This window comes from Labrys sp. WJW, assembly GCF_001676615.1.
In the GTDB taxonomy this organism is placed as follows: Bacteria; Pseudomonadota; Alphaproteobacteria; order Rhizobiales; family Labraceae; genus Labrys; species Labrys sedimenti.
This window is the reverse complement of sequence record NZ_LYXZ01000071.1, coordinates 1-57,671: the sequence shown is the minus strand read 5'-3', so window position 1 is coordinate 57,671 and position 57,671 is coordinate 1. Positions and strand designations below refer to the sequence as shown.

Below are 57,671 nucleotides of genomic sequence, written 5' to 3'. Positions count from 1 at the left end.
CCCACGCAAGGTCTTTGGCACAATATGAACCGCCCGCTGGCCGCCATTCTTCTCGGCGTGCTGCCGTTCTGGCTCTTCCTGGGCGCTTCCGACAAGCGAACCGTCAACGGCGAGGTGGTGTTCGAATCTCAATTGAACCTGCTGGGCATCGTGATGGCGATCATCGCCCTGGGGCTCGCCTTCACCATGCTGCGCCGAGATGGCTCTCCCGGCCATCCCCCACGCCGGTGGCTGCGTAGCGCGGTGGTCATTGCAGCCATTCCGCTGGCCCTGTTCCAGCTCGGCTATTCCATCGGCTTCTACAGCTTCAAGGACATCAAGATCGCTCTCTTCGGAGGCCCCGCGCCGCCGCCTGCCACCTATAGCGGACTGAATCCTGACCTGAAAAAGTTCTTGGTCGAGCGCTCCCGGACCCTGGATCAGGGGCGCCTCAACGACGTGATCGTCAACTCCCTGTTACGCCTGACTGAAGCGCGCATCAGGCACAACGCTTATGCGGACGCCTGCCATCGCGGCAAATGGCAATTGGAGGCGGTGGCCCTGCCCGCCCCCCTCAGCGAAGCAGGACGCGATGCGATCGCCGAAAGCGAGCGCAAGCTAGCGGCCGAGCGGCCGGCGCCCTGCACGGAAAAGAATGCCAAGGCCAACATCACAGAGCTCTCCGACTATTATGCCCGCGACAAGGACATCCTGGCGATTCAACTCGCCGGCTACGACAGCCGTTTCGGCTCGGAGCCTCCACCCGCCGCCTCCACGACCGTACCCGCTATTGAAGGTGTTCCTGTCGGATTGGGAGCCAGCGTGGCAGAGGCTCAACGCATTTTTGGCTCCACCCGCCAGCCAGAGCCCTATACCAGCGCGATGGGCGAACGCCTCGCACTCTATCCCGCCGACGGCTTTGCACTTTACCTGTCGACCGACAAGCAGGTCGCGAGCATCAAACTCACCAAACCGTTCAACGGCAGCGTGGGCAGCGTCAGGATCGGTGATCCCCTGATCACCCTGAAACGCCTGATGGGCAAGCCGACCAAAGAGCTCTTCCCCCTCGATGAAAACCGCGCCTATTTCTATCCCTTGCCAGACGACGTCACAGTCCGTTTTGACGCCAGCGAGGAGGAAGGCGTGCAATCGATCATGCTGCTCAAGACGAAGTAGCGGCGGCAGGAGGCGCGGCCGGCATGTGCCACCCTTGACAGACTCAGCCCCCTCCCCGACCTGTCGGGGATGATCGTGGCGCATATCCCATCGAGCCAGGCCTCCCGGAGCGCGGGGGCCCATGGCTAATCCGGGCGAAGTCGTCGAGGTGCTGCTGCCGGTGGCACTGGAGCGCACCTATAGCTACCGCGTGCCCTTCGGCAACACGCTGATGCCGGGCGATGTCGTGCGCGTCACCCTCGGCCCGCGCGAGGTGGTCGGCGTGGTCTGGGACGGCGATGGCGTGCTGCCCGCCTCCTCCAATCGGCTGAAATATGTCGAGGAACGCCTCGAAATCCCCCCGCTCGGGGCTGAGATGCGCCGCTTCATCGAATGGGTGGCCAACTGGACGCTGACGCCGCGCGGCATGATCATGCGCATGGCGCTGCGCGCGCCGGAATTGCCGCCGGAGAAACAAAGGCTCGGCTATCGCTTGGGCAAGCACGAGCCCGAGCGCCTCACGGCGGCGCGCCGGCGCGTGCTCGACCACCTGTCCGACGGATTCGTGCATGAAAAGCGCGCGCTGATCGAGGCCACGGGCGTGTCGCCGAGCGTAGTCGACGGGCTGGTCGATGCCGGAGCCGTCGAGCCCCTGGCCCTGCCGCCGGAGCCGGTGGCCGGTACCCCGGATCTCGCCTTCGGCAGCGCCAGCCTGAACGAAGCCCAGGCGCTGGCGGCCGCCAGCCTCGGACAGGCCGTGGCAGCCCGGCGCTTTTCGGCGACCCTGCTCGAAGGCGTCACCGGATCGGGCAAGACCGAGGTCTATTTCGAGGCGGTGGCCGAAGCCGTCAGGCAGGGGGGCCAGGCGCTGATCATGCTGCCGGAGATCGCGCTGACCAACCAGTTCCTCGACCGCTTCGCCGAACGTTTCGGCGTGCGCCCAGCCGAATGGCATTCAGGCGTATCGGCCAACAAGCGGGCCAGGCTCTGGCACGGTATCGCCAAGGGGGAGGTTGCGGTGGTGGCCGGCGCCCGCTCGGCCCTGTTCCTTCCCTTCGTCGACCTCAGGCTCATCATCGTCGACGAGGAACATGACAGCGCCTACAAACAGGAGGATGGGCCGCGCTACAATGCCCGCGATATGGCGGTGGTCAGGGCCCGGCTGATCGACGCGCCGGTGGTGCTGGCCTCGGCCACGCCCTCGATCGAGTCCCGCGTCAATGCCGATCGCGGCCGCTACGGCCATATCACCTTGCCCCAGCGATTCGGCGGGCGGGCGCTGCCCGCGATCGCCACGGTCGACATGCGCGAGGGCGGGCCCGAGCGCGGCAAGTTCATCGCTCCCGGCCTGGTCACGGCGGTCAAGGAAACGCTGGCGGCCGGGGAGCAGGCCCTGCTCTTCCTCAACCGGCGCGGTTACGCCCCGCTCACGCTCTGCCGCAAATGCGGGCATCGCTTCCAGTGCCCGAACTGCACGGCCTGGCTGGTCGAGCATCGTTTCCGCAAAAGCCTGGTCTGCCACCATTGCGGCCATACCGCCCCCGTACCGCGCCATTGTCCGAGTTGCGAGGGCGAGGACACACTCACTCCCTGCGGCCCCGGCGTGGAGCGCATCGCCGAGGAGGTCTCGGGGTTGTTTCCCGACGCCCACACCGTGATCCTCTCCTCTGACATCCATGGCAGCGCCGAGCGGTTGCGCCAGGAACTCGACACGGTTGCCAAGGGCGAGGCCAATCTCGTCATCGGCACGCAGCTCGTCGCCAAGGGACACAATTTTCCGCATTTGACGCTGGTCGGCGTGGTCGATGCAGATCTCGGCCTGGGCACCGGCGACCCGCGCGCAGCCGAACGCACCTTCCAGCTCCTCGGCCAGGTCACCGGCCGGGCCGGGCGGGGTGAACGCCCGGGGCGGGCGCTGCTGCAGAGCTACGATCCCTCGCATCCGGTGATGCAGGCGCTGGTCTCCGGCGACAAGGAGAGCTTCTATGCGCGCGAGATCGCCGTGCGCGCCAAGGCTGGCCTGCCGCCCTATGGCCGCATGGCGGCGCTGACCATCTCCGACGAGGATCGCGGCAAGGCGGAGGGCTTTGCCCGCCAACTCGCCAAGCAAGCGCCCTTCGATTCCGCCCTGCGCGTGCTCGGCCCAGCCGAGGCGCCGATCGCGGTGATCCGTGGCCGCCACCGCATGCGCCTGATCCTGCAAGCCCCGCGCGACTTCGCCTTGCAGGACTATATCCGCGCCTGGCTCGCCGCCGGACCGAAGGTGACAGGCCAGCTCGCGGTCGACATCGACATCGATCCCATGAATTTCGCGTAGAGATCTCCACCTTCGCTTCACCGCCGATGATCGGCTGGCGTCATATGCCTGTCGCCTGCGCTCCCTACCTCTCCGCGTTCCCTTACCGGAGGTTGAAATGACATCGCTGAAGTCCCTGCTCGCCGCTGCCCTGTTCGTCCTTCCTGCCTTGCCGGCCCTGGCCGAGGCGGAAAACGTGCTGGCCTTCAAGCAACCCAAGAATGCGCCCGAGGAACTCAACATCGTCGTCGAGATTCCCGCCGGCAGCATGGTGAAATACGAGACCGACACGGATACCGGCCATATCGTCGTCGACCGCTTCATCGCCATGCCGATGGCCTACCCGGCCAATTACGGCTCGATCACCCGCACCAAGGCCGCCGACGGCGATCCGCTCGACGTGCTCGTCTATACCCGCGCGCCCATCGCTCCCGGCGCGCTGATCCGTGTGCGGCCGATCGGCCTCATCAAGATGATCGATGGCGGCGACGTCGACGACAAGGTCATCGCCGTGCCGGTTGCCAAGGTCGATCCCACCTATGAGGACGTCAAGGCGATCGGCGACCTGCCCAAGATCGAGCAGGAGCGCCTTGCCGCCTTCTTCCGCGTCTACAAGCAGATTCCAGCCGGCAGCAAGGTCGTCGAAGTCGGCGGCTTCGACAGCGCCGAAGCTGCCAAGGAACGCGTCAAGGCTTCGATCGAAGCCTACGGGAAATAATCTCGGGCGCGATGCACCCTCCTACCGCCCTTAACCTCTCTCCCCAATGGGAGGGAGGCTTTTGCCTCAGGCCCCGTAGTTCATCGCCTGGAGATCGGCGATCAGGCTGGGGCCGCCAGGCTGCCATCCCAGCTTCCTTTGGGTCTGCTCGCCCGAGGCCGGCATGTCGTGGCCGGCAAACAGGCCGAGCCAGCCGAAATGAGCCCCCGCCTCGCCGAGGAGGATGGATCTGACCGGCACGTTCAGGCCCCGGCCGATCACCTCCGCGATCTCCCTCTGGGACACGCCTTCCTCCGCCACCGCATGGTATTTCGCCCCCGGCTCGGCCTTCTCCAGCACGAGGCGGTAGAGACGGGCGACGTCGAGGATATGGGCTGCCGGCCAGCGGTTCCGACCTTCCTCGACATAGGCCGACACGCCCTTCTCGCGCGCCACCGCAATGGCATAGGTAACGAGACCCTGCCTGACGGTATCGTGAACCTGGGGCAGGCGGACCACCGAGACATTGCCGCCTTCGGCAGCCACGGCCCCAGCAGCCTCCTCCGAGGCAGCACGGGGGATCACCTTCGAGCTGACCACCGCGCCGTCCTCACGGGCCGGTTCGCCGGGCACGGTGCTGGCCATGGCGGTGCCCGAGGTCACGATCAGGGGCCGGCCGGAGCCGGCAAGCGCAGAGCCGAGCGCAGCGACTACGCGGCGGTCATCCTCGCAATTGGCGGCGAAGGTCGAGAAATCATGGTTGAAGGCAAGATGGATGACGCCGTCCGAGCGGGCAGTGCCGGCTTTGAGGCTGTCGAGATCCTCCAGCGAGCCGCGATGGGCTTCGGCGCCCGCCGCGGCCAGGGCCACCGCCTTCTCCTCCGAGCGGACCAGGCCGAGCACCTGATGGCCCGCCCCGATCAATTCCTTCACCACGGCGGAGCCGATGAATCCGGTCGCACCGGTTACGAATACGCGCATGAGCAAGTCTCCTAACAAGATAGGAGACAAGCATTGGCCGCCAGTTTATCCTGGTAAAGTAGTGACCTTATCGTATTATAATGACTAACAGGATGACCGGACAGATCACGCAGGAAACCAGGCTCGGAACCTATCTGAGGGATCGCCGCGCCAAGCTCGACCCGGCCGCCTTCGGCTTCGGCCCGACGCGCCGCCGTACACCTGGCCTGCGCCGGGAGGAAGTCGCGCAGCGGGCCAATATCAGCCCGACCTGGTACACCTGGCTCGAACAGGGGCGCGGCGGGGCAGCTTCGGCCGACGTGCTCGACCGTATCGCCCGCGCGCTCCTGCTGACCGAGGTCGAGCGCGAGCACCTCTTTTTGCTCGGCTTGGGACGTCCGCCCGAAGTGCGCTACCGCAAGGGCGAAGACGTCACCCCGCGGCTGCAGCGCGTGCTCGATGCGCTTCATCCGAGCCTGGCCCTGGTCAAGACGGCGACTTGGGACATCGTGGCCTGGAACCAGGCGGCAGCCGCGATCCTGACCGATTACGGCGCACTGCCGCCCCATCAGCGCAATGTCCTGCGTTTCATGTTTCTCGACCCCAACGTCCGCGCCGCACAATATGACTGGGAGAGCGTGGCCCGCTTCGTGGTGGCGACCTTCAGGGCCGACACGGCGCGCGCGGGAGCTGCGGCGGAGGTAGAGCCTCTCATCGAGGAACTCTGCCGGCTCAGCCCCGAATTCGAGGCGATGTGGCGCGACAACGACGTCCGTGCCCATGGTGACGGCGTCAAGCGCCTGCGCCACCCAGTGCTCGGCCCGATCACGCTGGAATATTCGGCGTTCGCCGTCGACGGCCGACCCGATCTGAGCATGCTGGTCTACAATCCTACGCCGGACGACCGCGACAGGATCAAGGCCTTTCTCGACGGGCTGGCAAGCCCTTCTCCCGAGCCTGGAGAGGGGTTGGTGTGAGGGTAGAGTCGTTTTCTCTCACCCCTGCCCCTCTCCCTGCCGGGGAGAGGGGTGCGTGTCCGGAGGTTCTCTATCTTTGCCAAACGAGATAGGACGTCTTTTCAATTGCTTCTCCCCTACGAGCCATCATGATCGATCCCGTCCCCTCTCCCCGCCAATTGCTGGAAAATGTCGGCTTGGGCACCCATGCTGAACATATCCTGCCCCAAGAATTGCCCGCCATTGCGATCCTGCTGGGGACCGGTGCTGGAGATACCGGCCAGAGCCGGATCGGAGGCCTGCCGGACCTGCCGGCCTCCCTCGCCTGGCCGCGCACGGCCAAGGGCGAGGCCATGGAGTTCGCGCTCCAGATCGACCTGGCCGAGCTTCCGCCCGCCGCCAGCGCGCTGCCGCGGGCCGGCATGCTCTATGTCTTCATAGGCCTCGATGAACCGGCAACCGATGTCGAGCACCGCATTCTGCTTTACACTGGCACCGATCCCCTGCATCCGGCCGCGCTGCCCACCGACATTGCCTTCGCCAACGACATGTTCGCCGATGTCGAGCCCCATCGCCTCGAATTTGCGGAAATCCGTGACTTCCCGCGCTGGGCCACCCGGGATTTCTCGGCGGTCACACGCGACATGAGCGAGGACGAGCACGACACCTACAACGAGGAATTCATGTGGTCGCTCGAGCCGAACACGGCGAGCCCCATCCTCAGCAAACTGTTCGGCCACGCCGCCGGCATCGGCTCCGACCCGCGCGAGGACGCCTATGTGGTGCGGGAGGTCAATCCGAAATGGCTCTACGACGCCCGCGAGCGCGCCAAGCTCGATCTCGCACCGGCGCGCAACTGGCGCCATCTGCTCACCATCGATTCCTGCATGACCCTCGGCCTCGGCATCTGGGATGCCGGCTACCTGCAGTTTCTCCAGCACCAGAACGACCTCGAAAAACTGGATTTTTCCGGGGTCTATGCCGCCGTGGAAAGCAGCTGAGAATCCGCGCGACGTCGCGGGGGTTCCCCATGACCGCCAAAAAAGGTATGAGCGTCGCCATATCGCGTTGAATTGAGCGAGTCATCATGACCAGTCCTGCCGCCGAAACCCGCCAGCTTCTCGAGGCTCTTGGGGTTCCGGCCAACCGCTACACCGGCGGCTCCCGCACCGTTCGCAGCCCCCTCACCGGCGAGACCATCGGCGCCGTTCAGGACAACAGCCCGGCCGAAGCCAAGACCGCCATCGGCCAGGCGCAGGCCGCTTTCGAAGCCTGGCGCAAGGTGCCAGGCCCGCAGCGCGGCGAACTGGTGCGCCTGCTCGGCGAGGAACTGCGGACCGCCAAGGCCGAGCTCGGCCGCCTGGTCAGCCTTGAAGTCGGCAAGATCGCCTCCGAGGGTCTGGGTGAAGTGCAGGAGATGATCGACATCTGCGACTTCGCCACCGGCCTGTCGCGCCAGCTCTATGGCCTCACCATCGCCACCGAGCGCGGCGACCACCGCATGATGGAGCAGTGGCACCCGGCCGGCGTGGTCGGCGTGATCTCGGCCTTCAACTTCCCCGTCGCGGTGTGGAGCTGGAACGCGGCGCTGGCCTTCGTCTGTGGCGACAGCGTGGTATGGAAGCCTTCCGAGAAGACACCGCTCACGGCACTGGCCGTGGAAGCCATCTTCAACCGCGCCGCCAAGCGCTTCGGCGGCGTGCCGGACGGCCTGCTCACTCTCATCCTCGGCGCCCGCGACGTCGGAGAAGCGCTGGTGGAGGATCCGCGCGTACCGGTCGTCTCGGCCACCGGCTCCACCGCGATGGGTCGCATCGTCGGCGAGCGCGTCGCCCGCCGCTTCGGCCGTTCGATCCTCGAGCTCGGCGGCAACAACGCCTCGATCGTCACGCCCTCGGCCGATCTGGATCTGGCCTTGCGCGCCATTGCCTTCGCCGCCATGGGCACGGCCGGCCAGCGCTGCACCTCGCTGCGCCGCCTGATCGTGCATGACAGCGTCTATGATGACCTCATCGGCAAGCTCAAGAAGGTCTATGCCTCCATCAGCGTCGGCAATCCTCTCACCACCGAATCGCTGGTCGGCCCGCTCATCGACAAGGCCGCTTTCGAGGGTATGCAGAAGGCGCTCGACGAAGCCCGCAAGGCCGGCGGCACCGTGCATGGCGGCGCCCGTGTCGCGGAAGCAGGCCCGGACGAGGCCTATTACGCCCGTCCGGCCCTGGTCGAGATGCCCACCCAGGCCGGCCCCGTCGTTAACGAAACCTTCGCCCCGATTCTCTATGTGCTGAAATATAGCGAGTTCGACGAGGCCCTGGCGCTTCAGAACGGTGTGCCCCAGGGCCTGTCCTCCTCGATCTTCGCCACCGACATGCGTGAGGTCGAGCGCTTCGTCTCCGCCCAGGGTTCCGATTGCGGCATCGCCAATGTCAATATGGGTCCTTCAGGCGCCGAGATCGGTGGTGCTTTCGGTGGCGAGAAAGAGACGGGCGGTGGTCGCGAGAGCGGCTCGGACGCTTGGAAGGCCTATATGCGGCGCCAGACCAGCGCCATCAATTACGGCCGGACCCTGCCACTGGCGCAGGGCGTGAAATTCGATGTCGACGACGGAGGGACGAGCCCTTGAGGATGGCGGAGAAGAGACGCTTGAGAAACCTTGGATTTGCGCTGGCCAGCTGTGTGACAGCCGGTATCCTTACCCTTCCCGGTCTGGCACAGGCGCAGACACAGGCACAACAGGCTCCCTCTCAGGCCGTGGCGGTCGAAGCGCCCGGCCCGGTCCTCAAGGCCAAGGCCAAGCTCGAAAAGCGCGCCAAGCGTTCCGGCGCGGCGGTCGCTTCCGTTGCCGCGGCACCCGAAACGATGAAAGCCGGCGAAGCCGCGCTCGCCGCCATCCCCCTGCCGCCTGCCCGCCCGCGTGATATCGCGGAGGCGAGCCCAGCGGCTCCGGCCCCGCACGAGGCCGAAATCCAGACCGCCAGCATCCCCACGGCGGCGCCGGTAGCCGTGCAGAAGGCAGCGGCCGAGCCCTTGGATCTCAAGCCCATCGGCAATGTCGATTCCCTCATCACCAAGCACGCCGCTCGCTACAATGTGCCCGAGAGCCTGCTGCGTCGAGTGGTCAAGCGTGAAAGCGGCTTCAACCCCGGCGCGCGCAACGGCCCCTATCTCGGCCTGATGCAGATGCGCCTCGATACCGCCCGTGGCATGGGCTATCAGGGCGGCGCCGCCGGTCTGTTCGATGCCGATACCAACCTCACCTATGGCGCCGCCTATCTCGCCAATGCCTGGCGCGTCTCCGGCGGCAGTCCGGACCGCGCGGTGCGGCTCTATTCCAGCGGCTACTATTACGAGGCCAAGCGCAAGGGCATGCTGCCGCATATGATCAAGGGCAAGCCCGGCCGCTGAGGAGAGAACAAGCCTTCGCGCGTCGGGGGTTTTCGATCTTCCGCGCCGCATCGCAAATCCGACATGTCCCAGCCTGAACTCAGCATCATCATCCCCACCAAGGACCGCCCCGATCTCCTGCGGCGGGCGCTGGCCTCTACGCAAGCTCAATCCTTCCGGGATTTCGAGCTCGTCGTGGTGGATGATGGCGACGGAAGCGGGGCGAGGTTGGCCGAGGAGCTCGGTCTCGATCGCCTCCAGGCCTTGCTGACCGGTGGCAGCGGCCAGGTCCCGGCCCGCAATCTCGGTGTTGCCGCGGCGCGCGGCCGGCGCATCGCCTTCCTGGACGATGACGACTGGTGGGCTGAGCCGGATCATCTCGATCACATGCTCGCCAAGGCCGACAGCCGTGGCCTTCTCTATGCCTCGGGCCGCATTGTCACCGAGGGCAATCGCGCCGATGCCGGCAGCGAGCTCACCTTCGATGCCCATGCCGATGCCGAGGCCATTCGCCGCGACAATCGCCTGCTGGTATCAGGCGTGATCTACCCGCGCAGCCTGCACCAGAATCTCGGCCCCTTTGACGACAAGCTGCCCTATTACTGGGATTGGGACTGGTATCTGCGCCTGTTTGCCGCCGGCGTGCCGTTCTCCGGCCCGCAGGGTGATGCGGTGCGCATCTCCGCCCGGGACGACAGCGTCTCGGCCGCCGCCAATCTCGCCGCCCGCCAGGCCAACCTCGGTCGCCTGTCCGCCAAGCACGGGTTGGGCGAGCTGATACTACGCAATCACGAATCGATCGCCCGGGAGGGCGGCCGGCCTTCGTGAGGCAAATCTATCGGGCCTCAGCCCTCCCCGCATGAAAAATTCTCCGATTGCCGTAGCGTTTCGGCAAGCCGCCGGAGCATGCTTGCAGATCGGCGATTGCTCCCTATGATCTCCTGCAACCATAACGAATATCATCCAGGGAGATCCACATGTCCGCCATGCTCCTCAATCGTCGCGGCCTGCTTTCCGCTGGCGCCGGACTTGCCTTGACAGCCTTCTCGGCGCCCGCATTGGCGCAAAAGCGTATCCGCATGGTGGTAGCCACCGGCGGCACCGGCGGGGTTTTTTATCCCTATGGCGGGGGCCTGGCCAAAATCTTCTCTGAAAAGGTCCCCAATCTGCAGGCAACGGCCCAGGTCACCGGCGGGTCGGTCGACAACGCCAAGCTGCTGCATGCCGGCGAGGCCGAGCTCGGCTTTTCCACGCTCGATTCCACCTATGATGCGGTCCAGGGCCTGGCCGCCTACGAGCAGGACGGCAAGCAGGATGTCGCGGTGCTCGCCGTGCTCTATGATTCCTTCCTGCATGTGGTGGCCAGCAAGGATGCCGGCATCACCCGCATCGCCGATCTCAAGGGCAAGCGCGTTTCCATCGGCTCGGCCGGCTCCTCCACCGAGTCGATCGCCGACCGCGTCCTCGCCGCCGCCGGGCTCGATCCCAAAACCGACGTGACGCGCGACAATCTCGGCGTGGCCGAATCCGTCGGCGCGCTCAAGGACGGCAAGGTCGCCGCCTTCTTCTGGATCGGTGGCGTGCCGACTTCGGCGGTACGCGACCTCGCCACCACCGGTCAGCCTCCGATCAGCTTCATCCCGGCCGATGCCGAACTGGCCGTGGTCGAGCAGAAATATCCCGGTCTCTACCGCCCTTTCCTCCTCAAGAAGGACGCCTATGCCGGCCTCAGTGGCGATGTTGCAGGCCTGGGCATCGCCAATGTGCTGATCGTCTCGGCCAAAGCCGAGGACAGTCTGGTCACAACCATGCTGGATGGCCTGTTCAACAATCTCGATGAGATCCACAAGGTCCATCCCGAAGCCCGCAAGCTCTCGCTTGCCACGGCCGCGACCAAGACAGCCGTGGCCTTCCATCCCGCTGCGGAGGCCTATTACAAGGCCAAGGGCGTGCTGAAGTGAGGGGTTGGCGCTAACCCAATACGCAACCTTTGTCGTTGCCGGGCTTGACCCGGCAATCCGGTGTTTCTTTCAACGTGATGCCTGCGGAGAGCTGGATGCCCGGGTCAAGCCGTGCATGACGAAGGTTGGAGCCTTTAATCACCCTCGCCCCTTCAGCGAGGAGCAGGGTTCGCCGGCATCGCGCCCAATCACAAAGCAGCCAGCATGCGTGAAACCGAAACCAGGGTCGAGCTGACCGAAGAGGAATTCGAGCGGCTCGCCTCCGACAATGAGGGCGGCCCGGCGGCGCATCTGTCCGGCTGGCTCGGACGGGTGACCGGCCTGTCGCTGTACGGCCTCTCGGCCTATGTGCTTTATTGGACGCAGTTCGCCGTCAACACCACGATCTACCGCGTCAGCTTCCTGGCCATCGTGCTGGCTCTGGTCTTCGCTCTCTTTCCGCTGGTGCGCGACCGCACGCCGCGCGCCGCCTCGATCGAGGAATGGCTTGCCGGATTTATCGGCGCCCTCGCCTGCCTTGCCTTGGCGCTGCAGGGCGGCATCTTCGCCCGCAGCCTGCTGGCGGCGCTGCAACTGGTGGTTGTAGGCCTCACCTTCGCCCTGATGCCGTTGGCGACGCGCAGCCGGTTCCTGATCACCACCCGCGTGCTTGACTGGATCCTTGTCGCGCTCTGCATCGGCACGGCCCTGGTGCTCTGCCTGACCATCGAGGATTACAAGGCCCGGCCCACCCGCCCGACGCCGGAGGAACTGGTGCTCGGCGGCGCCTTGATCCTTCTGGTGCTGGAGGCGACCCGCCGCACCGTCGGGTGGATCCTGCCGGCGATCGCCATCCTCTTCCTGTTCTATTGCTATTTCGGGCCCTATATCCCCGAGCCCTTCGACCACCGCGGCTTCTCCCTGCAGCGTATCATCGGCCAGAATGCCCTGACGCTGGAGGGCCTGTTCTCGACGCCGCTCGACGTCGCTGCCACCTTCATCATCCTGTTCACCATCTATGGCGCGGTGCTGGAACGCGGCGGGGCCGGCAAATTCTTCATCGACTGGGCTTTCGCGCTGTTCGGCAAGACGCCCTCGCCCTCCGCGCCCGGCCGCGCCGTGGTGACCTCGGGCTTCCTGCTCGGCACCGTGTCAGGCTCCGGCGTCGCCACAACGGTGACCATCGCCTCGCTCGCCTGGCCGATGCTGCGGCGCTCGGGCTACACGCCCAACGTCGCCGGCGGCATGCTCTCGGCCGCCGGCATCGGCGCCACCCTGTCGCCGCCGACGCTGGGGGCGGCCGCCTTCATCATCGCCGAATATCTCAATGTCGATTATCTCGACATCCTGATCTATGCCACCATCCCGACCTTGCTCTATTACCTCTCCTGCTGGCTGATGACGGAGGCCGATGCCCGCCGCCTCAAGGTCACGCCGGTGAAGACCTCCGACGCTTCGCTGTGGCAATTGACGGTGAGCGAGGGCTATCATTTCCTCTCGCTCGGCGCGATCGCCGTCTTCCTGATCCTGGGCTTCACCTCCTTCCTGGCGGTGTTCTGGTCGATCGCCATCGCCTTCGGCCTATCGATGATCCGCAGCCATTCCCGCCTGGTGACGCCGCGCGCCTTCGCCATCGGCGTGGTGGCCGGCCTCGCCGCCTATGGCTTCGGCAAATCCGGCCTGTCGGCGAATCTCGGCCTGATCAATCTCTTCGACGGACGCATTTCGGTCTGCGTGTTTTGGGGCATGGCAGCCGCCACGCTCGCCTCCGGCCTCGAAGCGTGGCTGGCGTTGCGCGCCGGGCGCACGCCCGATCCTGCCGCCACGCGTATGATCGAAGCCCTGATCGACGGTTCGCGCTCGGTGCTCGGCATCGCCTCGATCTGCGCCTGCGCCGGCATCATCGTCTCCGTGGTGAATCTCACCGGCCTTGGCCTCACCATTTCCTCGATCATCGTCACGCTTGGCGGCGGCGAGCGGGTGGTGGTGATCATCCTCGCCGCCATTGCCATGTGGATCCTCGGCACCGCCGTGCCGGTGACGGCGAGCTATATCATCGCGGCGGTGATGCTGGTGCCGGCGCTCACCGGCGTCGGCGTGCCGGAGCCGGCCGCCCACATGTTCATGTTCTACTACGCCGTGCTGGCGGACGTCTCCCCGCCCACGGCACTGGCCCCCTTCGCCGCCGCGGCAATCACCGGCGGCACCCCCTTCCGCACCATGATCCAGGCCTGGAAATATACGCTGCCGGCCTTTCTGGTGCCCTTCATGTTCTGCCTGACGCCGGACGGCCTGCGCCTGCTCATGCTCGCCCCTGGCGGCGGCTGGCCCGCCGACCTCGGCGAATGGCTGCAGGTGCTGCTGACCACGGCCACCTCCTGCCTCGCCCTCGTCGGCCTTGCCATGGGCGCCACCGGCTATGCCCTGCGCCATGCCAGTGCGCTCGAACGGATCCTGGCCACCATTGGCGGAGCCTTGCTGCTGGCGGCCGACGCCTGGGCCGATCTCGGCGGAACCGCCTTCCTCGGGGTGGCCCTCCTGCTGCACTGGCTGCGCGTGCGCCCCACACTGGGAGAGAAAGAAGCCTAGAAGATCGGTAAAGGGGAACGAGACAGGCCTTTTCGTCTTCCTCGCAAGGGCGCCGCGGGGCAGCGCCGGTTACCAGACTGGCGTCGAACAAACTCTGATCGAAGGCCTGGCCTGATCCTCCAACCAAACACCCTGCAAAAGCTGCGTTTTTTGGTCTGAGTGGTGGCCGCCCACGACAAGAAAGTGACTATTCCCTCTCGGTACCCAGATACTGTTACCGATCTGCCACATCATACGGCGAAAATATGGCCGCCGGCCTCAATTCCCGGCAATGTCTTTGACTTGGAATCACGGCTCTCTCATAGATTCAATCAGATAGATGGTTCGGTGCCAGCCGTTGGCGGCATCGGGTGGAGTGAGGGGCGTCCATGTTCAAGGCAGTATTCCTATCGACCGTGATGGCAGTGGCCCTGTTTGCAGGCGCCGCCAGCGCTGCCGACCTCGCACCGCAGGCGGTCGAGCCAGTCGCTCCGGCCTATACGCCCTATGATTGGTCCGGCCCCTATGTCGGCGTGCATGCCGGCTATGGCTGGGGCCGCGAGGACGACAACCAGAGCCGCCTGTTCCCAAACATTCAGGCTCGGGTCGCCGCCGATAAGTTCGACATGAACGGCTTCGTCGGCGGCGCCCATGCCGGCTACAACTACCAGATCGACCAGTTCGTCATCGGCGGGGAAGCCGACATCGACTATACCGATCTCAAGGGCAGCCATCGCTACAGCTACTATGGTGGCCAGGCGACAGGCGTGCTGCGTATGAAGAGTGAGTGGCAGGGTTCGCTGCGCCTGCGCGCCGGCTACGCCTTCGACAATCTTCTGGTCTACGCCACCGGTGGTGTTGCCTTCGCCAACGGCAAATTGTCCGATGTTGGCCAGTTCCGTTCCGCCTATGCCTCGAGCGACACCAACACCCATATCGGCTGGACCGTGGGACTGGGCGCCGAATATGCATTCACACAGAACTGGATCGGCCGCGTCGAGGTGCGCTACTCCGACTTCCAGAAGAAGGGCTACGAAACAGCCAATGGCCGCGTCAAGGCCGGCTGGAACCAGACCACTGCCACGGCCGGCGTCAGCTACAAGTTCTGATCCTTCCGTCAGATTTCGACGAAAGCCCGGCCTCGCGCCGGGTTTTTGTTTTTGCAGGCCTGCTATAGAGGAAACGACGGCAACCGAACCGGAGTGGGATCTCGATGATGTCGCTGCAAGGCAAGCGCGTCTGGGTCGCCGGCCATCGTGGCATGGTCGGCGCCGCCCTGATGCGGCGGCTGCAAAGCGAGGACTGCACCTTGCTGACGGTGGACCGGACCGAACTCGACCTCCGGCGGCAGGCCGATACCGAAGCCTGGATCGAGCGGATGCGCCCTGAAGTGATCTTCCTCGCCGCCGCTAAGGTGGGGGGTATCCTGGCCAATGCCAGCCTCCCGGCCGATTTCCTCTATGACAATCTCGCCATCGAGACCAATGTCGTGCATGCGGCCGCCCGCGCCGGCGTAGGCAAACTGGTGTTGCTCGGCTCGAGCTGTATCTATCCGCGCAATGCAGCCCAGCCGATCGGCGAGGACCAGTTGCTGTCAGGCCCGCTCGAATCGACCAATGAGTGGTATGCGATCGCCAAGATCGCCGGCCTCAAGCTGGTCCAAGCCTATCGGCGCCAGCATGGCTGCGACTTCATCGCCGCCATGCCCTGCAATCTCTACGGCCCGCACGACAATTTCGACCTGGCGTCGGGCCATGTCCTCGCCGCCTTCATCCGGCGGGTGCACGAAGCCAAATTGCGCGACGCCCCTGCCATCGAGATCTGGGGCAGCGGCACGCCCCGGCGCGAATTCCTACATGTCGACGACTGTGCCGACGCTTTGGTGCGCCTCGCCAGGGACTACTCCAATGAAAGGCCGATCAATATCGGGGCTGGCGAGGACATCACCATCCTGGACTTACTGGAAGCGGTGAAGCACGTCGTCGGCTACGCCGGTGCCACCATGCATGATCGCAGCAAGCCCGACGGCACGCCGCGCAAGCTGATGGATTCCTCGCGCATCGCCGCGCTTGGCTGGCGCCCGCGCATCGGACTCGAGGAAGGCCTCGCCCAGACCTATGCCTGGTATCTTGCCCAGGAAGACAAGCCTGCATAGCACGTCGGCTTCGTCTTCATCCTGCCGCAATACCGCCTCGTATCGCCTGGAGGTCGGCAGTCATCATTTCCGCCACAAGCGCCTCGAAGGAGGTATAATGCTGCCAACCCAGCGCGGCGTGCGCCTTGGCGGCATTGCCGATGAGACAATCAACCTCGGTCGGCCGGAAGTAACGCGGGTCGATGATGACGAGTTCGCGTCCGCTGGCCCGTTCGAGCCCCCTCTCCTCCACCCCCTCGCCGACCCAGTCGAGCGAGCGGCCGACATGGGCGAAGGCCCGTTCGACGAAATCGCGCACCGAATGGGCCCTGCCCGTCGCCAGTACATAGTCACCAGGTTGGTCCTGCTGCAGCATGCGCCACATACCCTCCACATAGTCGCGGGCATGGCCCCAGTCGCGCCGGGCCTGGAGATTGCCGAGATAGAGCCTGTCCTGCCGGCCAGCCTCGATCGCCGCCACCGCCCGGGTGATCTTGCGGCTGACGAAGGTCTCGCCGCGCACCGGGCTTTCATGGTTGAACAGGATGCCGTTCGAGGCGTGCATGCCATAGGCCTCGCGATGGTTCACCGTGGTCCAGTGGGCATAGAGTTTGGCGATGGCATAGGGGCTGCGCGGATTGAACGGCGAACTCTCGTCCTGCGGCTGATCACTCTGGCCGCCATAGAGCTCGGAGGTGGAAGCCTGGTAGAAGCGGCAGCGACCTTCCAGCTTGAGGGTGCGGATCGCCTGTAGCAGGCGCAGCGGCCCGACGGCGTCGATGTCAGCGGTATATTCCGGCATGTCGAAGCTGACGCGCACATGACTCTGCGCCGCCAGATTGTAGATCTCGTCGGGCTGAACGGCATCGACGACCCGTACCAGGCTCTGCCCATCCTGCATGTCGGCATAATGGATATGCAGGCGCCGTCCCTCGACATGCGGGTCCTGATAGATCGCATCGAGCCGCGCCGTGTTGAAGGAGGAGGACGGCCGTTTGATGCCGTGCACCTCATAGCCTTTCTCCAGCAGCAATCTGGCGAGGTAATAGCCGTCCTGGCCCGTCATACCCGTGATGAGCGCCGTCTTGCTACTCAAGTCCCTGCCGTTCATGCCGCCTCCCCTGCCGGCATTGCTCCCATCGAAGAGGCTGCCGACTTGTGCCCTCCGGTATGGATCAGGGCGCACGCCCCGGCAAGCCGGAGAAGGAATGCCCGCCGGCCAGTTGAGTTATGGCCGGTGAGCGGGTAGCACTCGAAGCTGATCCCCCTTGCGCAAACAGGCCGCTTTTCCCATGTCCCAGGAACCGCCCTTTCTCAATGCCATGGAAGCCCGCATCTTCGGCTGCCTGATCGAAAAGCAGTTGCTGACGCCTGACACCTATCCGCTGACGCTGAACACGCTGCAGGCCGCGGCCAACCAGAAGACGTCGCGCGAGCCGGTCATGGCCCTGGAAGCGGGGGAGATCGGCCACACGCTGGCAACGCTGGAACAACAGGGGCTGGTGCGCCGCGCCTTCGGCTCGCGCGTCGAGCGCTACGAGCATCTCGCCGGCCAGCGCTTCAACCTGACCAAGCAGCAATCCGCCCTGCTGGCGGTGATGCTGCTGCGCGGGCCCCAGACCCTGAATGAATTGCAGACCCGGACCGACCGCATGGCGAACTTCGGCTCGCTCGACGACCTCAAGCAGGAACTGGACCTGCTCGCCAGCGCCCGGCCGCCGCTGGTCAAGGAAATCGGGCGGGCGCCCGGCCAGCGCGAGGACCGTTTCGCGCATCTGCTGTCGGGCGATGTCGAGGTCTCCATGATCGCCGCCCCTGCTCCGCGCCCCGCGGCAGCATCGGCCATCGCCGAGCTCGAGGAGCGCGTGCGCACCCTGGAAGAGCAGGTTGCCGACCTCAAGGCACGGCTCGACGCGGTGGGCGCCTAGTTCGGGGATACTGCCGCCGGCAGCGATACCCGGACGACAGTATCAGCAGGCCTCACCCCGGATGGTCTCTATTCGGATAAATCAGCCGGTTCTCGCCATCTTCTATCGCCTCCCAACCGAGAAATTCCGCGATCTGCGCGGCAAGGGCCGAATACCAGCCATAGCTAGGCGGGCTTTCGGTGCCAACCAGCACCACGCGATCGAACAACGGAATGAACGTTCCGTTGCTGCTCCACCCGCCGGAGCCGGTGGCCTTGACGATGGTCACGTCGACCCAGGGCTTTCCGGGCGCATTGCCGAACGACACCGGATGCTTTTGATGCAGATCCGGCAAGGTTTGCAGGAATGCGACCAGCCGTCGCGTATCCACTGGTGCGCAAGCCAGAGAAGGCGGACGAATGGTCAGATAGCAATACATCTGAGCGCGGCCCCTTCAGGATCAGGCGTAGGGGTTTGGCACTGCGCCCCTCACACGAAAAACCGAGCCTGGAGCATTTTCCAGAAAAGTCGATAGATGGTTCAATTGGAAATCGCCTCACCATATTGGCTTCTCCTTCACGCCGCCTCCCGACAATCACGGGCGCGGTCATAGGCACTCGGCTTCTGGCCCCAGTGCCCTTCCACGGCTTCGGCGATCAGGGCACCATAGACGGCATCGACGATGAGGGCATTGCAGATTTCGTCAAACCAGGGATCGCCCTCCCGCAGCGTCGCGAAGGATGCCTTGCGCTCCTGCCGGTTCCAGACATTGAGCTTCACGCTGTCGAAGCGCATTGCGGTGCGGGAAAGACCGAAGCACACGTGAGCGGCACCATCGAGGGGGCCCGCCAGCAGGCCGCCGATCTGGACGAGATGAAGCTCCTCGAAGGCCAGGGTATAGTCGGACATGGCTGACAGCTCCCATCACGGACAAACCCCGCAGCTTATGGAAATAATGTTCCCAATATGGGTACATTTTGTCAAGCCAAGCCGAGACCAAATCAGAAAAAATGCCAGCCGGCGACGACCTTGCCGACGATCTGCAACTCGTCCTCGCTGCGGGCGATCTGGACATGGCCTCCATTGTCGCTGATCACCCGGATGGCGTTGTCGCCGAGGATCTTGGAGGTTTCGATACGCTTGGCCTGGATGTCGCCCCAGCGGTCGCGGATGGCATAGATGCCGTCGGGCGAGGGGATCCGGTGGCGGGTGTCGATGATCAGCGGTGTTCCCGGCGCGATGGTCGGGCGCATGGAATCGCCCTTGGCCTCGATGATCAGCAACTCCCCCGGCTTGGCGCCGATGCCGCGCAGGAACCAGGGCGGGAACACCCAGGGATCGGGCTTCACCGCATCCCGCGTCTCGATCTTGTCTCCGTCGCGGTAATAGGCATGCGCCACCTGCCCGCCGCCGCCCATGCCGGCACGGGCATCGACCTCGACGATGCCGTTGCCGGGAATGCGCGGCGGCGCATCGGGATCGAGCGGCTCGGGCGCTTCCGGCTCGAAGAAGCCGTCGGGCTGGTGCTCGTCGGGATCGAAGGAAGTGAGCTGCAAGCGGTTCGACATCAGATCGCCGGGATCGACCTTCAGCGCCGCGGCGGCCCGCACGATCCATATGTCCGACAGGCGCCGCTCGCCCCGCTCCAGCTTCACGAGCTGGGTTCTGGTTGTACCCATTGCCTCGGCCAGCGCTTGTTGCGACAGGCCCTTGGCGTTGCGCAATATCTTCAAATTGTTCCCCATCTGGGAACAATGCTCCAAAAATCGAACCTTGGCTAGCATTAATTTCGGGAACACACCCCTTGCTTAATGAACCCATAATGGGTACATTAACACTATAGCCCTTGCAGGTCCGTTCCGGATCTACAAGGCCATAAGACAATGATCTCGGGCCGGGCATCTCCCGGCGGGCCGTGCGGAAAAACAGATCAGGCAAACGCTTTGCGCGCCCCGCGCAGCCCCCGGGCAATCCGGAAGGCAGCCCGCGGTGCCGTGACCGCCCATGGCCTGACGACAGGAAAAGGAGGCCGTCTCATGCAGCAGCCCGACGATCCGGGCATCGCCCGCCACGACATCACAGCCGACGCACGGCCAGAAGCCGATCGTGACGGCGGCTCCCGCCTCCTCGCCCTCGCTTTGTGCGCCCTCTCCGGCGGGTTCCTGGCCGCGAGCGTCAGCCTCATCACCGCCTGGCTGCGATGAGCACCCATCCTTCCGGCCCCTCTCCTTCCTACACCCTTTCATCGGAGATCGACATGGCGATGCCGAACACCAAGCCCCGGCACTATCGCGCGGCGGACCAGCTCGAAGCCGCACGTGCCCTGCGCGCCAAGGGTGCCAATCTGCGCCAGATCGCCCAGGCCCTCGGCCGCAACCATCGGGCCGTAACAGCCCTCCTGGCCCTGCTCGACCCATCCCAGGATCAGGTCGAAGGCGGCGAGAGCGAGGAAACGGCCGAGCAGGATCGCCAGGCGCAAGCGCATCGCCGGGCCACCCTGCAGCATCTCAACGATATCCGGCGCGAACACGGCTTCGACAAGCGCTGGGAAAGCTACGCCCTGCGGCCAGAGACGGCGCTGCCTCTCGATAGCTGGCGCTTCCTCGACTTCTCTCCCACCGGTTCGCCCGCCGAGATGTGTGCCGGTCAGCTCGAACACTAAAACCTGGAAACGGGTTCAAAGTACCCCGCCCAATCATAAGCCGGCTCGGTAATTTCACGGGTTGGGCATCCAACCGTGCTTCCATCCACCCCTCTTTTCCTTCCATAGCCAGGAGGCCGCCCGAGATGCGCCCCTCTCCCTTCTTGAAGATCCGCCAACGCGAACCTTCGGGCCGGCTCCAGCGCGAGAGCGTCGCCGAAATCACCGCCACGGCCACAAGGAACCGTATTCGTATGGGCGTCCGGCCCGGGGACGCGCGCAGCCAGCTCGCCGGCTCGGTGTTCGGGCGCCTCAGCCTGCAGCAGGAAATCAATGCTCGGCAATATGAGGCGGGCTGCCGCTTCGGCGTCGCCGTCATCCGCTACGCCAAGGTCATGGGCTTTGCCTCGCCCAACCCACGCTCGCTCGACATGCTGATGCTGGGCAGCGGTGGTCATGGCGAGGAGGCTGGCGATGCCGAAGCAATCGCCAAGGCGCGCCGACGCTACGAGGACATGTTCACCGCTCTCAACGACGCCCCCGACGGCAAGCGCTATCTCAGGGCTCTCAAGACCTGTATCCTGCAGGACCAGCACGTCGATCTCGGCGATTTGCGCTGCGGATTGAATATTCTTTGCCGACTATGAGGTTGACGCCATCCCGCCGATATGGCAAATTAAGACTCTGAAAAAAAGCGCCCGACCGAAAGGTTCGGGCGCTTTTTTTGTGCCCTGCGCACGCCTTCGCGGCTGCCTGTGTCATTGCCGGGCATGACAAAAATTGGTGTCTCGCTTGTCTCCGCACAACGGCAGAGCGCACACCACGCGACATCCCGCTGCGCTGAAGCCGACGCGCCCAATCCCGCAACACAACACTGTGACCCACTGACCCGCGGCCCCGCCGGAGGCTGACGGCCCCCTCCCGGCACGCCGATCACGGCGACATGCGAGCCTGTCGCGAGACCCATTCCGCTTCCGGCGCATGCAATGGTTTCGGGGGCGCAGCTGCAAGCCCCCATCCCTCATCCTTGAACATTCCCCCCGCCTCCGGCGGGGGATTTTTTTTGCCCGATGGACTCCCATGCCCCGTTTTCCAGACTATGACGCCGAGAGTGGCCAGGGCCTGCAATTCCCCGTCGCTGGCCCCAGCCAGGTCCCTCCCGAGGCCGCCGCCTACCAGGCCAGGGTCACCAGCCAGAATGCCTTCGACGACGAGGAGCGCTTCAACCAGCGCAGCCGGCAACGCCAGGTCGAGCTCGACGAGGCTGCGAGCGCCATGCCGCCCGGCGCTAGCGGCTTTGCGGCCGGCATCATGCAGAGCACGCAAAAGGGCGACAACGCGCTGCTGGCGGCGATTTCGCCGGCCAATCACCCCGCCTTTGCCGCACGATTGGCCGCCGACCGCGACGCCCTGCTCGGCCAGGCGGCCGCGATGGAACAGCAAGGCCGTGCCCGCTACGAGGCCGGGGAGCTCGACAACGCCTTTGCCGCCCACGAACGGGACGTGTCCCGCGATCCCTCGCTGCTGGCAACCGCCAGGCAGGCCTATTTCGGCCTGATCGACAGCTCCGGGCAGACGACGGTCCAGAAGGCCCAGCGCCGCCAGGATGCCGAGCGCGGCTTTGCCATCGCGGCCTGGCGCACCCGCTTCGCCGATGATCCGGAGGGTGGCGCCGCCGCCCTCGGCCAGGACGACGCCGCCGGCGGTGTGCCCGGCGACCCGGCCTTTGCCGCAATCCCCAAGGCGGAGCACGGCCGGCTGATCGGCGACGCCTTCCTGCGGCGGGACCAGGATCAGGCCTTCGCCCGTGGCACGCTCGACCCCATGCTGCGGGACGCCGAGACGGCGCTGACCAGCATCGGCCGCTATGACGGCACCTTGCCGGACGAGGCCCGCTTCACCGCCGCCTATGGCCGCGAGGACGGCCCGCGCCGCCACGCCGAGTTCCAGCGCATCGTCAAGCTGGGTGCGGATGTCGATACCGTCAAGGCGATGACGCCGGCCGAGCAGACCGCCTGGCTCGCCCGCCTCGGGCCCAAGGCGTCCGAGTTCACTGGCAACGGCGCCGATTTCGTGGAGGGACGGGAGCGCCATGCACGAGCCGCGCAGGCCATCGCCCTCAACCTGGCTGCGCGCAACAAAAACCCCAACGCCTATGTCAGGGCCGTCTATCCCGCCATCGACAAGCTCTGGACCGAGGCGGAGAGTTCGCCCGACAGGCTGAGGGCGGCCCTAGCAGCCACCAACGCCGCCATGGACGGGCTGGACCTGCCGGCCCAGGGCCGCGCCGTGCTGCCCAAGGCGATGATCGACAAGGCGCTGATGCGCTTCGGCGATACCGCCAGGCCGCTCTCCGAACGCATCGCTCCCTTCCGCGCCCTGATCACCGCATCCGCCGATCCCGCCCAGCAGGCCGGCCTGTTCGCCCAGGCCATGCGACTCGGCCTGCCCCGCCTCGCCGCGCCGGCGCTCGCCGCCTATGGCAGGGGCGACGACGACAACGCCGCCCGCCTGCTCCTCGCGGCCTTCGGCGATCCAGCCACCGCTTTCGATGGCCAGGCCCCTCAGCCGGCCTCCGACGCAAAGCCCGGCCGGCCGACCGACCTGGCCGCATCGGCGGCGCCGACGAGCCCGCTCGCCTTGCGTGGGCACGCGGATACCAGAGGCACCAATCCCGCCTGGCACCCTGCTCGCGCCGATACCGCCATAGACCTCGCCCCCGCGATGACGGGCGAGGTCACCCGGCTGCAGGCGGCCGGCCCCGGCGACATCAATCCCCTCACCGCCATGCTCTACGACCGGCTGGTCCGGCGCAATCTGGCGCTCAACGGCGGCGACCTCGCCAATGCCCACGCCCTGGCAGGGCAGGACATCCGCCTGCCTGGCCCCACGCTCTATGCGCAGATCCTGCCAAAGACCCTCACCGATGCTTCTCCGGGCGGTGGCTCGGCCAACGACAATGGCGGAGGGTATACGCCAAAGCCCGCTACCACCACCCCCGCCAAACCGCCCTTCGAGACCCCCCAGGGGCCGGGCAAGCCGGTCAACATCAATACCGGCAAAGCAATACCTGCCCCCCCTGGCGCAACGGTCGACAATGCCGGCAAGGCGATTGTTGGCGCTCCCGAGGCACCCACCAGGCCGGGCATTTTCAGCACACCGGAAACGCTAGAACCCAAGCCTACATCGCATCCAGTCATCGAGCGCTCACCACGGGGGGCAGCAGCCTCCGCATTCCGCATGCAGGCCGGCGCTTTTGCAAAGATGGCTGCCGGCGGCAGCGCAGCCATCGCCGGAGCGCTCCTCCTGGCGATGAACGAGGCCAGGGATGTTTCCGAGCCCTATCCTGACACGATTATTCCCAAAACCTACGTGCTACCGGCCTTTGGCGGTTTGAGAGTCCCGCCCGAGGCAACGCAGATCCTGCTTGCCGGAGCGGATAAGTGGGCCGACAGGACAGTCGACCAACGCAATGAAATCCAGGCGAACCGGCTCCAACTGTTCAACATCGCGGCAAGCGATGCGCTGCGCCGGACCGCTAGCCATCCCCTGGACTATGAGCTGGTCTCCACCGGCGGCTTCGACTTCATCCTCTCGCCGGGCGCCAAACCAGGTGAGCCAGCGCGGATCGTCATGGCGCGCCGGACGCCGACATCCGGCGAACCGGATGTGTGGCCATCCCTCGATGGCGGGCAGCCAGGCCCGATACCTCGCCCTCCCCAGACCGCCGCAGCCCGCTATGACCAGCAAGTCTACGACAGCCTGTACACATCCAGCGGCAATCCGGCCTATGCCTACGCGATTGCCCGCACCATGCGGGTGGTCCAACAAGCGGGCGAGGCCAGGCCGGCTCCGGAAGGACAGGAAGGACGTCAGACCGGCTGGGAAACGCGTTGGTTCCTCCCCGAGGGAGATCCGGCTCTCGCCGGGATTGGAATGCTCCCGCCGGAGCAACCGCGAGCCTCCCCTCTCGGCGCCTTCGGGATATTCCCCACCCCCGCGCAGCCTCCGAACCTGAACTCACCCACTGCCGGCGAAGAAGGCGAAAACGGCCCTGAACCTCTCGTCGAACCCCTTCCACCGTCGAGTCCCGATCAGCCTTTCGATCCCGGCGAGTACTATGCCGCCCGTAAGGCGGGAATGACCAGGCAACAGGCGCTGAATGCGGCGATAATCAGCTATCGCAGCAGGGGAAGCGGAGCCAACACCACCAAGGGCGATTCTTCGCTTCCGCCTGCACCGCCTCCGCCATCTCGTCCTCCTCAAGATCCGGACGATCCCTATGATGAAGCCAAATACGACAGCATGTACATGCTTACGGGAAGTCCCAGGGCAGCGCTGAAGGTTGCCAAGGATACCTATCGTTCAACGGCGCGTGATAGGAATCCTGACGGATCGCCCACTCCGACCATGGCTAACAAGGAGCGAAAAGGCCAAAGCTACCCTCCGCCCCCTCTTAATCCCGACGACCACATCGATATGGCGGACTATACTGCCCATCGAAATGCTGGACTTAACGCCTCCGCCGCGCTTGAGGCTGCCAGGACTGACTTGAAGGAGTTGATCGCGAGAGAAACCCAGGGTGGAACAGTGCCGACCGCCACCGATCGGCCAGAAAAAGGGCGGGTCCCCAAGCCAGTCACGGACAAAACACCCTGGTATCGTCTTCTCCGAGGCGCAATTATCCAAGGCTATGCCGATTGGACTGTCGAAACACGCCGGCAGCAGATCGCAACTGGAAAACAACCAACGCACCCAGAGGTTACTACAGCCGGCATTGTCGGAAATACTGTTAAATTCAGTATGAATCAGAAATCTCGATTCGATTATAATGACCCCAATCAGGACACCCTCGCGGCCAATGCAATCCGAACTGATACCCAGCGGATACAAGACGCCGGCAACGAAACGTCACCTAATGAGAAGATGGCGGACGCCCACGGTGAAGTCGCCCTCATTCAGAAGTTCGCTGATGTTGGTCAAACCAAAGGGCGGTTCCTTCATATGGTCGTCAATGGCCGCGATGTTTGTGGCTGGTGTATGGTCGATATCGCTCGTGCAGCTACGGCGGCAGAACTGGAAGGGTTGGTTATCTATGAAACCGCGACAGGCAACACTAAATATTGGCATTATGGGATGGGTAGTATCAAACGCATCGGAGATGTTAACCCATGAAAAAAAATAACTTTCACATAAGTTGGTTCATTCGCGACATTCCACGCCCTGAAGGTGGCGGTGGCAAGTCCAATTGCGATTGGGATTTCATAATAAGAAAATTACAGGAGCTTCAACATGAAGATGGATCTGTAGCACTTGAATTTGACAACGGCAACGAAGACGATGACAAATCCTTAAGCGTACACGCTCAGAACGATCATTATTTTATCGTTTTTAATGACAAAAGAGACGGAAAACATTTTCGACGTGCCTCATTTGATCCAGCCTCTCCGTATAGTAAATACGAGATGCAAGGTTCTGATTGGGATTCTCGCATAATTTTTACTGATTATGATTTAGTATACGATGTATTTAAACAATTCTTTGAAACTGAAAAGATAAGCTCACCGCGTATCGCACCCTATTGAAACGCGGCGTGTTTACGATGCTGATGTTTGGTCATTGCCGTTGCTATTGCGAGCACAGCTGGCGGCACGCTCAAGCCCTAAAGAGACGGCGTGAACATAGCATAATGTAAATTTCCGCGTAGTCCGATGAAAGCGCGCAACTGGCCGCCGCGGCAATTCGAGAATTACGGTGATGGTCTGGAAGACCTTCATGCTCAGGGGCAAGCAGAAGGTCGAAGCTTAAGAACGGCCGTATTCGGAGACGTAATGTGTATATTATGTCGCAGGCACCTGCCGCATGCTGCAGAAAAAGCGAAATTGAAAGAATGGATGATCTACGAACAAGCTACCGGCAAGACATTTTACTGGAAGAGTGGGGACACCGCATTCACTGAACTGAATGGAGAGTAAACATGGTGGATAGGTATCTAAAATATATGAGTCTTACCTGGAGCTTGGAGGATGATCAATATGGGCATCGTTCAATTCGAAACCCTTCCTGGAACCAGGTGCTGGAAAAACTGAAAATGCTTGAGGAGCAAGCGACTGGTACCGTTACACTACGCGCAAGCGACAATGACGGCAGAACGCCGGAAAAGACCTTGAACGTCAACGGTTACAGAGGAAATTTTCAGATCGAGTTCGATGACGTCGTTGACGGAAAGAATGTATCCCGCTTCATCTACGACGAGACCAAGCCGATCGGCGTGATCGACCTCCCTGAGGAGGACGACTGGTATGAGCGCTGTATCATCCAAGATTTTCAACCGATCTATGTGATGTTCAAGGAATTCTTGGAGACACAAAGCGTGACCTCGCAGTTGCTGACATGGCCACTCAAATCGAAATGACAGCTGTGGCAGGAAACGCGCTTTCTTAATCGCCGGATATAGGTCGCCCTCTGCGCCATGGATTGGACAGGCCGAGATAAGATCCGGCAAAGCACTCAAGCCCCCGCAGACAGGGGACGAAAGCGACATTGAGTAAGATCTGTTCGTAATCCCAGCCTTAGCAGGGACGCCAAGCGCAGCAGACTCACAGAGCGAACGTCCCATCCCACTCGCCCGCCCGGCTCCGCCGCGGCGGGCTTTTCCATTGGAGGCATACCGATGCCCGAGAACCATGAACTCGCACTCGCCAAGGCCTGGCTGGAACGCGAGCGGGCCAAGGATCCCGCCCTCGCCGATCTCCTCGCCGGGGTGCCCGCCGCCCTGTTCGGGGCGGAACCCCAGCGTGTGAGCTATGAGCATTGGCAGCTCATCGCGAAGACGGCCGAACCGGCCCGGGATCGCGGCGATGACGGGCGCTGATGGCGGGCCGCCCGGAAGGCCGCGCGGCGCCCGGCGAAAGCCGGGCACGGCGCCGAAACCGGCCAGACCAGGCCTGGGCGAAGCCTTTCTCGCCGCCCTCCATGCCGATTTCCTCGCCCACGGCGCCGGGGCGATCGAGCGCGTGCGCCTCGACAACCCCACCGCCTACATCAAGCTATGCGACGCCCTGCTGCCCAAGGACGTCGCCTCCCCCCTCGACGAGCGCGGATTGAGCGATGAAGAACTCGACAGGCGCATTGGCGAAATCCTCCGCCAATGCCAGGGCGAAGGCCTTGAAATCGGAACTGCTCAGGCTGCTCGCTGAGAAGAAGCGCCGCTTCGACGCGGACTGGCTGCCGCGCTACCGGCCCTATCCGCGCCAGGCCGACTTTCACCAGGCCGGCGCCAGCCATCGCGAACGCCTGTTCATGGCGGGCAACCAGCTCGGCAAGACCTATTCGGGCGGCGCCGAGGCGGCGATGCATGCCACCGGAAAATATCCGCCCTGGTGGCAGGGGCGGCGCTTCGACAAGCCGACCATTGCCTGGGCCGCCGGCGTCACCGGCCTCGCCACGCGCGATACCGTGCAGCGCATGCTGGTGGGGCGCGCCGAGGCCGTGGGCACGGGCACCATCCCCGGCGCCGACATCGTGGGCCTCGTCTCGGCCCGCTCGACGCCCGGGCTGATCGATTCCATCCGTGTCCGCCATGTCAGCGGCGGCACCTCCACCATCGGGCTCAAATCCTACGAGCAGGGCCGCGAGAAATGGCAGGGCGAGACGCTCGACTGGCTGTGGTTCGACGAGGAGCCGCCCGAGGACATCTATACCGAGGGCCTCACCCGCACCAACGCCACCGACGGCATCGCCTGGATGACCTTCACGCCGCTGCTCGGCATGTCCGACGTGGTGCGACGCTTCCTCTCCGAGGCGAGCCGGGACCGCAGCGTCACCACCATGACGATCGACGATGCCGGCCATTATTCCCCCGAAATGCGGGCTCGCATCGTCGCCGCCTATCCCGCCCATGAGCGCGAGGCCCGGGCCAAGGGCATTCCGATCCTGGGCTCGGGCCGCATCTTCCCGGTGGAGGAGGCGATGATCGCCGTCGACCAGATCCGGCCCGAGCCGTTCTGGCCGGCGCTCGGCGCCATGGATTTCGGTTGGGACCACCCCTTCGCCGCGGTGATGGGCTATCACGACCGCGACGCCGACGTGGTCTATCTCACCCGGGCCTTCCGGGCGCGCGAGCAGACGCCGCTCCTGCATGCCGGCGCGCTCAGGGCCTGGGGCGACTGGCTGCCCTGGGCCTGGCCGCATGACGGGTTGCAGCACGACAAGGGCTCGGGCGAGCAGCTCGCCGAGCAATATCGCCGCCAGGGCCTCGCCATGCTGCCCGAGCACGCCCGCTTCGAGGACGGCTCCAACGGCGTCGAGGCCGGGCTGATGCTGCTGCTCGACCGCATGCGCACCGGCCGCCTGAAGGTCTCGCGCCACCTCCACGACTGGTGGGAGGAGTTCCGCCTCTATCACCGCAAGGACGGCAAGGTGGTGAAGGAGCGCGACGACCTGATGAGCGCCACCCGCTATCTCATCATGATGCTGCGCCACGCCACGCTGAACCCGGCCGCCCTGGACCTGATGCGCCCGGAACCGCAGCCCTACGACCCGCTGAGTTATTGAGCGGGAGTTCTTCCTGGGATCGCAGGCTTCCAGCCTGCCCTTGGAAGCGCCGCGCCCGCGGATAAGCAAGAGCAGGCTGGAAGCCTGCGATCCCAGAATAGTCCCCAGCCCCGCCCTTCCAGGCGGGGCTTTTCTTTTGCCCCGATGGATCCCGCCATGCCCCGTTTTCCCGACTATCGCGCCGAGATCGGCCTCAACCCAGGCTCCACGCCGCAGGTGCGCACAGGCGCCGAGGCGATCGGCCAGGGCCTGCAGGCGCTCGGCAGCGGCCTCACCGCCGCCGGCGAGGGTCTTGCAGCCTACCAGGCCAAGGCCGCGCGCGAGAACGCCTTCGACGACGAAGCCCGCTTCAACCAGCGCAACCGGGAACGCCAGGCCGAATTCGAGGCGGCGACCCGGAACATGCCTCCGGGCGGCAGCGGCTTTGCCGCTCGCTATCTGCAAGCCACCCAGAAAGGCGACAGCGCGCTGATCGCGAAGACTTCGCCGGGCAATCGCGCCGCCTTCGCCGCCCGGCTCTCCGGCCAGCGTGAGCTCGACGCCGAGAAGGCGGCCGTCTACGAGCAGCAATACCGCGCCGGCTACGAAGCCCAGGAAATCGAGAGCTCGCGTGCCGAGGCCGAGCAGGCCATCACCCGCAATCCTGCCGCGCGCGCCGATGAACAGCGCCGCTATTTCGAGCAGATCGACCGGTCCGGCCTGCCCCTCGCGCAAAAGAACGCGCTCAAGCAAACAGGCCGGCAGGGCTTCGCCGCCACGGACTGGAATGTCCGCTTCGGGGAGGACCCCGAGGCCGGCGCCGCCGCCTTCGGCCGCGGCCCGGTGCCGACGGGACGATTCCAGACCCGGCTGGTCAGCGGCGCCGGGACGGATATCGACGGACTCAGCCCCGCCACGAAAGCCCTGCTCGACGGCATGGTGGCGGCCGGCGTCGTCCCCGAGCTCAAGGTCAAGTCGGGCCGGCGCGACCAGGCCGCCAATGCCGCCGCGGGCGGTGCCAGGGGGTCGCAGCATCTTGCCGGCAATGCGCTCGACATCGACATTGCCGGCAAGTCGGACGCTGAGAAGGCTGCCATCCTGGCGGCCGCCGTCGCCAGCGGCGCCCGCGGCATCGGGCTTTATGCCGGCGGCAGGTCCCTGCATGTCGACACCCGCCAGGCGCCCACCGTATGGGGGCTCGATGCAGCCGATGCCTATCGCGGCCTGAAGAAGCCGGACGGCACGCCCGACATCGAGACCACGCTCGCCAAGGCCCCGGCCTGGGCCAGGCCGACACTACGGAGGCTCTATGGCGAACCGGCGGGCACCCTGCCGCTTCCCGCCTTCGGCGAGACCCCGGTCGCCGCTTCGCCCGGCGCCCTCGATTATTTCGGCCTGGTGCGCCAGCACGAAAGCGGCGGCAACGACCAGGCGGCGAGCCGGGGCCCGAACGGGCAGACCATCGCCGTGGGCCGCTATCAGTTCACCGCCGGAACCTGGGCAGCGCTGGCCCAAAACATCCCGGCCTCGAGCTCTCCGCCGATGGCCGCAGCGATCCCCGCCAGCAGGACAGGGCGATGCGGGCGCTGACGGCCGACAACCAGGCCGCCCTCGCCAAGGCCGGGCTGCCGATCACCGGCGCCAACACCTATATGGCGCATTTCCTCGGCGCTCCCGGCGCGGTGAAGTTCCTGCAGGCCTTGCAGGAAAACCCGGAGCAATCGGCCGCCGAGCTGTTCCCGGCGGCGGCCGCCAGCAACACGGGCGTCTTCTACGACCACAACAGCGGCGGCGCCCGCTCGCTCGCCGAGGTCTATCGGCGCCAGACCGCGATGTTCGGGGCCGATGCCGGCCAGCCCGTCTATTCCGCCGGCCCCGGCTATGCCGACGCCCCGGCCGATCCCGCCTTTGCCGACATCCCGCCACGGGAACAGGACCGGCTGCTCAACCAGGCTTCCGCCCGCGGACGCGAGGGCGAATCCCTGTCGCGCGGCGCCCTCGAATCCGGCGTACGGGATGCGACGCAGGACCTGACCACCATCGGCCGCTTTGACGGCCCACTGCCCGGCATCGCCGATTTCACCAAGGCCTATGGCCCGCAGGCGGGCGCGCGACACTATGCCGACTTCCAGCGCGTCGTCAGCCTCGGCGCCGATATCGATGCCATCAAGGCGATGACGCCGGCCGAGCAGAGTGCCTGGCTCGCCCGCTTCACCCCACAAGGCGATGGCCCCGATCTGGATGGCGCACGGGATCGCCATGCCAGGGCCCGGCAGGCCATCGCCCTCAATCTCGCCTTCCGGTCGAAGGACCCCAATGCCTATGTGCGGGCGCTCAATCCCCGGATCGACCGGCTGTGGCAAGAGGCAGGCAATTCGCCCGAGCGGTTGAAGGCGGCCCTGTCGGCCACCAATGCCGCCATGGACAGGCTGGGCATGCCGGTGGAAGAGCGCCGCCTCATACCCAAGGCGATGGTCGACCAGGCGCTCGCCGCCTTCGGCGATCGCAGCAAGCCGATGGCGCAGCGGCTGGCGCCCTTGCGTGCCGCGCTCGTCGCCGGCGCCGATCCCGGGGCGCAGCGGGCGATCTTCGGCCAGATGGTATCGGCGGGCCTACCGCCGATGCTGGAATACGCCGCCATCGCCTATGCCAAGGGCGACGCATCCCTGGCAGAACGCTTCGCCACGGCCGCGCTCGGCAACGCCGACGGCAAGGCGACGGGCGGCGCGGCGGATGCCCCCTTCGCCAGCCCGGCCGCCGCGGCCAACACCCCCGCCGGCCCGGCCCCGATGCGCTCCCTCTCCGGCCCCGCCATCGATCTTGGCCCCGCGGCCGCCCAGTCCCTCGGCTCCAGCCTTACCGGCGACGAGCGCACCAGCCGGGCCGAAACCGTTCGGACCCGCCTGATCGAGGACGCCATGCGCAATAATGGCGGCGACCGCCCCGCCGCCGTTGCTCAGACCGATCGGGACCTTGCCAGCCTTCAGGGGGATGGTTGGATGCCGGGGATGCTTATGTGGCGAACTGGCGAGCAATATACACAAGCACAGACAATCGGAACGAACGGAGAAATACTCGCCACAGATGCCCCAACAAACCCTGCCTCTGACGGAGGTGTCAGCCGCTCCCTCAATTCTGTCCTTCAGCAAGCCGAGGAGGCGATACAACGGCATAAATCTGAAGTGAACGATCAATATTCACCTGGTCGGCCAGCGACGGAAGAAGAGATGCAAAGAATGCAACGGCTAGTCGACGCAGCCGAGGGGTATTTGCGGACTGACGCCGCATCCGTCGAAGCATTGCGGCGTTCAGCCGAGAAACTGGGGCTTTTGCCTAAAGCAGCGGTGACCGCGCAACAAAATCCAGCAGGAGATAAAAAGAACTCGGCCTCATCCAATACTGGAGTGCCCCAGCAAGCGGGTTCAAGCACCACCCCGAAAACCGGCACAGGAAAGCAAGCTAATACGGCCTCCAACACTGCCGTTTCCGATCCGCGAACATCCCAGAACTTAAACACTCCTAATCCCAACTACCGGCAAACACCCTATGTAATAATTCCAAATAATAATATCACGACGCAAACTATATTTGATAAGAACGCCTCATTCTCAAATATGACCTACGACAACGGAGAACTAGGAATCCCCAACTTAGCCGCCGTTGGACCTTCCACGAAATTGGACGTTCAGCCAAGTAAATTCATCGATAAAGAAATTTATCAGCCGATATATAACGAAAACATATCCAAACTCCAAAGTGTTCGTGCATTAAAAAGCTATATCCCTCTTTTTAATGACGTTGCCGCGAAGTATGGGATTAATCCAACTTTCCTTCTTGAAATGGCAAAAATAGAGGCTGGTGTTGGTTCTGGGCGGCTAAATTCGGATGCAGTTAATCGCAGCCCATGGAAGGATCCCAAAAAAGAAGCCGCTCTCAGCAAGAACCCCTATCCAAATGCTTTTGATCCACTCAAGGAACGTGGAGAGACGGCTCATTTGGGTCTTTTCCAATTCGATAAGGATAGCGCACACAGAGTGGGACTAATCGATCGTTTTGATCCAGTGCAAGCAACGGAAGGAGCGACGCGCTTAGCCATTTCTAACTTCAAATTGCTTGAAAAACAAATAAATAGAGCTCCTACTATCGGCGAAATCTATCTCGCCCATCAACAAGGGGGCCCAAGGGCCGCTCGCTTGCTCAACAATCCGAACAAAAAAGCGGCTGAGGTAATCGGTCTCAAAGCGCTTGAAAGTAATCTACCCAAGGATTTCATGCAGAAAAATTCCAACTGGCGGGATATGACAGCAGCCGAATTTTCCAAAAGGTATACCTCGAAGTTTCCGGAAGAAAGGTTTTATCTACCCAACATATATGCTCCGAGAGACTACATATGGCCAAAATGAGACATTATAGATCGGCTATGGCGCATGCTGGAGCGCTACAACACCGCTCCTGCTGTCATATACCAATGTATCTTTATGCAATTTCTCTGGTGGAATCAGCGCATACCCGGTGTCTGGCTCTCCAAAACTCAAGGGATGAGGAGAGTCTCCTGCACATAAAGTGCGAGCATCAAGCGAAGTAACATATTCGGCATCCAGCTCCAAAAGGTCGGGTATATTTCCCATTCTCAGATTATCAAATCGAAAATATATCCGATCTCCTGTCGTTTTATCGTCGCAACGGACTGCATCCTGATTCCCGCCATCAAAGAACCCACTCAAATCCATTGCAACAGTTCCTTTTTCATTCTTGAAATCTATCGCACCAGAATTCGATGGATCCTTTATCGAAATCTCATATAAATACTGATTCGAAATTCCAAACTTAGTCTCCATGATTAAACAATATATTTGAGCATCACTTCTACCTGGTCGAATGGTTGCACAATCCTTGGGGTCATAGTCCACCCCATCAGCGTAACCGGCAAATTTCAAATTACCATTCGAACTACTTGATAAAAAAATTACACCACTAACTTCCTTTCCACCAGGCACAGTACACTCTTTTGAACTGACATTAGAAATATAATATAAATTTTTTCCGAATTTTCTACTATAAATATCCCACACGGACATGTCGCATGTACGGTATTGTTCGATTATCGAACTTGAACGGCAACTCTCTTTCTCAATCTCGCCGGCACCGCAGACCGCCGCCAGAATATCTTTTTTATTCTGCAAATCATCGGACGCCATAGCCCCTGCCGTCATGAATATGCAAATTGAAGTAAAAACAAGAAACAATCTCATATTCATGACTCCTCGCTATCTCAAAGGGACAATCTAACGGAAACGCTATGCGCGGAACATGCAGTTCAAATATTACACTTGATATATACCGCTCAAATTCGCACGAATTCTCAACATCCTGACCAGTGAAACGCGTCTTGACAATGGCATTCACCGCACCCAAGCCGGATTTAGAATTCACGGCCGAGCCTTAGCCAGCCCTATACCCACCAGATGAACGTCTGGCCATAGCCAGAAATAGAGATATACGCGCCATTGGCAGCCGTGATCGCATGTTTACCCCCTGGCTTTGCAATGCGGCAGCGATCAGTAGATCAAACCGCTCCGAACATATCAAGAACATTCGTCAATGTGAAGATTCCCGAGAACACCCGATTGTGGGGATCATTGCAGGTGGCCACTACCAGTTCACGCTCGGGGGGGGGGCCATGGCGCCAACACGAAACACCCGGTCCCCGCTCCGCCAACGACACGACCGATCCCGCTGTTCCGAACACCTCGCCAGCCCCGAACACGAAAATGGAAGCAAAATCCCCAAAGCTTTGCCGACTACGAGATTGACGGGCGGCGCCATTCTTGGCATAGTGTGATTATAAGAAATTGCGCTCGGCTCACAAGGCTGGGCGCTTTGCGTTTGGGGTGCTTGGGCTCCCGTGCCCAGGCCCGGTCGCAGCATTCGTCCTCCCCGTGAGCGCGGAGGTCCCAAGCAAGGCTTCCGATAGCATGCCCGTCGCCATTCGCCCCGCCACGCTGCGGGACATGACCTTTATCGCCGCCACCATGCGTGACCAGGACAGGCAGGAGATCCGCGCCGTGATCGAGGAAAGCGACACGGCCATCGGCACCATGCTGTTCCATTCCTCCATCGATCTCGCCTGGACGGCCTGGATCGAAGGCGATCCCGTTGCCGCCTTCGGCGTCACGCGCCTGTTTCCCGGCCTCGGCTCGGGCTGGGCCTATGGCACGCGCCGGATGCGCCGGGCCATTCCCGCCGTCACCCGCTTCGCCAGAAGCAGCGTGCGGCCGCTGCTGATCGCGGAGGGCTTCCGCCGCATCGAGGTGCGCACTGCCATCGACCATGATCTCTCGCATCGCTGGCTGGAAGGCCTGGGCTTTCGGCGGGAAGGAATTGCCCTCGACTACGGTCGCGGCGGCCTCGATTTCGTGACTTACGCGGCAACGGGAAGTCGTTCCTGAAGAATCCGGGTGCGCGGGCATCTTGCCCGTGCACCCGGAAAACCGCGCCACGCATTCTGCCTTCCCGGCAGGCGGGATGTTTCCAAGAGGCGGAGCCACGACATGCAGACATGTCGTTGTGACGTCCGCGGTCCCAGCCGCATCGCTTCATCCGCGATGCCGGGAAAGTTTGCTCAGAAAACGCCAAGGCTGGGACCGCGGACGAGACGTCCGCTCTTCCTACCTTGCAAAGTCATCACCTCCAAGAACGGGCGAGACGCCCGTGCATTCGCCCCCAACGAAAGGCCAGACCATGTGCTTCAGCGCGCCCAAGCCCCCGCCTCTGCCTCCGCCGCCGCCGGTGCCGAACCGCCAGGACGACGCCAACCAGGCCGCGGTGCAGACGGCCCTGCGCCGCGTGCGCAACCAGAACGGCGCCGCCCAGACCCAGCTCACCGGCGGGCTCGGCGATCCCAATTACGGCCAGAACGTCAATGTCCAGCAGCTCGGCCGCACGCAATAGAGCAAGTGAGCACCACACCATGAGCATCGAGAACGACCTCGTGCGGCGCCTGGATGCGCTCGCCAACCAGCGCACGCAATGGGAGGCGGTCTGGCAGGAGATCGCCACCTATTGCCTGCCCGACACCTATCGCTTCCTGCCCGGCTCCTCCTCCCTCAATCCCAGCGCTTATGACAATTTTGCCCAGGCACCGGTTGCGGTGGAGCGCGGGCGCCAGCGCTTCGACGACACCGCCATGCGCGCCGTCGACCGGCTGGCCTCGGGCATGGAAAGTCTGGTGACGCCCCAGTCCGAGAAATGGCACGGGCTGGCGGCCACCGATCCGCTCGCGCCCGAGGAGAGCGACGAGGAGAAGGAGTATTTCGAGCGCTATCGCGACTATATGTTCGCCGTGCGCTACAATCCGCGCTCGGGCTTCATCGGCGCCCACCAGAAGGCGCTGCGCTCGGCCATCGCGCTCGGCACCGGCATTTCCTTCGCCGAGGAGAATCTCGGCGCGGGCAGCGCCGCCGCGCCGGTGCTCTACCGCCATTTGCCGCTCAGCCAGTGCTATCTCGCCGTCGACGCCCAGGGCGAGCCCGACACGCTCTACCGCAAGTTCACCATGACGGCCCGCCAGATGGTGCAGCAATTCGGGCCGGACAAGCTTGCCGACCAGGTCGTCAGGGCGGCCGAGAACCAGGCGGAGAAGGATCGCGCCTTCACCGTCATCCACGCCGTGCAGCCGCGCCGGGAAACCGGCGTGGGCACCGGCTCCGGCGGCGGCACCAATCGCAAGGCGCCCTTCGCTTCCTTCTATGTCGACCGCGACCACATGAAGCTGATCGGCGAGAGCGGTTTCTACGAGTTTCCCTTCATCGTCTATTACTGGGCGCCGGTGGATGTCGACGGCCCCTATGCCCAGTCGCCGGTGATGCTGGCCATGGCCGACATCAAGGGCCTCAACGCCATCCGCAAGCTCTCGCTGCGCGGGCTGCAAGGCTATATGGACCCGCCCTGGGGCGTCGCCCATGACGGGGTGATGAACCGGCCCAACCTCAATCCGGGCAAGATCAACTACCGCGCCGTCAGCCAGGACGGCCGGCAGCTGATCGTGCCGCTGCAGCCCGGCGCCCGGCCCGATTTCGTCAACGAGATCCTGGCGGCCGAGCGCCAGACCATCAATGACAGCCTCTATGTCTCGCTGTTCCAGATCCTGATCCAGAACCCGAACATGACGGCGACGGAGGCGATGATCCGGGCCAATGAAAAGGGCGAATTGCTGGGCCCCGCCGGCGGGCGCATCCAGATCGCCATGGGGCGCGACGTCGACCGCCTGGCCGGCATCATGGAACGCAAGGGCGCGATGCAGGCCGGCTCGCCGCTGGAGCCGCCCGACAGCCTCAAGGGCCGGGAGTTCGGCGCGCGCTTCACCTCGCCGCTCGATCGCCTGCGCCGCAGCCAGGAGGGCATCGGCATCCAGCGCACGCTTTCGACCGTGCTGCCGCTGGCGCAGGTCGACCCCAGCGTGGTCGACAATTTCGACCTCGACGCCATCGCACGGACGGTCACCGAGATCGAGGGCGCCCCCCACAGGATCCTCAAGACCACCGAGGAGCGCGATGCGGCGCGGCAAGCCAAGCAGCAGATGCAGCAGGCCCAGGCCGCCCTCGAAATGGCCAAGACCGGCGGCGAGGCGGCCAAGAACCTGATGCCGGCGGTCGGCCAGGCTGCCGCCATCCTCGGCAACGGCATGGCCGGCGCGCCGGAGTAAGGCGGCTCGGCGAAGATTAGGAGGTCATCCCGGACGCACTGCAGCACGCAGTGATGCGGTGCTGATCCGGGACCGCGAACCAATCGTGTTTCATTCTTGAAACGGTCCCGTGTCAGCGACGCAGCATTTCATGCTGCATCGCGCACGGGATGACGGCGCTTTTCTTTCACCCAATTGCTCCTCCCCCAGCCCCGCCCTTCCAGGCGGGGCTTTTCTTTTGCCCGATGGATCCCCCATGCCCCGTTTTCCCGACTATCGCGCCGAGATCGGCCTCAACCCCGGCGCCACGCCGCAGGTGCGCACCGGCGCCGAGGCGATCGGCCAGGGCCTGCAGGCGCTCGGCAGCGGCCTGAGCGAGGCGGCTATCGGCCTCGCGCATTATCAAAAGCGCGCCCGGCAGGAAGCCGCCTTCGACGACGACGACAAGCTCGGCCTCTACAAGCAGCAGCGGCAGGCCGCGCTTGCCGAGGCCGCCAAGACGATGCCGGCAGAAGCGACCGGTTTTACCGCCGGCTTCGCCAAGACCGTCGCCAAGGCTGACGCCGCCTTTCTCGGCAGCATCTCGGCCGGCAATCGCGAGCGTGTCGCCACCGACCTCCAGATCTTCAATGACGGCCTGCTGAACCAGGCCAGCCAATTCGAATATGGGAGGCGCGGCACGTTCGAAACCAATGCGATCACCGCTGCCTATCAGACTTCTCTCGCCGCCATTCGAAGCAACCCGTCCCGGCGCGATCAGGCGCTCGCCGCACTCAATGCCAAGATCGACGGCGCCACCTCGATCCCCACCGCCGACAGGGCGCGGCTGAAGCGGGACATCGCCGCCGGTTCCTCGATCGAATGGGCGAAGGGCATGGCCGGCAGCGATCCGGACAGGATGCACGAGCTCGTCTGGGGCGCCAGGACCACGATTCCCAAGGGCGTGATCGGCCCGGCCCAGGCAGACCGTGAATCCGCCGCGATGTCCTATTTCATCGGGCGCGGCTACAGCCGGGAGCAGGCGGCCGGCATCGTCGGCAATCTCGTGCATGAGAGCGCCGGCCTGGCCCCCTCGAGCCGCAACCAAGGCGACGGTTCGGACGGCTCCGACAGTGTCGGCATCGCCCAGTGGAACGGCACCCGCGCCAAGAGCCTCAAGGCCTTCGCGGCCGACAGGGGCAAGGATTGGCGCGATCTTTCCGTGCAGCTCGCTTTCGTCGATCACGAACTGAACACGGACTATGCAGGCGTGAAGGCCAGGCTGCGGACCACCAATACGGCCGACGAGGCCGCCGGCGTCTTCGTGACCGACTATGAGCGCCCGGCCGGATCGCAGGGCGGCGCCGCCGCCTCGCATGGCTGGGACAACAGGCGCAACCAGGCGCGCCGCCTGGCGGCGGGCGACTACAAGCCGGGCGAAGTCGAGGAGAAGGCGCCCGATCCGGTCGTCACCTCCCTGGCGCCGGATCAGCGCGACGAACTCGTCGCCTACGCCCGGGGCCAGCGCAGCCAAGGCCAGGCCGTGACCCAAGGCGACCTGGAACCGCGCATCCAGGACGCCACGCAGGCCCTGACCACCATCGGCCGCTATGACGGCCGGCTGCCGACCCAGGCCGAGTTCACCGCCAGCTATGGCCCGCAGGACGGCACGCGCCACTATAGCGACTTCCAGCGCACGGTGAGCCTCGGCGCCGATATCACCGCCATCCGGGCGATGACGCCGCCCGAGCAGACCGCCTGGCTCGCCGCCCGCGCGCCGAAAGGCGAAGGCCCCGCCTTCGAAACGCAGCGCCAGCTCCATGAGCGGGGCATCAAGGCCATCGCCCTCGACCAGGCGTTCCGTCGCAAGGATCCGAATGGCTATGTCCGCAGCCTGCATCCTCAGATCGACCGGCTGTGGACCGAGGCGGGCACTTCGCCCGAGCGGTTGAGGGCGGCGCTTGCAGCCACCAATGCCGCCATGGACAGGCTGGGCATGCCGGTGGAAGGCCGCACGGTCCTGCCCAAGACAATGGTAAGCCGGGCGCTTGCCAGCTTCGGCGACGGCGCCAAGCCGCTCTCCGAGCGCATCGCACCCATCCGCGCCCTCGTCACCGCACCCGGCGATCCCGCCCAGCAGGCCATCTTGTTCGAGCAGCTCGCGCGCGCCGGCCTGCCGCGCCTTCTGGCGCCGGCGCTCGCCGCCTATGGCCGGGGAGAGAACGACAGCGCCGGCCGCCTGCTCGCCGCTGCCCTCGGCGCCCCTGCCGCGCAGCAGGTGACGGGGGCAAGGCACGGCCCGACGACCGGCTCGGCCGTATCTGCCGCGCCGGTGAGCCCTCTCGCCTTGCGCGGCGGAGCGGATGCCGACCGTCCCGCCTGGCGGCCTGTTCGCACCGACACCGCCATCAATCTCGGCCCCGCCATGACCGGCGAACTCGCCCGGTTGCAGGCAGCCGGCCCAAGCGGCCTCGATCCCCTCACTGCCACGCTCTACGACCGGCTGTTCCAGAACAATGTCACCAGCAATGGCGGCGACCCCGTTCACGCCCACACCGTCGCCAGCCAGGATATCCGTCAGCCCGGCCCAACGCTCTATGCCCAACTCGGCAACAGAGCCGTCACCACCGACGTACCGCCAGACCTCGGCACGGGTCAGGATAATGGTGGCGCTCGCATAACGGAGCCGGTCCCGAACACGCGTGCCAAACCACCTTTCGAGATCCCGGAGGGGCCGGGCAAGCCAACCAATGTCAATACCGATCCCACGCTGCCTTCATCGCCGGGGGCCACGGTCGACAATACTGGCAAGACGGTCGTCGAGGGGGCGGAGACAGAAACAGGCAGGCCGGGGAGTATTAACGCGCCGGAGACGCCTTCTTCCAAGCCTGACCCGGCCATTCCGGATAAGCCGCCTGCCCCGCAGCCCATGGGTCTGCCTTCCCAGATTGGCAGAGTTCTTCGGGCGGGCTTCGGGCGCGGCTCCTACGATCCGGAGCTGGCAGCCTCCAACGGCGTCAATACCCCTCAAGATCCTTCGGAAACCTATCCCCACTCGCCCGTGCCGATGACCTATTGGCTCTTCCCCGATGGAGGAACCCGGGTGACGCAGGCCGTCTCAGACTTCATCCGGCAACAGACCGACGCTTTGCCGCAACGCGACGATGTCCAGCGGGATTCACAGAATCGAAGGACCGAGTTCGGAACGTTCAATACGGCACTCCTCAACGCAAGAAGAGATCTCTGGACCGATCAGGCAAACGGCGTCTATCGCCAGTACTACTCCGATGGGGGCTATGACTTCTCCTTCGCCCGCGGGCCTGATGCCAATAGCGAGGCAGCCGTCGTTGCGGTACGGAAGTCCGCACGCGAACCTGATTGGCTCTCCGGCTGGTTCGTTCACGATGAAGGCGACCCGCCCGGTCCCTGGTATGGCGCGCCGGAGCCGGAGACCGAGCCCGCTCCGGCCACCGAGCCGAAACCTGGGGCGGTGCCGCTCGGCACGCCGGGATTGCCAGCATCTCCCCAAGCACCCGACGTCGACCCGACCCAGCACCCCGGTGAAAGACAGGTACCGCCTCTCACCGCCAGCGGCCAGGACAAACCGCCGGAATTTGGTGAAACACCACCCGCAGAAGGCTCTCCTACCGAGCAACGGATGCCAACCCAGGATTCGGACGGTGATCCAGCAGGGGCAAATCCGGATACGGCAAACGACAATCTTGACAAGAACAAAAAGGGAACTAATCTATCTCCAACAAAACCCGAGCCTGTATCACACAACACAGATTGGGTCCGGAAACTCTACGAAGGCTTGGCGCTTGCCAGGACAAAATGGCAAGCTAAAGCACGTGAGTATCAAGTAAACAATCCCGGCAAAAGCCTACGCGGGCCAAAAGTTTTTTCGATTGGCGTGACGGACGGGCCGCCGGTTTCCTCACCAAACCAGACCTCTAGGCCAGATCAGCAGGAACCAGACGCAGATACATTGGCCGCCGATTCAATTCGCAAGAGAGGCAGAAGAGTTAATTGGAATGGCCGCCGGGCCAATGAGACCAGGAAGGACGCGCACGCAGAACTTGAAATTCTCCAGGAGCTATATCGCCAGGGACGTACCGAAGGCCGCAGTTTGAAGATGGTCGTTTCAGGCGAAAAAATATGCCCCTTCTGTCGAGAGGATCTTCCCGCGGCAGCTGAAGCTGCAGGGCTCGAAGAGTGGACTATCTTTGAGGAACTGTCGGGAAACACACTTTACTGGAAACGCGGCAGCGACCATTTCGTCGAACTAGAAGGTCCCCCCCAATGACAACCTTAACCGAAGCTAGATTTAAACTATCATGGAATCTAAATGATGACCTATATGGCCGAAGGACAATTAAAAATCCATCCTGGCTACAGATACGTGAAAAACTAGAATTACTTTATATTCAAAAATCCGGGACAGTATGTCTTGATTTTGGAAAAAACTCTCCCACTGAAAAGGAAAAAATACTGAATATTGATGGGCAAGAAGGTTATTTTCGTATTATCTTTTTTGATGTCGTTAATGGAAAGCGTATTGAACGAGAGACATTCGACGAAGCGCAACCCGGCGGGATGAAGGAACTCCCGGACGAGGATTGGGATGAGCGAAGTATCTTTCGCGACTTCGATTTTGCCTATCAGGTCTTCAAAGAATTTTTCGAAACCCAGAGCGTCTCCTCGCCACGCATCGTCTAGGCGGGCTGCCAACAGAGCGTTCAAGCCCTCCCAAACGCGGACCATCGCTGAAATTGAATTACAGTGACAATGTTGTCACCGTAACCCCAGAAAATGTGGCCGAAATAAAATACCTGCGAGGATACAATGCAACCGCCCGTCAAGCGAAGAATCCATATAAAAAACAAATCAGAAAAAAACATAGACGTAATTATCGAACCGTACTCACATGAGAGACCTTTAAAATCCAACGAAAATCTTTACATTGATATAACTATGTGGAAAGAAAAAGATGTTAGTGAACATATTTCTATATTTTATTGCAATGACGCTATCGTACTATTTGAAGAAAGTGACATAGATATGGAGTTTTATGAAGAGAAAGAAAAATAGTGGACTGCACCCTCGGATTGATACAGCAAAAATAGGATGACAGCGCCACCTCGATCCCCGCCGCTGACCGGGCGCGGCTGAAGCGGGATATCGCCGCTGGGTTACGGTGAAACCACGCCATTGCTGTATGGCTCACGGACAGCGTGTCGGCAATGCTCGGCATGCCACGACCTCGCATGAATAAGGCACCGCGAGCCAGGGCGGCGGCAGTGCCACCGGGTGCTCGAGGCCCTTCTCGGCGCCGCCTTTTTCTGCACCTCGAGCTCGAGTGTGACAATAAAAAACAAAAATTTTGCCGACTACAGGATTGACGAAACCTGGCCTTCATGGCATATTAGGACCATAGGAAATTGCGCCCGGCTCACACAGCCGGGCGCTTTTCGTTTGGAGCTGTCCCGGGGCTCACGCGCCAAGCCTAGCCGCGATATTCCTCCTCCCTCACAGGCGCGGAAATCCAAGCAAATTTGCCGATCGCAGGCGCCGCCGGAACCGACGAGAGTTCCAAAACGTGATCGTGGCCAGTACACGGCTGCCGGCGCCCTCTAGTCAGTCTTCGTTACCCGCCCCGCTTCGGCGGGTTTTTTATTGCCCAAATCGGAAGCCCCGCATGTCCAATCCCTCCGGCGCCCCGTCGCGCGCCGCCCTTGCGATCAACTGGCTGGCGCTCGCCAGGCTGTTCCGGCGCGCCCGCGGTGGCGAGGCCGCGCTCAAGCTGGCGCTCGCCTATCACAACGTCTTCGATATCAGGAACGAGGACGTGCAGATCGTCCTCGCCGACCTCGCCGATTACACCGGCTTCTACCGGGTGAACGGGGAAGGCATCCCACCCGACGACCGCGCGTTTTCGGATGGCAAGCGAGCCGCCTTCGGGCGGCTCTTTCGTTTTCTCAACCTGACTGACGAGGAGAAGGCCGCGCTGGTGCAAGCCGCGCGCACCGAGGCCATCGCCAGTTCCAACGAGGGCATCATCTGATGATGGATCCGGCAAACCCTGGGGCCGCCATGGCGGGAACCCCGGCAGACGCCACCGTTCCTCCGGCCAATGACGGGTCGCCGGCCGGCGGCGCGACGGACTTCCTTGCGGGCCTGCGCAATGCAGAAAGCCGGCAATGGGTCGAAAGCAAAGGCTACAAGGCGCTTGATCCCCTGGTCGAGTCGGCGCGTCACGCCGACCGGCTCCAGACGGAATACAACGAGCTCAAGGCCAGGGCCCTCACACCGCCGGCCGCCGATGCCGGGCCCGAGGAATGGCAAGCCTTCCATGCCAGGCTCGGCCGGCCGCAGACGGCCGAAGGCTATGAATTCCGCATGCCCCAGGGCCTGCCCGAGGGTTTCGCCTATGACAGCGACAGCGCCGGCGCCTATCGGAGCTGGGCGCATGAGGCCGGCCTCACGCCGAGGCAGGCCCAGTCCCTCCACGATCGCTTCGTGCAGCACCAGGCCGGCCAGCAATCGACCTATGTGCAGGCCATCGTGGAGCGCGGCGAGGCCGCGCAGGCAGCCCTGACCAAGGCCTGGGGCGACAGGAATTCGCAGGCCTTCCGCCAGAATGTCGAGTTCGCCGATCGCTTCATCCGCCAAAACGGCGGCGAGGCGCTGATCGGCGAGCTCAAGTCGAACGGGCTGTTGTCGCCCGACGGCTATGTGCTCTCCCCCGCTCTGGCCCAGGCCATGGCGCGGGCGGGCCGGGCGCTCTACGCGGAAGACCAGTTCGCAACCGGCGGTGTGGCGGCTCAGTCGAGATCGGCAGCCGAGACCCTTTATCCGGTCGATCCGTTCCGGCGGTGAGACCTTTTTTCAAGGAAGCAAACCATGGCCGTCATCGGCAATTCCTATCCCACACTGGTGGATGTCACCAAGCGCCTCGACCCCAACGGAAAGCCCGCCGTGGTGGCCGAGCTCCTGTCCCAGCTCAACGAACCGCTGCAGGATATTCCCTGGATCGAGGGCAACCTGCCCACCGGGCACAAGACCACGATCCGCACCGGCCTGCCGCAGGCGACCTGGCGGCGCCTCAATTACGGCGTGCCGCCGGCCAAGAGCACCACGGCCCAGATCACCGATGTCTGCGGCATGCTGGAAACCTATTCGGTGATCGACAAGGACCTCGCCGATCTCAACGGCAACACCGCCGCCTTCCGCCTGACCGAGGACACCGCCTTCATCGAGGCGATGAACCAGCAATTCGCCCAGGCGCTGTTCTATGAATCGGTGGGCGTCAACCCCGACCGCATCACCGGCCTGTCGCCGCGCTATTCCAGCCTCACCGCCGGCAACGGCGTCAACGTCATCGATGCCGGCAGCACCGGCGCCTCCAACACCTCGATCTGGCTGGTGGTGTGGGGGCCGAACACCCTGCACGGCATCTATCCCAAGGGCACCACGGCCGGGCTCACCCATCAGGACGTCACCACCTCGGCGCCGATCCTCGACCCCAATGGCGGGCGCTACCAGGCCTACCAGACCAAGTACCAGTGGAAGTGCGGGCTGACCGTGCGCGACTGGCGCTATGCCGTGCGCATCGCCAATATCGACACCACCACGGCGGCCGGCGGCCTGCAGTCGGCGACGCCGCCCAACCTCTACCGGCTGATGGTGCGGGCGATCAACAAGATCCCCTCGCTCAAGATGGGCAAGCCCGCCTTCTATGTGAACCGGGCGGTGAAGACCTGGGGCGACATCCAGGCCATGGAGAAATCCACCCTCGCCTTCCAGACCGTGACGGACGCCCAGGGCCAGCCCTTCCTCTCGTTCCGCGGCATCCCGGTGCGCCTGACCGACCAGCTCCTCAACACCGAGGCCCGCGTGGTCTGAGGCTGCGTGCTTTTAGAATGAAGCGCGAGATCCTTCCCCGGCTGCGGGGAAGGTGTCGCTGCACGGCAGCGACGGAAGGGGGAGAGTGGCGCCACGCTCCCCCACCCGGCCCTTCGGGCCACCCTCCCCGAAACCGGGGAGGGATTGCCGCGCTTCACGCGTCTTTTCCTTTCCTTCCCATCATCGGAGCCATGTCCATGATCCTAGACCAGCAACTTCTGCTGTCGGACAAGCAGGCGATCACCGCCAGCGCCGTCTCGACCAATACCATCGACCTCACCCAGGCCCGCGATCCCGGCCCTGGCGACAGCCTGGAACTGGTGATCCGCGTCAACACCGCGCTCACCGGCGGCACGTCGCTGCAGTTCGCCTATGTCACCTCGGCCAATGCGGACCTGTCGTCGCCCAACGTCATCGTGCAGACGCCGGCGATCCCGGCCGCCAGCCTCACCGCCGGTTCGGAATGGCTGCGCGTGCAGGTGCCGGCGCTCTCGCTCGATGCCCAGCGCCAGCGCTATCTCGGCGTGCAGTACACGGTGGCCGGCACCTTCGCCGCCGGCACGGTGACGGCGGGCCTCGTCGCCGACCGCGAGGCGATCGTCAACTACCCCTCCGGCCTGAATGTCGGAGGCTTCTGAAATGGCGCGCTATCTCGTCAAGGCCAAGGCTTATGTCGACGGCCGCATCATCGAGGCGGGCGAGGAGGTGGAACTCGTCGGCAAGGTCCGCGAGGAGGACGAGCATCTCGAGCTCGTCCCGGACAAGGCCAATGAGCGCGAGGCGCGGAAGGAGGCCGAGGACGTCGATGCCGCCCTCCGCACCGAGGCGATCAAGGCCAAGCTCGTCGACGATGCCGGCGCCGCGATCGACGAGGCGACGCCGATCGAGGTCGTGAGCCGCCGGCTCGCCGAATACAAGCAGGCCAACGCCTTCCGGTAAGCCCGGGCACTCAAACCAGACCGGGCGGCGCACGATGCTTCGTCGACGCGCCGCCCCGACGAAATCGATTTTCGCGGCCTGGAGGCCCTCATGTCCGTCAATCTCTCGATCACCGAGATTTGCAATCTCGCGCTCGATTATCTCGACGAGGCGCCGTTGGCCTCCATCGACGACAATTCGGCCGTTGCACGCTGGTTTCGGCGCAATTTTTGGCCGATGGCCTGGAGCCTGATGCGCCGCCACCCCTGGAATTTTGCCATGGCGCGCACCCTGCTGCCGGCCTCGGCCATGGCACCGGCCTTTGGCTGGGCTTATGCCTATGACCTGCCGGTGGACTGCCTGCGTGTCATGCCGCTGACCGTGAATGGCACCGAGAACGCCAAGACCATTCCGCACAAGATCGAGGGCAGCCAGGTCTTGGCTGATGAGCCGGCGCCGCGCCCGGTCCGTTATGTCAGGCGCGTCGAGAATACCGGCCTGTTCGACCAGCAATTCACCGACGTGCTCGCCTTGGCCCTGGCGCAGAAGGCGGCGCATTTCATCACCGGCAAGGCCTCCTATGCCGAGTCCCTCGGGCAGAAGACGCAAGCCGCTCTTTCCGAGGCGCAGGCGATCGACGCCCTGGAAGGCACGCCGGATGACCCCGAAGACGATTTCTGGATCGAGGCTCGTTCCTGATGGGCGCTTATGAACTCAAGCCGGTCTTCTCGCGCGGCGAGTTGTCCCCCAAGCTGCACAGCCGCGCCGATCTCGAGCATTTCAAGACCGGGCTGAAGGAATGCCAGAACTTCATGGTGATGCGCCAGGGCGGCCTCACCCGCCGCCCCGGCACGCAATTCGTGCAGGAGGTGAAGGATTCGAGCCGCCCGGCCCGCTTCATCCCCTTCATCTTCTCGGCGAGCCAGGCCTACATGCTGGTGTTCAACGCCGGCGTGTTCCGGGTCTATGCGCTGGGCGGACGGGTCGGCAGCGTGGAAGTCGCCCATCCCTATGCTGATGCGGACCTGTTCCAGCTCGATTTCGACCAGACCAATGATGTGCTGGATATCACGCACAAGAGCTACCAGCCGCGGCGGGTGAAGCGTCAGAGCGACACAAGCTGGACGATTGAGACGGTCAATTTCCGGTTCGGCCCATTCCTTCCCGTCAACGACACGTCCACCACGTTGACCCCCAACGGAACCGGCAATCCAATCCCAAAGATGACCAGCAACACGGCACCGAGTGGCACAGCTGCCGCAAGTGGCACGGCCTTGGGCGCGCCATGGAATGTATTCGATCGTGACGCTGGCACGGCATGGCACAGCGCCGCTGGTGGTGACGGCTGGATCTCGTACACGTTTCCGACCCCTCACATTATCGTAGGGTACGCAGTGCAGGCCACATCAGGCCTTGTAACTGGAACGCCTGTCACCGATCGAGCTCCAAAGTCATGGACGTTCGAGGGATCGAATGACGGCGCTAATTGGACAGTGCTCGATAGCCAGTATGCGCAAAGCAACTGGTCTGCTGGCGAGGCCCGATATTTCAGGTTCACTAACACCACTGCCTATACCGGCTATCGCATCAATGTCACGTCAAACAATGGCGGTGGCTTTGTCACCATTGGTGAACTGACATTCACTGAAGATCCGGCAACGGCCCCAGTCGTCACCATCACGGCCTCATCGACCACAGGCATCAATGGCAGCACCGGATTCTCTGCTGATGACGAAGGGCGCATCATCGCTCTGCTCGGATCGAATGCAGTCTATCGTTCCTTCGTCATCACCGCCGTTACTTCATCAACTGTCGTACAGGCCAAGCTCGACGACGCACCGTTGCCGCTTGCTCAAGGAACTTTGCAGTGGCGCCTCGGCGCTTGGGGAGCAACTCCCGGCTGGCCAGCCCATATTGCAACCTTCGAGCAACGCAAGGTCTATGCTCGCACTGATGCACAACCTTCCGGCATCTGGGCCACCAGAACCGGCGGCTATGGGCGCGAACTGGATTTCTCCGTCTCTGTTCCGGTGAAGGACGATGACGCGATTTCCTTCACCCTTACCGATGTCAACGAAATCCAATGGATTGCCGAGGGCCCGGATCTCCTGATCGGTACCGCCGGTGCCGCCCGCACCATGGGTCGCGACAGCCCCAACCTGCCTTTCTCTGCCAACAACTTCCGTCAGTCCCTGGCTTCGACCCATGCCTCGCAGGCGATCAGGCCAGCCAAGGTCGGGAACTCGACGGTCTTCGTCTCCAGCTTCGGCAAGGCGCTGCGGGAGTTTGTCCAGGGCGAGACCGGAGTGGGCTATGCGACACCCGATATCTCGGTACTCTCGGATCATCTCTTCGCCTCCGGCATCGTGGAAGTCACCTACGCCCAAGAGCCCGACAGCGTGATTTGGCTGCCCAACGGCAGGGGCGATCTGATCGGACTGACCTATGAAAAGGACCAGTCCATAGCGGGCATGCATCGCCATCTCATGGGCGGCGAGGGATTCGTCGAGAGTTGCGCCACGATGCCGGGCCAGGGCAGGAACGAAGTGTGGCTGATCGTCCGGCGCACGATCGGCGGCGTAAGCAGGCGCTATGTCGAGCGCATGGCCGCGCCGTTCGAAGCGGCCACCGCTACGCCCGACAAGGCCTGGTATCTCGATTGCGCCCTGCAATATGGCGGCCCCCCCGCCGCAAGTATCACCGGTCTTGGCCACCTCGAGGGCCGGCTCGTCGGAATCCTGGCGGATGGCGCGCGCGAGGCCGATCAGATCGTCACAGGCGGCGCCATCTCGCTCGCCTCGGGTCAGCCGGCTACCACGATCACCGTCGGCCTGCCTTACACCTCACGCGCCCACCTGCTGCCCTCGCCTGCTTCGGCCGGTGACGGGTCAGGCCTGGGACGGCGCAAGAAGATCGTCTCCGCCAAGGTCGACTTCCTGGCCACCGGTTCGCTGCGCATCGGCCGGGACGAGGCCACCGCCGAAGAGATCGCAGCGCGCCATACCAGCGATGATCTCGGCACGGCAGCCCCGCTCGTCACCGGCTTTTACGACGCCCGCCCCCAAACGAACTGGGGCGACAAGGGCGAACTCGTGCTGACCGCCGACGGCCCGCTGCCGGCGACGATCCGTTCCATCACCCTCAACACCGATCCGGAGCCCTGATCATGTGCCCACCGCTTTTCGCAGCCATTGGAGCCGGACTGGCTTCCGCGGCCTCCGCCGCCGGCTCCGCCATATCCGGCATCGGCCTGGGCACGGCGGCCTCGATCGCCGGCACCGGCCTGTCGGCTATCGGCGCCATCCAGCAAGGCAACGCCGCCAAGGCCCAGTCGGACGCCCAGGCCGAGGCCTATCGCCGCCAGGCCCAGATCGAGACGATGACCGGCGAGTACCAGGCCGGCCGCAAGCAGGACCAGGTGGATAGCACCATCGGCACGCAAACCGCACTCACAGGCGGCTCCGGCGTCAACCTCGACGGCTCGCCTTCCGATGTCATCGGCTCCACCGCCAGCGAGGGCGCGCTCGACGTCGCCGCCATTCGCTGGAACGCCAGGAATCAGGCCAACAATCTGAACTACCAGGCCAGGCTCGCCAACATCGCCGGCCGGAATGCCCAGACCGGCGGCTATCTCAATGCGACCGGGAGCCTGTTCGGCGGGCTGGGGCGGCTAGGAAAAACAGCTTAACCGCGCCAACGAAGACGGCCTCGTCATTCCCGTAGATCGGCTGCCGTTGCCCGAACGATCGGAAGGCAGAGTTTCACGACTCTGCACATGACAGTGGCAACACGGCCTTGCGCACTCAGGGCACCAGCGAACCTCGCCTGATCCCACCTTAGGCGTGCCCGAGCTTCGCAAATATCGGCCGCACGGAGCGGTGCCGGGGATCGGCCCGCCGGTTTCGCCTCTCGCCAGGAGGTATTCCCCTTCTTGCGCTCCCCAACTCCACCTCCGCCCCCAAAGCCCCGCCTCGAAGGCAGCATTCCGTTTGCCGGAGCCCCACATGACCATTCCAAGCTATGACAACCGCCGTTCCTATGCGGGCGACGGCAGCACGACCACTTTCGCCTTCCCTCCCCCCTTTACCGTCAACACGGATCTGGTGGTGCAGGTTCGGGCGGCAGACGGGACGACTGCCATCAAAACGCTCGGCGTGGATTATGCGGTCACCGGCGCCGGCTCTCCCGCCGGCGGCAATGTAACCATGACGGCTGCGCCGGAAACGGGCGCGACACTGATCATCTACCGGGACGTGCCGCTCACCCAATCAGTCGACCTGCAGGACGGCGGCCCTTTGCCGGCAAATACGATCAATCGCGCACTCGACCGTATCACCATGTGGGGCCAGCGCCTGAAGGAGCAGGTCGTTGACTTGGGCGCTCTGGCCAGCCAGGTGGCGGCAGGCTTGATGTCTCCGGCAGACAAGACGAAACTCGATGGCATCCAGCCAGGCGCCCAGGTCAATATCGTGACCTCTGTTGCCGGCAAGACCGGCGCCGTGACACTGGTCAAGAGCGACGTCGCCCTCGGTAACGTCGACAATACCGGCGACCTCAACAAGCCGATTTCTACGGCAACGCAGACTGCCCTCAACGCGAAAGCGAATACCTCCGCTCTGGCGGCTGTGGCCTTCTCGGGCGCCAAGGTTGATGTGGGCCTTGGCAATGTCGAGAACACGTCGGACGCTAATAAGCCGGTATCGGCGGCGCAGGCGGCAGCCGATGCGACAACACTGAACAGCGCGAAGACCTACACCGACAGCAAAGCGAACAAGGCCAGCGTGGGTCTGGCAAACGTGGACAACACCTCCGATATCAACAAACCGGTCAGCAATGCAACACAAGCCGCTCTGGATCTGAAAGCGAATATTTCGTCTCTCGGCACGGCAGCGTTCCAGCCGTCAACGGCATTCGCCACCGCAGCCCAGGGAGCCGAGGCAGACACCGCCCTACAAGGCTTACAGGCGGGCCTGAATATCGAGATCGACAATACCGACCCGCTACGTCCAAAAGTCACGGCAGTTGGCTCTGCTGTTGGCGGTGATGTCGCCGGCCCCGCTGGTGGGGTCGTTTCGAACGAGGTGGTACTTTTCGACGGCACCACAGGAAAGCTGATCAAGGGTGGCGGTGTTCAATCGGCCAATGTAGCCAAGGTCAATGTTGCGCAGACTTGGACCGCGACACAAGATTTCTCGGGCACGATCACCAAGGTCAAATCACTCACGGCAGGCGTCAACTTACCCGGCGATGACCAGGCGGCCAGCACTAAATATCTCTATGACTTCTTTGTTTATTTGAATGCCAATGGTGCGATCGTTCCGCAAAACAGCCCCATTCTGACCGGCAATCCAACGGCTCCTACGCCTGCGGCGGGCAGCAACGATACCAGCATTGCTACGTCGGCTTTTGTGCAGGGAGAGATCAACACTCGACCAAGACTGAAAACCTACTCAGCAAACGCAACATTTTCACCCGCTGATACTCACTCCATTATTCGCCTTGAGAGCGGAACTGCCTACAATCTACCGGACAACAGCGCGTCTCCCAAGTCGATCGAATATGCGATTTTCAATGCGACCAACGTTGCGATCACCATCACAGCGGCATCCGGTAATTATCTCTACACCAGGGATGGCATTTCCAGCTCGGGTGGAGCCTACACACTCGCCCCCTACGGAGCAATTCTGGTCAATGCCGCCAGTTGGGATTGGTATATCCTCGAAAACAAACGGATACCTGGCATTCCTGTCTCCTATACGATCGGTGATTTGATTTATGCCGATAGCGCCACCACTCTGGCCGCATTGGCCAGTGTGGCAGGCGGCAATGTTCTGCGCTCCGGTGGCATCGGTACCGCTCCTTCATGGGGCAAGGTCGGCCTGACAACCCATGTCAGCGGCACTCTGCCGGTTGCCAATGGCGGCACCGGGACAACCACGCTGGCAACGACGGCTAACGTCCAGTCCGGCGCGGCCTTCATACCGACGATGGATATCGTACTTTCCGCAATGGGATGGGCAGTTCTGGCCGATAGCGCGACGATCGCCATCGACCATGCCGGAGGCGTAAACCGTACAGTCACCATTGCTGGCAACCGAACCATCTCGAACCCGACCAACGCCAAGCCGGGATGGCCGCTCAATATCGAGGTAGCCCAGGACAGCACGGGCAACCGCACGCTGTCATGGGGAGCGAACTTCTCCTTCGGCGCGGGGGGCGCTCCCACCCTCTCGACGACGGCTGGCGCGGCCGACCTCGTTTGCTTCGTCTGCCGTGGGACGAACAAGTTCGTTTACACCGGCATTGTCAGGGGGATTTGATATGTTGCCGGGTCTTGCTCCCATCGTGTCGCTGGTACACTCTGGCTCAGTGCTCTACCGGGCCGGAACGTTCAACTTCACCGTTCCCGAGTACAATGTCCTAACGATCGACTTATGGGGTAGCGGCGCCTCCGGTGTGGGCGTCACCCCAGGATCCGCCTTTTTCCTTGGCAACAACGGCGCTGCTTCGTCGATTGGATCGCTATCTCTCATCGCAAACGGGGGTAATCGAGCTGCGTCGACCAGCACTAGCGCCGCTGGCGGCGCAGGCGGTACCGCATCAGGGGGCGATCTCAATGACACCGGTTCGGCTGGCGGCGCTGGCTCCGGAGCATCTGGTGTTGGTTCAGGTGGCGCGGCTGGCGGTGCAGCAGCCGGCGGTGGAGGCATGGCGCCTAGGCCTGCCGGCCCCCCACCTTCCGCCCCTGGCACGGCCGGCAATGACTATGGCGGAGGGGGAAGCTCAGCCAACAACAGCAACGGCAACAATTGGAGCGGCGGCGGCGGCGGTGCTGGACGATGCAGAATAACATACACTCGTGGGAGCGCAGGAGCACCGACACCTGGCTCTATTATCACAGGAACAGTTGCGGCGGGTGGCGCTGTTGGCTCTGGCACAAATCCAGGCGGCAAGGGCGCTGACGGCGCCGCCATCATTTCATGGCTATAGGGAACGCTATGCAATAGAGCTACAGATCAGCGAGCTTACCGCAAATGTCTAGCACTCAGTCTACATAGAAAAATTTCTAGTGACTGAATATCCGACGGCAACAAACTTATTGATCTCATGGCCCTTTAAAGTATCACTGGGAAATCGGTGGAATCTGAACCAAATACAGCGCTGAAAATGACCGTCGTCCTTGGTGCCCAAGATGATCTGCGGGAGGTATATATCCGGTGCTAAGTTGCTCGGGCAAGCCTTGATACCACGGAAAGTTATCAAATAATCTTCTAGCGTTCGAAGGTAGAGAACAGCTTCTCTCGCGCCCCCCTAAGTAACAATTTTCTAAGTTTATACACCCTCTTTCCAACGTAAAACAAAGTCAAAAAACGAATCGCTATCCTTTTCCAGCCAAAAAAGCCAGACTCTTCAATATAGTGCTCACAAACTTGACGAAATTGCTTCCTAAGATAAAAAAGCTCCGCGACTGATGGACGGACTAAAACTTTGTTCGATTCTTTGAGAACAATGCGTTGAGTAAAAAAAGCTTTCGGCGCCATGACAATTTCGCGTTTAAGGAACACCGGATACATTGCTAGGTGATCAGATGCCCATGGATGAGGGTATCTGGGATGGACGTAATCAAATATTCTTTTTAGAGCATCTGTCTCCCAGAGGCCGTAAAACCAACTGGCATGAGAATCAAACAAGAGCTCTTTAATTTGCCTCAAATCTCCTCCTGTAGGAGGCCTCGGAATCGTTTTTTGGGTAGGCCGATCTTTTCGAACAGTACTAACAGACGAAACCGCAAGCTTTGCATCTACCTTCGAAGTGAAAGCTAATATCAGCTCTTCGATGAAATTTAACGAACTAAGATCGTCATGGGCTCGCCACATGAAATACGGAGCGTCTGCCTCATGCAGCAAGTCCATAAAATTCTTTGCGGCCCCAACATTTATATCTCGTACTATAAATTTAATACGATTATCCCTATTTGCATAATCCCTCACAATGCTCGCCGTACGATCCGTTGACGCATTATCGTAGACTCTTATTTCAATATTTTGGTATGTCTGATTCACTACGCAGTCCAGACACTCAGAGATCATACCCTCGCCATTAAAGACAGGAATTCCGACAATAACTTTCGGACTGGACATCGCAGGTTGCCTAATTCTCTATCATCTAGAGTGATTATTCTATTCCCAGAGCCTTTCGCCATGGAATGCTTTGAGATACGAGGATTGAGGAGGCCTTCGGGCCTAAATTCGCGATGGCATCAAGGAAGGTCACATACGGCGTAAATTCACCATGTAATTGAGGATATTGCGACAGATTATAATCCATATATTCAACAACTTTGCCAGCTCTATCCATTTTCTCATGATCCATGTATTTCTTGGCACCATGCCCAGTAACGTAAGCCTCGGCACTCAAAGAATTTAACAGAGAAATAATCCTATCATCCTTGAGACCTTGTGAGATTAGTTCTGAGCTTCGACCAAATTCAACATTTATGTTGAGGTATTTAACGATCTGTTCAATGCCAAAAATACAAATATCAGAGAGATAATCACTCTTCAGATCCAAGGTATCAGCAGCAATCGCCACCGCATCTTCAGCGAACGGCGCCCCTTTCAAGGATTCACGCAAAGCGATCAGATGGTTCTTTCGCCATGGCTGGCTTTCGTCGGTCTTTGTGTCTTTAATTATCTGTAAGCCATTGCGGATAATTGGGACGGTAAGCCAGATCTGACCGCGTTGCGTCTTGAGCTGTACACGAGAACAAAATGATCGACCTTGCGGAAGCTGTACATCATCGAGATGAATATACACATCCGCTAAGTTTATTTGCTCAAAAACGCCCGCCCAGGGAAAATATTGAGGCTGCAGGATAACGGCAGTTCGCAAGTTATATCCTCTATCCTTTGGCACGATTGGGGTCAAAGTTCACGATCTCACCTAGCATCCCTCTCTTCCCCCTCGTTTAAGGGAATTCATTTTCTCGAACAATAGCCATGGCAACCCACAGCCCCCTTTGGTTCTCACGTGAGCCTGCAATGACGCCCAATCAGTCCCCACGGCACGATCCTTCTAGTTTCAAGGAATCTTGCCTGATGAAGGCGGCAATATGATACCATATCAGTTCCTAATTGTGGGTGCTGACGCTTACCTGCTCGATCGTCAACCACATTCGTGGCTACGACCTATTTATCTGTCATGCGGTCGACCACCCCCCATAGTGGCTCCTCATTCAAAGCAAGCAGACGTGATCGCCGATGGGCTTCGCCACGGCACGTTGTAGGTCTCTGCCCACCAGGCCGAACCTTCAACAACTCCACATCGCAATCGATGAACCGACCATAGGCTTCCTCCAGGAAGCCTTCTTCTTACCTAGGGAGCGGACATAATGAGCGACACCCTCGCCCAAACCATCAAGCTCGTCTTTGGCTCCGAAGGCGGCTATGTGAACCATCCGCGCGATCCGGGTGGCGCCACGAAATATGGGATCACGGCAGCCACCCTGGGCGCTGCGCGCCGGCTTGGCCGCAAGGCCACGCCGGACGAGGTCAAGCGTCTGACGCTGGCGGAGGCAGCCGGGATCCTGGACAGGCAGTATGCGCAACCCTTACGCTATCGAGAACTGCCGGCTGGCCTGGACTATGCCTTGTTCGACTATGCCGTGAATTCCGGCCCGGCCCAGGCCGTGAAGACGCTCCAGCGCCTTCTCGCCGTCGAGGCTGACGGCATTCTGGGCGTGAAGACGCTCGAGGCCATCCGCAGGCATGAGGTGACAGACCTCATCGACGAACTACAGGATGCCCGCCTGCGGTTCCTGCACGGTCTCAAGACCTGGCCGACCTTCGGCAAAGGCTGGAGCGCCCGCATGATCCATGTGCGGGAAACCGCTCTCCTTATGGCCAATGGAGTCACCACCGCTATTCCTCCGCCGCCAATCGGCCTGGAGACCGCCACGCCAGCAGATGCCAGGGTCTCCTCGACCGTCATCGGCAAGGGTACCATTGCGGCCACGATCGGCACGGCCAGTGCCACGATCGGCGCGGCCAAGGATGCATTGCAGCCGATTACCGGCAATGGCGGCGTAGTCGATGTCATCTTCGCCCTGCTGGTCGCCGGCGGCAGCGTCGCAGCGATCGCGGGCCTTGCCATCATCGCCTATCGGCAGGCGAAATATCGCGAGGCAGCGATATGATCGCCACCGCCCTCACCTTGTTCCGTGTCATCCCCGGCCGCGGCTGGTTGACCATCGCAGCAATCGCCGCTGCGTTGGCCGGTGCGCTCTACTTCCGCCAGCACTTCATCAACCAGGGCGCCATTGACGCCACCGCCAAGATCGAAAGGGCGAACGATGCAGCCAAAGATCGTTTCAACGATGCGAGCGACCAGGTCAATCGCTGTTATGCCGCTGGCGGCGATTGGGATCGCTTTGAGCGGGTGTGCAAGCGTTCCGGTGGATAGACCGTGCGGCGTCATCACCGATAGCTTGCGGGATGTGCAGGCCACTTCGCGCGATGGCAACCGCCGCCTCGCGGTCCATTACGAGGGCGGCAGAGCGGCGGGGTGCTGGTCATGACCATGCCAAGCGAGACGGAACATTGGGCCGTGGACAAAAAAATTCCCGTTGCTCTGGTGATCACACTCCTGGTCCAGACGGCGGGCGTCGTCTGGTGGTCGAGCCAGCTCAACAGCCGCGTCACCGTCATGGAGGAGCGCAGCTTCAAGCTCGAGCTCGAAATCGGCAAGCTGAAAGACAGCAGCTCCGATGCCCGCGAGCGTTTCGCCAAGGCAGAGACCACGATGCAGGCCTTCGTCGAGACCACCCGGCGCATCGAGGCCAAGCTCGATCGTCTCATCGATGACAAGCAGCCCGGCGGGGTATACGGGCCGAGGTAACCCTCAGCCGTTTTTGGCGACCTCCCAGTTCATCCCCTGAGAGCGTTTTGCGATTAGACGGAATCATCTCGAATCGCAAAGACGCGTCGAACCAAAGAGCGAGAGCAAAACAGCGTTTCCGTCTAAACGCGCTTTGCT

Annotated in this window: 51 protein-coding genes (1 of these 51 running past the window's edge); 43 read left to right on the top strand and 8 right to left on the bottom strand. The window is 62.8% G+C overall.

The features are described 5' to 3' along the window. From BA190_RS32150 to BA190_RS32140, 3 genes are all read left to right on the top strand, one after another. A protein-coding gene (locus BA190_RS32150; protein ID WP_156771793.1) for a hypothetical protein crosses the window boundary here: on the top strand, window positions 1–1,155 show its 3' portion. 42 nt of this gene lie to the left of the window's left edge; 1,155 of the gene's 1,197 nt are visible here — the last part of the coding sequence; its start codon lies beyond the left edge, outside the window; its stop codon occupies window positions 1,153–1,155. 121 nt (window positions 1,156–1,276) lie between these two features. Further along, complete coding sequence (locus BA190_RS32145) at window positions 1,277–3,451, top strand: primosomal protein N' (RefSeq protein WP_068298189.1); 2,175 nt, start codon at window positions 1,277–1,279, stop codon at window positions 3,449–3,451. A gap of 97 nt (window positions 3,452–3,548) precedes the next feature. Further along, window positions 3,549–4,148: an inorganic diphosphatase gene (locus tag BA190_RS32140; RefSeq protein ID WP_068298186.1), complete on the top strand. Its 600-nt coding sequence runs from the start codon at window positions 3,549–3,551 to the stop codon at window positions 4,146–4,148. 66 nt (window positions 4,149–4,214) lie between these two features. Here the strand turns inward: BA190_RS32140 and BA190_RS32135 are convergent, their stop codons facing one another. Next, a complete protein-coding gene (locus BA190_RS32135) occupies window positions 4,215–5,108 on the bottom strand; it encodes an SDR family oxidoreductase (protein WP_068298184.1) in 894 nt (297 codons plus the stop codon). 92 nt (window positions 5,109–5,200) lie between these two features. Here BA190_RS32135 and BA190_RS32130 point away from each other — a divergent pair, with 92 nt between their 5' ends. The 9 genes from BA190_RS32130 (at window position 5,201) to BA190_RS32090 (ending at window position 16,090) form a co-directional block, all read left to right on the top strand. Next, the gene (locus BA190_RS32130; RefSeq protein WP_068298181.1) at window positions 5,201–6,064 is read left to right on the top strand and encodes a helix-turn-helix transcriptional regulator; all 864 of its coding nucleotides are present in this window, start codon (window positions 5,201–5,203) and stop codon (window positions 6,062–6,064) included. 128 nt (window positions 6,065–6,192) lie between these two features. Next, entirely contained in the window at window positions 6,193–7,044 is an 852-nt protein-coding gene (locus tag BA190_RS32125) for a DUF1963 domain-containing protein (RefSeq protein WP_068298175.1), read from the top strand. A gap of 86 nt (window positions 7,045–7,130) precedes the next feature. Next, window positions 7,131–8,666, top strand: coding sequence for an aldehyde dehydrogenase family protein (locus tag BA190_RS32120; RefSeq protein ID WP_068298172.1), 1,536 nt, complete (start codon window positions 7,131–7,133; stop codon window positions 8,664–8,666). 20 nt (window positions 8,667–8,686) lie between these two features. Then, complete coding sequence (locus BA190_RS32115) at window positions 8,687–9,448, top strand: lytic transglycosylase domain-containing protein (protein ID WP_245315022.1); 762 nt, start codon at window positions 8,687–8,689, stop codon at window positions 9,446–9,448. 63 nt (window positions 9,449–9,511) lie between these two features. Further along, complete coding sequence (locus tag BA190_RS32110; protein WP_068298163.1) at window positions 9,512–10,255, top strand: glycosyltransferase family A protein; 744 nt, start codon at window positions 9,512–9,514, stop codon at window positions 10,253–10,255. A 149-nt stretch (window positions 10,256–10,404) separates the two neighbouring features. Continuing rightward, window positions 10,405–11,388: a TAXI family TRAP transporter solute-binding subunit gene (locus tag BA190_RS32105; RefSeq protein WP_082980188.1), complete on the top strand. Its 984-nt coding sequence runs from the start codon at window positions 10,405–10,407 to the stop codon at window positions 11,386–11,388. Window positions 11,389–11,592: 204 nt separating this feature from the next. Further along, a complete protein-coding gene (locus BA190_RS32100; protein WP_068298159.1) occupies window positions 11,593–13,956 on the top strand; it encodes a TRAP transporter fused permease subunit in 2,364 nt (787 codons plus the stop codon). Window positions 13,957–14,324: 368 nt separating this feature from the next. Further along, window positions 14,325–15,044, top strand: a complete 720-nt coding sequence (locus BA190_RS32095; protein WP_068298156.1) for an outer membrane protein — start codon at window positions 14,325–14,327, stop codon at window positions 15,042–15,044. Window positions 15,045–15,148: 104 nt separating this feature from the next. Continuing rightward, window positions 15,149–16,090, top strand: coding sequence for a GDP-L-fucose synthase (locus BA190_RS32090; protein ID WP_068298154.1), 942 nt, complete (start codon window positions 15,149–15,151; stop codon window positions 16,088–16,090). Window positions 16,091–16,106: 16 nt separating this feature from the next. Here the strand turns inward: BA190_RS32090 and gmd are convergent, their stop codons facing one another. Further along, entirely contained in the window at window positions 16,107–17,180 is a 1,074-nt protein-coding gene (gmd, locus tag BA190_RS32085; RefSeq protein ID WP_068298151.1) for a GDP-mannose 4,6-dehydratase, read from the bottom strand. A 181-nt stretch (window positions 17,181–17,361) separates the two neighbouring features. Between gmd and BA190_RS32080 the strand changes: the two genes are divergently transcribed. Then, window positions 17,362–17,997, top strand: coding sequence for a YceH family protein (locus BA190_RS32080; RefSeq protein WP_068298212.1), 636 nt, complete (start codon window positions 17,362–17,364; stop codon window positions 17,995–17,997). 52 nt (window positions 17,998–18,049) lie between these two features. Here BA190_RS32080 and BA190_RS32075 read toward each other — a convergent pair whose 3' ends face one another. The 3 genes from BA190_RS32075 to BA190_RS32065 form a co-directional block, all read right to left on the bottom strand. Next, complete coding sequence (locus BA190_RS32075) at window positions 18,050–18,415, bottom strand: hypothetical protein (protein ID WP_068298148.1); 366 nt, start codon at window positions 18,413–18,415, stop codon at window positions 18,050–18,052. 137 nt (window positions 18,416–18,552) lie between these two features. Then, a complete protein-coding gene (locus BA190_RS32070) occupies window positions 18,553–18,885 on the bottom strand; it encodes a hypothetical protein (protein ID WP_068298145.1) in 333 nt (110 codons plus the stop codon). Window positions 18,886–18,977: 92 nt separating this feature from the next. Further along, window positions 18,978–19,721 carry a LexA family transcriptional regulator gene (locus BA190_RS32065; RefSeq protein WP_068298142.1) on the bottom strand — a complete coding sequence of 248 codons (744 nt, stop codon included), beginning with the start codon at window positions 19,719–19,721 and terminating at the stop codon, window positions 18,978–18,980. 291 nt (window positions 19,722–20,012) lie between these two features. On the opposite strand from BA190_RS32065, the gene BA190_RS36300 reads away from it, so the two are divergent. The 11 genes from BA190_RS36300 (at window position 20,013) to BA190_RS32020 (ending at window position 33,555) form a co-directional block, all read left to right on the top strand. Further along, window positions 20,013–20,180, top strand: coding sequence for a hypothetical protein (locus BA190_RS36300; protein WP_156771792.1), 168 nt, complete (start codon window positions 20,013–20,015; stop codon window positions 20,178–20,180). 53 nt (window positions 20,181–20,233) lie between these two features. After that, the gene (locus BA190_RS32060) at window positions 20,234–20,638 is read left to right on the top strand and encodes a hypothetical protein (protein ID WP_068298139.1); all 405 of its coding nucleotides are present in this window, start codon (window positions 20,234–20,236) and stop codon (window positions 20,636–20,638) included. Window positions 20,639–20,763: 125 nt separating this feature from the next. Continuing rightward, the gene (locus BA190_RS32055) at window positions 20,764–21,264 is read left to right on the top strand and encodes a hypothetical protein (protein WP_068298136.1); all 501 of its coding nucleotides are present in this window, start codon (window positions 20,764–20,766) and stop codon (window positions 21,262–21,264) included. 433 nt (window positions 21,265–21,697) lie between these two features. Further along, window positions 21,698–25,792: a hypothetical protein gene (locus tag BA190_RS32050; protein WP_068298133.1), complete on the top strand. Its 4,095-nt coding sequence runs from the start codon at window positions 21,698–21,700 to the stop codon at window positions 25,790–25,792. Further along, window positions 25,789–26,202, top strand: coding sequence for a hypothetical protein (locus BA190_RS36295; protein ID WP_156771791.1), 414 nt, complete (start codon window positions 25,789–25,791; stop codon window positions 26,200–26,202). Before BA190_RS32050 ends, BA190_RS36295 begins: the two co-directional genes overlap by 4 nt. A 392-nt stretch (window positions 26,203–26,594) precedes the next feature. Continuing rightward, on the top strand, window positions 26,595–27,032 hold the full coding sequence (locus tag BA190_RS32045) for a hypothetical protein (RefSeq protein WP_068298130.1): 438 nt from the start codon (window positions 26,595–26,597) through the stop codon (window positions 27,030–27,032). Window positions 27,033–27,290: 258 nt separating this feature from the next. Next, a complete protein-coding gene (locus tag BA190_RS32040) occupies window positions 27,291–27,491 on the top strand; it encodes a hypothetical protein (RefSeq protein WP_068298127.1) in 201 nt (66 codons plus the stop codon). Then, entirely contained in the window at window positions 27,478–27,816 is a 339-nt protein-coding gene (locus tag BA190_RS32035; protein ID WP_068298123.1) for a hypothetical protein, read from the top strand. The genes BA190_RS32040 and BA190_RS32035 overlap by 14 nt, the downstream gene beginning before the upstream one ends. Next, on the top strand, window positions 27,728–29,173 hold the full coding sequence (locus BA190_RS32030; protein WP_082980186.1) for a terminase large subunit domain-containing protein: 1,446 nt from the start codon (window positions 27,728–27,730) through the stop codon (window positions 29,171–29,173). Before BA190_RS32035 ends, BA190_RS32030 begins: the two co-directional genes overlap by 89 nt. Window positions 29,174–29,329: 156 nt before the next feature. After that, the gene (locus tag BA190_RS32025; protein WP_068298117.1) at window positions 29,330–30,742 is read left to right on the top strand and encodes a D-Ala-D-Ala carboxypeptidase family metallohydrolase; all 1,413 of its coding nucleotides are present in this window, start codon (window positions 29,330–29,332) and stop codon (window positions 30,740–30,742) included. Continuing rightward, a complete protein-coding gene (locus BA190_RS32020) occupies window positions 30,730–33,555 on the top strand; it encodes a hypothetical protein (RefSeq protein WP_068298115.1) in 2,826 nt (941 codons plus the stop codon). The genes BA190_RS32025 and BA190_RS32020 overlap by 13 nt, the downstream gene beginning before the upstream one ends. Window positions 33,556–33,570: 15 nt before the next feature. Here BA190_RS32020 and BA190_RS36290 read toward each other — a convergent pair whose 3' ends face one another. Next, window positions 33,571–34,404 carry a hypothetical protein gene (locus tag BA190_RS36290; protein WP_156771790.1) on the bottom strand — a complete coding sequence of 278 codons (834 nt, stop codon included), beginning with the start codon at window positions 34,402–34,404 and terminating at the stop codon, window positions 33,571–33,573. 723 nt (window positions 34,405–35,127) lie between these two features. Here BA190_RS36290 and BA190_RS32015 point away from each other — a divergent pair. The 16 genes from BA190_RS32015 (at window position 35,128) to BA190_RS37140 (ending at window position 53,487) form a co-directional block, all read left to right on the top strand. Beyond that, window positions 35,128–35,601: a hypothetical protein gene (locus tag BA190_RS32015; RefSeq protein WP_068298112.1), complete on the top strand. Its 474-nt coding sequence runs from the start codon at window positions 35,128–35,130 to the stop codon at window positions 35,599–35,601. Window positions 35,602–35,863: 262 nt separating this feature from the next. Then, entirely contained in the window at window positions 35,864–36,103 is a 240-nt protein-coding gene (locus tag BA190_RS32010) for a hypothetical protein (RefSeq protein WP_156771789.1), read from the top strand. A 19-nt stretch (window positions 36,104–36,122) separates the two neighbouring features. Further along, window positions 36,123–37,856: a portal protein gene (locus tag BA190_RS32005; protein ID WP_068298107.1), complete on the top strand. Its 1,734-nt coding sequence runs from the start codon at window positions 36,123–36,125 to the stop codon at window positions 37,854–37,856. Between the two features lie 235 nt (window positions 37,857–38,091). Then, a complete protein-coding gene (locus BA190_RS32000; protein WP_068298104.1) occupies window positions 38,092–42,120 on the top strand; it encodes a phage tail tip lysozyme in 4,029 nt (1,342 codons plus the stop codon). Then, on the top strand, window positions 42,117–42,533 hold the full coding sequence (locus BA190_RS36285) for a hypothetical protein (RefSeq protein ID WP_156771788.1): 417 nt from the start codon (window positions 42,117–42,119) through the stop codon (window positions 42,531–42,533). Before BA190_RS32000 ends, BA190_RS36285 begins: the two co-directional genes overlap by 4 nt. Window positions 42,534–42,659: 126 nt before the next feature. After that, complete coding sequence (locus BA190_RS36280) at window positions 42,660–42,905, top strand: hypothetical protein (RefSeq protein ID WP_156771787.1); 246 nt, start codon at window positions 42,660–42,662, stop codon at window positions 42,903–42,905. Window positions 42,906–43,512: 607 nt separating this feature from the next. After that, window positions 43,513–43,878 carry a hypothetical protein gene (locus tag BA190_RS31990; RefSeq protein WP_068298095.1) on the top strand — a complete coding sequence of 122 codons (366 nt, stop codon included), beginning with the start codon at window positions 43,513–43,515 and terminating at the stop codon, window positions 43,876–43,878. Next, a complete protein-coding gene (locus BA190_RS31985; RefSeq protein WP_068298093.1) occupies window positions 43,878–44,693 on the top strand; it encodes a hypothetical protein in 816 nt (271 codons plus the stop codon). The genes BA190_RS31990 and BA190_RS31985 overlap by 1 nt, the downstream gene beginning before the upstream one ends. A 24-nt stretch (window positions 44,694–44,717) precedes the next feature. After that, a complete protein-coding gene (locus BA190_RS31980) occupies window positions 44,718–45,719 on the top strand; it encodes a major capsid protein (RefSeq protein ID WP_068298090.1) in 1,002 nt (333 codons plus the stop codon). Between the two features lie 197 nt (window positions 45,720–45,916). Then, window positions 45,917–46,357, top strand: a complete 441-nt coding sequence (locus tag BA190_RS31975; RefSeq protein WP_068298086.1) for a Bbp16 family capsid cement protein — start codon at window positions 45,917–45,919, stop codon at window positions 46,355–46,357. Window position 46,358: 1 nt separating this feature from the next. Further along, window positions 46,359–46,658, top strand: coding sequence for a hypothetical protein (locus BA190_RS31970; RefSeq protein WP_068298083.1), 300 nt, complete (start codon window positions 46,359–46,361; stop codon window positions 46,656–46,658). A 90-nt stretch (window positions 46,659–46,748) separates the two neighbouring features. Further along, window positions 46,749–47,336, top strand: coding sequence for a hypothetical protein (locus BA190_RS31965; RefSeq protein ID WP_068298080.1), 588 nt, complete (start codon window positions 46,749–46,751; stop codon window positions 47,334–47,336). Next, window positions 47,336–49,801, top strand: coding sequence for a discoidin domain-containing protein (locus tag BA190_RS31960; RefSeq protein WP_068298075.1), 2,466 nt, complete (start codon window positions 47,336–47,338; stop codon window positions 49,799–49,801). The genes BA190_RS31965 and BA190_RS31960 overlap by 1 nt, the downstream gene beginning before the upstream one ends. Before the next feature lie 2 nt (window positions 49,802–49,803). Next, a complete protein-coding gene (locus BA190_RS31955; protein WP_068298072.1) occupies window positions 49,804–50,325 on the top strand; it encodes a hypothetical protein in 522 nt (173 codons plus the stop codon). A gap of 316 nt (window positions 50,326–50,641) precedes the next feature. Beyond that, on the top strand, window positions 50,642–52,957 hold the full coding sequence (locus tag BA190_RS31950) for a hypothetical protein (protein ID WP_068298069.1): 2,316 nt from the start codon (window positions 50,642–50,644) through the stop codon (window positions 52,955–52,957). Window positions 52,958–53,253: 296 nt separating this feature from the next. Then, window positions 53,254–53,487 carry a hypothetical protein gene (locus tag BA190_RS37140; protein ID WP_068298063.1) on the top strand — a complete coding sequence of 78 codons (234 nt, stop codon included), beginning with the start codon at window positions 53,254–53,256 and terminating at the stop codon, window positions 53,485–53,487. A gap of 421 nt (window positions 53,488–53,908) precedes the next feature. Here BA190_RS37140 and BA190_RS35565 read toward each other — a convergent pair whose 3' ends face one another. Then, on the bottom strand, window positions 53,909–54,778 hold the full coding sequence (locus tag BA190_RS35565) for a glycosyltransferase family 2 protein (protein WP_082980183.1): 870 nt from the start codon (window positions 54,776–54,778) through the stop codon (window positions 53,909–53,911). Window positions 54,779–54,812: 34 nt separating this feature from the next. Further along, on the bottom strand, window positions 54,813–55,529 hold the full coding sequence (locus BA190_RS35560; protein WP_162275267.1) for a WbqC family protein: 717 nt from the start codon (window positions 55,527–55,529) through the stop codon (window positions 54,813–54,815). Between the two features lie 499 nt (window positions 55,530–56,028). On the opposite strand from BA190_RS35560, the gene BA190_RS31940 reads away from it, so the two are divergent. From BA190_RS31940 to BA190_RS36650, 3 genes are all read left to right on the top strand, one after another. Further along, window positions 56,029–56,832 (top strand): glycoside hydrolase family 108 protein, encoded by an 804-nt coding sequence (locus BA190_RS31940; RefSeq protein ID WP_068298059.1) that lies wholly within the window; start codon window positions 56,029–56,031, stop codon window positions 56,830–56,832. Further along, on the top strand, window positions 56,829–57,098 hold the full coding sequence (locus tag BA190_RS31935) for a hypothetical protein (RefSeq protein ID WP_068298056.1): 270 nt from the start codon (window positions 56,829–56,831) through the stop codon (window positions 57,096–57,098). Before BA190_RS31940 ends, BA190_RS31935 begins: the two co-directional genes overlap by 4 nt. Window positions 57,099–57,242: 144 nt before the next feature. Then, window positions 57,243–57,533 carry a hypothetical protein gene (locus BA190_RS36650; protein ID WP_202908566.1) on the top strand — a complete coding sequence of 97 codons (291 nt, stop codon included), beginning with the start codon at window positions 57,243–57,245 and terminating at the stop codon, window positions 57,531–57,533. Window positions 57,534–57,671: the final 138 nt, after the last annotated feature.

Bases quoted from the DNA above. Each gene is read 5' to 3' on its own strand.
- BA190_RS32145 (WP_068298189.1), top strand. From the start codon at position 1,277: ATGGCTAATCCGGGCGAAGTCGTCGAGGTGCTGCTGCCGGTGGCACTG.
- BA190_RS32140 (WP_068298186.1), top strand. From the start codon at position 3,549: ATGACATCGCTGAAGTCCCTGCTCGCCGCTGCCCTGTTCGTCCTTCCT.
- BA190_RS32135 (WP_068298184.1), bottom strand. From the start codon at position 5,108: ATGCGCGTATTCGTAACCGGTGCGACCGGATTCATCGGCTCCGCCGTG.
- BA190_RS32130 (WP_068298181.1), top strand. From the start codon at position 5,201: ATGACCGGACAGATCACGCAGGAAACCAGGCTCGGAACCTATCTGAGG.
- BA190_RS32125 (WP_068298175.1), top strand. From the start codon at position 6,193: ATGATCGATCCCGTCCCCTCTCCCCGCCAATTGCTGGAAAATGTCGGC.
- BA190_RS32120 (WP_068298172.1), top strand. From the start codon at position 7,131: ATGACCAGTCCTGCCGCCGAAACCCGCCAGCTTCTCGAGGCTCTTGGG.
- BA190_RS32110 (WP_068298163.1), top strand. From the start codon at position 9,512: ATGTCCCAGCCTGAACTCAGCATCATCATCCCCACCAAGGACCGCCCC.
- BA190_RS32105 (WP_082980188.1), top strand. From the start codon at position 10,405: ATGTCCGCCATGCTCCTCAATCGTCGCGGCCTGCTTTCCGCTGGCGCC.
- BA190_RS32100 (WP_068298159.1), top strand. From the start codon at position 11,593: ATGCGTGAAACCGAAACCAGGGTCGAGCTGACCGAAGAGGAATTCGAG.
- BA190_RS32095 (WP_068298156.1), top strand. From the start codon at position 14,325: ATGTTCAAGGCAGTATTCCTATCGACCGTGATGGCAGTGGCCCTGTTT.
- BA190_RS32090 (WP_068298154.1), top strand. From the start codon at position 15,149: ATGATGTCGCTGCAAGGCAAGCGCGTCTGGGTCGCCGGCCATCGTGGC.
- gmd (WP_068298151.1), bottom strand. From the start codon at position 17,180: ATGAACGGCAGGGACTTGAGTAGCAAGACGGCGCTCATCACGGGTATG.
- BA190_RS32080 (WP_068298212.1), top strand. From the start codon at position 17,362: ATGTCCCAGGAACCGCCCTTTCTCAATGCCATGGAAGCCCGCATCTTC.
- BA190_RS32075 (WP_068298148.1), bottom strand. From the start codon at position 18,415: ATGTATTGCTATCTGACCATTCGTCCGCCTTCTCTGGCTTGCGCACCA.
- BA190_RS32070 (WP_068298145.1), bottom strand. From the start codon at position 18,885: ATGTCCGACTATACCCTGGCCTTCGAGGAGCTTCATCTCGTCCAGATC.
- BA190_RS32065 (WP_068298142.1), bottom strand. From the start codon at position 19,721: ATGGGGAACAATTTGAAGATATTGCGCAACGCCAAGGGCCTGTCGCAA.
- BA190_RS36300 (WP_156771792.1), top strand. From the start codon at position 20,013: ATGCAGCAGCCCGACGATCCGGGCATCGCCCGCCACGACATCACAGCC.
- BA190_RS32060 (WP_068298139.1), top strand. From the start codon at position 20,234: ATGGCGATGCCGAACACCAAGCCCCGGCACTATCGCGCGGCGGACCAG.
- BA190_RS32055 (WP_068298136.1), top strand. From the start codon at position 20,764: ATGCGCCCCTCTCCCTTCTTGAAGATCCGCCAACGCGAACCTTCGGGC.
- BA190_RS32050 (WP_068298133.1), top strand. From the start codon at position 21,698: ATGCCCCGTTTTCCAGACTATGACGCCGAGAGTGGCCAGGGCCTGCAA.
- BA190_RS36295 (WP_156771791.1), top strand. From the start codon at position 25,789: ATGAAAAAAAATAACTTTCACATAAGTTGGTTCATTCGCGACATTCCA.
- BA190_RS32045 (WP_068298130.1), top strand. From the start codon at position 26,595: ATGGTGGATAGGTATCTAAAATATATGAGTCTTACCTGGAGCTTGGAG.
- BA190_RS32040 (WP_068298127.1), top strand. From the start codon at position 27,291: ATGCCCGAGAACCATGAACTCGCACTCGCCAAGGCCTGGCTGGAACGC.
- BA190_RS32035 (WP_068298123.1), top strand. From the start codon at position 27,478: ATGACGGGCGCTGATGGCGGGCCGCCCGGAAGGCCGCGCGGCGCCCGG.
- BA190_RS32030 (WP_082980186.1), top strand. From the start codon at position 27,728: ATGAAGAACTCGACAGGCGCATTGGCGAAATCCTCCGCCAATGCCAGG.
- BA190_RS32025 (WP_068298117.1), top strand. From the start codon at position 29,330: ATGCCCCGTTTTCCCGACTATCGCGCCGAGATCGGCCTCAACCCAGGC.
- BA190_RS32020 (WP_068298115.1), top strand. From the start codon at position 30,730: ATGCGGGCGCTGACGGCCGACAACCAGGCCGCCCTCGCCAAGGCCGGG.
- BA190_RS36290 (WP_156771790.1), bottom strand. From the start codon at position 34,404: ATGAGATTGTTTCTTGTTTTTACTTCAATTTGCATATTCATGACGGCA.
- BA190_RS32015 (WP_068298112.1), top strand. From the start codon at position 35,128: ATGCCCGTCGCCATTCGCCCCGCCACGCTGCGGGACATGACCTTTATC.
- BA190_RS32005 (WP_068298107.1), top strand. From the start codon at position 36,123: ATGAGCATCGAGAACGACCTCGTGCGGCGCCTGGATGCGCTCGCCAAC.
- BA190_RS32000 (WP_068298104.1), top strand. From the start codon at position 38,092: ATGCCCCGTTTTCCCGACTATCGCGCCGAGATCGGCCTCAACCCCGGC.
- BA190_RS36285 (WP_156771788.1), top strand. From the start codon at position 42,117: ATGACAACCTTAACCGAAGCTAGATTTAAACTATCATGGAATCTAAAT.
- BA190_RS36280 (WP_156771787.1), top strand. From the start codon at position 42,660: ATGCAACCGCCCGTCAAGCGAAGAATCCATATAAAAAACAAATCAGAA.
- BA190_RS31990 (WP_068298095.1), top strand. From the start codon at position 43,513: ATGTCCAATCCCTCCGGCGCCCCGTCGCGCGCCGCCCTTGCGATCAAC.
- BA190_RS31985 (WP_068298093.1), top strand. From the start codon at position 43,878: ATGATGGATCCGGCAAACCCTGGGGCCGCCATGGCGGGAACCCCGGCA.
- BA190_RS31980 (WP_068298090.1), top strand. From the start codon at position 44,718: ATGGCCGTCATCGGCAATTCCTATCCCACACTGGTGGATGTCACCAAG.
- BA190_RS31975 (WP_068298086.1), top strand. From the start codon at position 45,917: ATGATCCTAGACCAGCAACTTCTGCTGTCGGACAAGCAGGCGATCACC.
- BA190_RS31970 (WP_068298083.1), top strand. From the start codon at position 46,359: ATGGCGCGCTATCTCGTCAAGGCCAAGGCTTATGTCGACGGCCGCATC.
- BA190_RS31965 (WP_068298080.1), top strand. From the start codon at position 46,749: ATGTCCGTCAATCTCTCGATCACCGAGATTTGCAATCTCGCGCTCGAT.
- BA190_RS31960 (WP_068298075.1), top strand. From the start codon at position 47,336: ATGGGCGCTTATGAACTCAAGCCGGTCTTCTCGCGCGGCGAGTTGTCC.
- BA190_RS31955 (WP_068298072.1), top strand. From the start codon at position 49,804: ATGTGCCCACCGCTTTTCGCAGCCATTGGAGCCGGACTGGCTTCCGCG.
- BA190_RS31950 (WP_068298069.1), top strand. From the start codon at position 50,642: ATGACCATTCCAAGCTATGACAACCGCCGTTCCTATGCGGGCGACGGC.
- BA190_RS37140 (WP_068298063.1), top strand. From the start codon at position 53,254: ATGACACCGGTTCGGCTGGCGGCGCTGGCTCCGGAGCATCTGGTGTTG.
- BA190_RS35565 (WP_082980183.1), bottom strand. From the start codon at position 54,778: ATGTCCAGTCCGAAAGTTATTGTCGGAATTCCTGTCTTTAATGGCGAG.
- BA190_RS31940 (WP_068298059.1), top strand. From the start codon at position 56,029: ATGAGCGACACCCTCGCCCAAACCATCAAGCTCGTCTTTGGCTCCGAA.
- BA190_RS31935 (WP_068298056.1), top strand. From the start codon at position 56,829: ATGATCGCCACCGCCCTCACCTTGTTCCGTGTCATCCCCGGCCGCGGC.